The sequence below is a fragment of the Leptospira broomii serovar Hurstbridge str. 5399 genome, assembly GCF_000243715.2.
GTDB classification, from domain to species: Bacteria; Spirochaetota; Leptospiria; order Leptospirales; family Leptospiraceae; genus Leptospira_B; species Leptospira_B broomii.
This window is the reverse complement of the sequence record NZ_AHMO02000004.1, coordinates 521542-579212: the sequence shown is the minus strand read 5'-3', so window position 1 is coordinate 579212 and position 57671 is coordinate 521542. Positions and strand designations below refer to the sequence as shown.

The window sequence follows — 57671 nt, the reverse complement described above, 5'->3', positions numbered from 1 at the left end:
TTAGTGGAAGATCGAGAGTCGATTTCATGGCAATTAGCCGAAAGGATAGGTTTTTCAGGTCGAGTCAGGAATCTAGGAGTGGATGCGGTCGGCACCTTCGGCATTCAGGAGAGACTGGGAGAAGTACTGCTGCAATCCGATCCTCCGAATGTCGCTTATTGGATTTATCATATTTCCGACGTCGCCGATTCTTTTCGGGAAGAAGCTTTATTTGAATCTAAAGCAAGACGACTCTTAACCAGAATTTCCTTCTACTTATCCCGATACAGCGCCGTCTTTAACGGATGGAAAACACTGTGGGAGAATTACCGTCCGGCACTTGCCGAAAATCGAATTTCTTTACGAGACGAAACCGCGACAGAATCGTTAGGGGAAGATCATCCGCATCGCCGGGCACTGAGGCGCTTATTTGATTTTTGCGAGGATAAAAAAATTCCTTTGGTGATCGTATTTCTTCCGGAACCTAACTCCGCAAATCAACCGATCTTTCAATCGCCTATCTTAAACGACGTCCAGTCTCTCGCTCTTGAAAATCGAATTTCGGTCTTGGATTTGAGACCAAGGCTGGAATCGAATTGGAAAAAGAAGCATGAACGGTTTTTCCTGGCTCGCGACGGACATCCGAATCCGTATACTTACGGACTCATAGCCGATTTTCTGAACGAAGATTTAACTCGCCGTTAAAACTGGAAATACAGAAACGGTTGGCTTACGGTTACGCTATAAAGAATAAAGCAAATGGATAGTAAAACTGCAGAAATCGAGTAAACCCAAATCGGCTTATCCGTAAGTTTCTCCAGTATCGGAATCTTTCGATCCACGATATAATCTCCCGCCATGAGAGCGACTACCGCAACCAATAACGGAAGAGGAACGTCCAGAGGTAATCCGTTAGCGGCAGTAAACGCTCGAGTCGTCATAGTCCAGGCGACGTCGATACTTCCGTCATATCCTGGCGCAGCTTTAGCTCGAAAGAAAAACATCGATACCGCAAAGAAAAAGAAAGTATATGCGATTTTTATAATTTGCGGAACTTTTTCCCAAGCGTCCGAAATCCGTTTAAACGACAGAATAAATCGTTCTATCACCATTAGGAAAGCGTGAATCGCTCCCCAAATAATAAAATTCCAGTCGGCGCCGTGCCAAATTCCGCTCACAAAGGTGGTAAGAAACAGATTTAGATACATTCTAGGAATGCCTTTCTTGTTTCCGCCCAGCGGAATGTACACGTATTCCCTCAACCAGGAACTGAATGAGATGTGCCAGCGCCTCCAAAGCTCCGTAATCGACTGGGATAAAAACGGTTCCCGAAAATTTGCCGGGATATGATATCCCATAATCCGTCCCGTCCCGATAGCAACGTCAGAGTAGCCGGAAAAATCGCAATAAACTTGAAAGGAGAATAGGACGGCGGAAATCGATAATGCTTCCCATCCGAATATGGACGGATTTCCATAGACAGGATCGATGATTAAGGCAATCGGGTCCGCAACAAACGTCTTTTTAAATAGCCCCCAGGCTATCTGGCGAATCCCGGGAAGCAGATTCTCTTTCTGAAATCTATATTCTTCCAAAAATTGGTGGAGCATATCCTGAGCACGAATGATCGGGCCGGCCACTAATTGCGGGAAGAAACTCAAAAATAGACCGAACTGGAAAAGATTCTTAGCTCTCTCCACATGACCGCGATAGACGTCCACCGCGTATCCTATCGCTTGCAAAGTAAAGAAAGAGATTCCCATAGGGAGAAGGACGCCCGAGGGATAAGCGAAGCAAGATTCGCAGGGCTGCAGACCTAAAATCGTATTCCAAGCGATAAAGGAAAAATCCAGATACTTGAAAAAATAGAGAAGGAGTAGATTTCCCCATACCACCAAATTCAAAAAAAATAATTTTCCGGATTTAGTGACTGCCTTATCCATCCACACTACGCAGTAATAAGTCAGGACGATCGAATAAATTAATAACGCGACGAACGGAACCCTAAAAACCGCATAGAAATACAAGCTGGTTAAAAGTAGCCACCACTTCTGAAACCTAGCGGGAAGTAGAAAATAAACTGCGATGACAACGGGCGCAAAAATTAAATATTGAACCGAATTAAAGAGCAAATGGGCTCTCCTTTAAATGTTTGGCAATCGCTTCCGCCAACCATTGGTTTCCGATCTTGGTAAAATGTCCGTCTTCCGGAATAAAATGATCTAGTATGCCTATGCGCCGTCCGTCCGTTCCGATCTTGCACATAGTTACGGTATCCTTCTTCAGTCTCATCACCGGGATTCCTTTCTTTTCGAAGTAGGATGCGGACCGAATCGCATAATTTTCCAATTTATGATATTTCCCGTTATTATAACAATATATCTCTTCCACCTGAATGGGAACGATTACCGGAATCAATCGAAACCCTTTCTCCTTTGCAAGAGCGATCATTCCATCGTAGCTACGTTGCGTTAATTCAGGTAAAGGTTCTAACTCGGTCAATTTCGGTATAGTATCCGAACAGCGAACATCGGCAGGAACCGGTTCCGGACAAATCGGTCCTAACGCGGCCTCCTTCATTACCGGCGCCACGGGGGAACAGTTCGGCCGCTTAGGAGGATGATAAAAGGAATTCTTAATATACGATCCTAAGTTTTCTCCCGGTTGCGAATTTTCGGACATTCCGGCTGACTTAATTTCGTTCGCGATATTCATTTTGGTCACTGAGGCAGTGACCGATAATTGCTCCCAAGCCAACTTCATAGCTTGCAAAGCGTAAGACCATTTCGTCAGTTCGAATTGAATTCGGAAATTTCTTCTATAATTCGGATCCGATTCTCTCGCAGCATCCGTCTGATCGTCGGGAAGGATTCCTTTAGCAGCCAACGCTTCCGGCATATCGAAATCATTCGGCGAAATGAAGAATAGAACTTCGGAAACATGATCCAGTCGAGCGGATATATCTTTCAACCTCAAATACGAACCCGAAGAACCGTAGGCATCCACTCCTAAATTCAGAGACTGTCGGGCGCCCCCCTTTAGCTCCAGACCATCCAGCAAAGAGCAAAACGTATCCGGATCTCCCACTCCAAAACCCATCACAAGACTATCACCTAGGCATAGTAGCTTCGGTTTATTCGAAATCGGATCTTTTGTTCCGCGTAAACCTAGGGAATTCGTGGAAATTTGGCCCTCCCATTTCCCCGCAAAATGCCTTACAAAGAGAGATTGATTAGGCTCTAAGCCAACGTAGTAATCCGGATGGTACTGATGAAGAACTTTTAGATCTCTATAGTACTGGAGAGACGGGGATTTGAGGAAGCGAAGTCCGACTTCCGTCCCCAGGAATGCGATTCCTACTAAAAAGAGAATCCATCCTGCCTTTTTCGCAAAACTCATGGATACGGGAAGCATCGGCGAAGGGGTCAGACTGGCAAGCCAATTCGATTCGAATGGTTTAGTTTCAAAAGACGGATTCTGCTCTCAAAAAAAAGATATACTTTACAAGAAACCAGTCTAAACAATACAATCAATTTAGAATCATTCTAAATTGATAGAGGTTTTCAGATATGTCTCATAAAGTCGTAATTATCGGTTCCGGTCCTGCCGGGCATACGGCAGCAATTTATGCAGCGAGAGCCAATCTTCGCCCTGTAATGTACGAAGGTTTTATGGCCGGAGGAATTGCTGCCGGAGGTCAATTAACGACTACGACCGAAGTGGAAAACTTTCCCGGGTTTCCGGAAGGAATCGACGGGACTCACTTAACTCAGCTTTTCCGAGCTCAGTCGGAAAAATACGGCACTACGATCCATACTCAAAATATTACGAAGGTGGATTTCTCTTCCAGACCATTCAAGCTCTGGTCAGATGATGAATTGATCGAAGCCGAGTCCGTTATCATCGCAACCGGGGCTACGGCTAAACGGATGTTCATTGCAGGAGAAGATTCCTATTGGCAAAAAGGAATATCCGCTTGCGCGGTTTGTGACGGCGCACTTCCTATTTATAGAAACAAAGAACTAGCCGTAATCGGAGGCGGAGATTCCGCCGTAGAAGAAGCTTCTCATTTAACGAAGTTTGCCTCGAAAGTATATTTGCTGCATAGGCGGGATAGTCTTCGCGCATCTAAAATCATGCAAAAGCGTGCGACAACCCATCCGAAAATCGAAATTCTTTGGAACACTGCCGTGGAAGCAGCATCGGGAAACGGTAACCAATTAACCGCGCTCACAATTAAGGATATTCCCTCCGGCAAGACCAGGGAACTTCCTGTCGGAGGACTCTTTTACGCAATCGGTCATAAACCGAATACGGAAATCTTCGAAGGTCAATTGGATTTAGACGAGACCGGTTATATTAAAACAGTCCCAGGAACTACAAAGACCAATATAGAAGGAGTTTTTGCAGCCGGAGACGTTCAAGATAAAAACTATAGGCAAGCGATTACTGCGGCAGGTTCCGGTTGCATGGCTGCTTTAGAGGCGGAGCGTTGGTTGGAATCTAGAGAGGAATAATCTTAGGAAAGAAACGTCGCGAAATAAGTCAAGGTCTCGCGACGAGCTGGCCCTTTTTCGATGCGGTATCGTAAATAAATACTGTAGGTAGAGAGGGCTTCTTCTTTCCCCCCAAAGTTATATCTTCTTCCCTGCGAACGATCATAACCAATCTATCTTTAGGAGAATCCGGGAGAAATTTTTCCAAATAATGTTTTTTGGGAAGCACCTGGATCAATTCTTCGGTAATCGGATCGTAGACGAATACTTTCTTCGAATCCTTCTGATTCAAATATCCGTCCTTATTGGTATCCTCGGGCATCCCCACCACGATAAACTTTCGACCGGTTTGCAATCCCGGAAAAGCGTCAGGATTCGGTTCGACGGATTCGTTAGTACGGACAATTTCCGTCTCTTCCTGCGCGTAGAAATAATCCCAAATATAAACGCTCTTGGTAAATACTTTCCGAATTTTACCGCTTAACAAATCGACAACGACTAGATTCTGGGCATGATTTAAAGTTTTGCGCGGTCCAAAATTCTCCCTATCCCGATTCAGATTTAAGGGATAATAGAGAAAGCGCCCCCAAGCGACGGAAGAATGCTCCAACAAATCGTCATCCGGTTCCACATATACCGTCTCACTTTTGTTAGAGGATGATTTGGAAATTTCAATCCCCCGATCATAGACAAACCAGCTTTTTAACAGAGCATATACCAGAATCACAACTATGATCGCAATGACCAAGTAAACCGATAAGCGAAGTTTTTCCATGGTGGGAAGCAAAGATTCCGGCTACCAAGGACCCAGGTCAATCTAGTTTTAGCCCTACTATACTCTTCCTAAACCGTGCTTTTTATTTTCTCTCCAAAACACCGGAGCGTTCAGGTACGTTTAAGGCGGATGAAATTTCTCCGGTGTCTTCGCGCAGCAAAGTCAATGGATTGTAGGTGTCGGGAATCACCTTACCGTCCACAACGAAATTATAAAGATACTCTCCCGGTTTCAATTTCTTCACGATTCTAAAAACGCCGTTTCTTTCCCTTTCCATAAAATCCGCTTCCGGATCCCAATGATTGAAATCCCCCACGAGAGTCACCGATTCGGCTTGAGGTTGATAAATTCGAAACTCAACGGTTCTAAATTCTTTTTCTTCGTGAGGCGAATCATCTAGTATTCTGGTACTAATCTGTTTATTCGGCCCGCCTTGTCGATAGGCGATTCTAGACACCAGGGAGCCCACGCCATCCTCATACGTATCGGAATTACCGGGATCGTGGGTAAAAAGGCCATCCACTCTAAATTTATACTCATAGGCCGGCTTTGGATCGTAAGAAGTATCCCCGACTATATCTATAATTCCATAAAAAACGCCCTTATCATTTTTTTGTAACGGGATACATTGCCAGTGGTTGAATTCTCCGCAAACGCTTACCTCGTCGTTTTGTAAACCTTCGTAAGTAAACAAAACGCCTCGATTCAGCAATTTCCCCGTTTGTAAGGACGTGGCAGTATCCACGTATCGAATAAACCTAGGCGGGACCGCCCGCCTCAAATTTTCAAACTGCCAAAAATAATAGATTTTTTCCTCCGAGAGGGCTTCCTCGCCTTCTTCGTAATCCACGGATCGGAAAGCGCCGATCCAGTCCTCCGCCTCGTCGGCGGCTAGAGCGAAAGTAAGAATTAGGGTCAAAAATACGACTGCCTTGGTTTTGTTGGCCGGAATCATTCTGTAGCGATTGTCGTAGAAAAACCCGGAAACCCTAAGCGGATTTCCGGAGTCTTATAGATGGATCCGACATAAGGAAAAATTCTTTGATCTTTTTCGATTAAGCCGATAGTATCCCTAAGGACTTTATGGCTGAGCCCTCATCTCCAGAATACTCCCCCCAGGACTTGGAGCAAATACGCTCTATACTGGACCCACTGAGTCGAAACCCCGAAACATCGGAAGATCTGAACCCGATGCTTTCCGTATTTCGGGACAAGATGGGTTTTACTATGCCCATTTCCATCGGCGACGAAGAACCGGAAGGAGAAGACCAAGAACAGTCCGACACCGAATTCGGTGAAGATGAAGAAAGCGCCGAGCCGACTCCGTCTACCGGAAGACCTAAGCCGATTTCTTTTTCCGACGAAGACGATATCGACTTAGATGAACTATTAAATCAGCCCCCGGCCGCCGCGGGAAAAACTTCCGAAGAGGAGGATCCGTTTGCTCGGATGGGGGAAGGAGAACCGATCGCATCGGACGATTTCTCCACTCCTCCTCCCGAAGATCCGTTTGCCGAAGAATTTCCGAGTGAAGAGCCAGCATCGACTCCGGCGAATGATTTCGGAGCGGAAGAAGAGGATCCGTTTGCCGGGATGGATTCAAGCCAAGAGTTGGAATCTCCCTTTGATTCTCCCCCTAGTGAAGAATTTACCCCGGCAGATTCGGACCCGTTTGCGGATATGGGTGGAGCTAGTCCGGAAGAACCGGTCGCTGATCCGTTTGGAAGTTCAGGTGAAGAGGATCCGTTTGCCGATATGGGCGGTGGAACTACGAGTACTGAAGATCCCTTCGCCGACTTTGACGCTAGTTCAATGGAAAATGCACCCGGCGATGAATTCGGTCTGGGCGAGGGTGATCCTTTCGGAGCCTCCCCTTCCACTGAAAGTGATTTCGGAGATTTAGGATTCGAATCCGGAACGGAAGAAGGCGGACCTTTTGCATCGGAACCAGGACCTTCCGATTCTGATCCGTTCTCTGACTTTGCACCGGTATCCGGAGCAGGTGGCCAAGACCCATTCTCGGATCTTTCCGGAGCGACCTCTCTTCCAGAAGCGGATCCATTTGCGGATTTTTCCTCGGAACCGGTATCGGAAATGGATCTGGGTTCGACTCCTGAAGGAGCGGATTTTACCAGTTTCTCACCTGATTTGGATGCGGAATCCGACTCGGACGGCGATTTAGGCGCCCCTTCTTTCGAAGACGATCTCCGTTCCCTAGGCGGTGAAGATAAGGAAGATCTGGATCGCTCCTTAAGCGATGAAGAACTCGCAATCATTCAAAAAGAAATTCTAAGGTATCCGCCTCTCTTACGAAGGTCCGTAATAGAATCGATCGTACAAGATAAGCTCTCAAAGAAAGCTCAACGAGATCTTTTAGAACTTATTAAGGTCGAAAGCACGCCTGAAGACGTCGCCGCTTTCTTATCCGCCGCATTAGGAACAACCATCAATTTAACGGATCGTTCCGGCGCTTATTCGGCGGACGGAGTTCCTATCATCTCCTCCGATCCGATTTATACGAAAGAAGGATTGTTAGAAAGGCGAAAACGAGTCCGCAGAACCGTTTATACGATCGCGGCCGGACTCCTTTTGGCATTTGGATCCTATTTCACATATTTCGGAATTATTCGCCCAAGACAAGCTGCTCAACATTACGAAAACGGATTGGAACAAATTCGCGAGATGGGTGCTAAAAAAATCCTAGGTCAACTCGGCGACGACGAAAGGAAGAAGTATTTAATTTCCATCGAAAGTAACTTTGACAAAGGCGCAGAAATTCTTCCTAACGATTTAAAATACTTAAATTTGTATGGAGTCGAGTACAGTCGCGCGGGGGAATACGAACTTTCTTTCGGAAAATTATTCGGAAGAATCGAACCCGATCTCGGATTCAGTGGAACCACGGATTCATGGAATCGGAGAGAAAACGCTCCACTCGTTAAATTAGCCCCCGGCGAATCCTGGAACGATAAGAAGTTAAAGAGTCATCTAGGCATAAATCAAGGAGCCGAAGGAATTCGATTCCTATTAGACCAGGAAAAAAATCCTAGAAAAGTAGTGGCTGCCGGCGCATTTTTGGTGATGCGACTCAAGGAAAGAATTCATGAAAACGATACATATAGGAATTTAGGCTGGTTCCATTCCCAAGTCATGCCCGACTTTGCCGAGCCGGATGGAAAACGCGGAAAATTCAAAAACGACTCTCTCTCGATCGATTATTATCGCAGAGTCTTTACCGACGGCGAGAGTCCTTACGACGAGAAAGCGACCGCAGGAATCGCGAAAATCTATTATAATCGAAGAGAATTCGGAAAGGCCGCTTCCTTCTATAATAGAATCGTAGAAGCCAATCCGAAAAGCATTCCAGGTCAGGCAGGTTTAGTTTCCACCTATATAGAAATGTGGAAGGAAAGCGGAGATCCTCAATTCGTGCTAAACCACCACAGACTTTTGAGGAATAATTTGGATATGGAGTCGGATCTCCCCTTTTACATCCTCACGAAATTAGCCTCCTTTTACACCGCGTTGGATCCCGAAGAATTACGAATCAAATATAATATCAATCCCGTCGATCAGGTTTCAGGAATCGAAATCGAAGAAAGCGCTCTCAGAATGTTGGATACGATCTATCGTAAATCCCAGGAAGATGAACGGACTAAAGTGGAAATCGACGGCAAAAATTATGCGGAAGGCTATTACCAACGCGGCATTTATTATTTAGCATTAAAAGAAAACGTGCAAGCTCGCCGGTTTTTTGAAAAAGCGGCGAGTCTGGACGAAAAACATTGGCTCGCCGTTCTGGAACTAGCGGAGCATTCCATTCGCGTCGGCAACTTCGAAGAAGCCGGAGACCTTTTGCGAGAAGCGGAAAATCGATATAATAGAAACGTCCGTTGGTTTGGAACGAAAGACGAGGACGAAACTCTGTTTGAAGGAAATCCCACTCGGATTTATTTCGATCAAGGAAAAATTCGATATCTGCTTTCCGCAGGACTAACCGGCAAGGAATCCATCAAGGAATTCCCGGGGCGAAAGATCTATCCGTTCCGTGCTAGATTTGAAGAAGAAGGAAAGAGTCTTTCGGTTCTAAAAGAGGAAGAGGAAAGAAAGAATCGTCGAAACGAATTAAAAGCCTCTTTGGCGGAATTCGCAAAAGTCAATTCCGACGAACCAAAATACGATCTGATCCGCAAATGGAGAAGAGAACTTCCTAATTCCATACTACGCGAAATGAAATTCTTTCAAGGCTGGGTGGAATACATGGACGCCGACTTCGATAAGGCATTGGCGGATTGGACCGGATTCGAAGATAAGGATGAATATTATAATCCCACCCTACTAATGGGCAAAGGGAATGCTCTCTTTTATACCAGACAGACCAAGACGGCTCTAGGTTATTATTTAAGAGTCAAAGACGACATGGAAGAAAAAATTCCCGCAATGGGAGTCCCGAAAGCGGACGATCCGTATCATCAGGAAGTTTACCAGACGCTTACTGCCGCTTATAATAATATAGGCGCTTGCTATGAGATTCTGGCTAAGAAAGCGACAGGACAACAATCCGAATCGTATACTGCGGAAGCCCTACAAAATTATTGGAAAGCGATCGAAACCGCGCGAAAAATCGGAGAATCCAGCGAGATATCCCTCTCGAATAAGGATCTCTTGTTTAAGCGGGAAGCATTGAAGCAGGATCCGATCTTGGAAGATTGGGTCTCCCCGACTCTAGAATCGATTCGTGATTTAGTTCGGAAATAGAACTGTCCTGTGTCCGCTTGAATTCGGGGATCGGCTATTTCTTTTTACGAAATAGCGATTTAACCCAAACGAAAACGAAAAAGCCGATCATACGGCTGAGGCGGATCAATCTCCACGGTCGGACAAGTATTCTCCAAAACCAAGTCAGTCCGTGTAATTTAAAATAGTTCGGAGCCTTCCGCACTTTTCCGGACAAAATATCCATGGCTCCCCCAACGCCGATCACTACCGCGTGCCCGAAGAAAGCCGTGTTATTTTCGATCCAGACTTCCTGTTCAGGAAAATCCATTGCAAGAAATATAATATTAGGACTAGTTTTACGAATCGATTCCTTAACGAGTAATTCCCGTTGGGAATTCATATATCCAGCATGACGACCGACGATGCGTACGCCTGGGAAATGTCTGGAAAGATTAAAATATACTTTTTCTATAATATCTTCTTTTCCGCCTAGAAGAAAGATGGAATAGTTTCTCAATTCGCAAAGTCGAACTAGGTCCATCATTAATGCGATGGTGGGAATTCTTTCCTTCAACTCGCCGCCAAGTCGCTTAGCGGCCCATTGCAATCCGGCGCCTTCCGCAAGAATTAGGCTGGCTTTTTGCGCGATTCGATGCAGCTTCTTTCCTTTTCGTATGGCCATAGTCTTGACCGGATCCAAAAGAAGAACATGATGATAATGATCCTTCTCTTCCATTAGATGATAGATCTTAGCCACGGACTCGTCTAAGCTGGCGTTCTCGAAAGGAACTCCTAAGATCTCCGTCTTTTCCAGATTGTCTACGTCCATCGATTGGTAATCGAGGAGGTAATCTCGGTCGTCTTTCGCCGAGAGATGACGGATTTCCCCAGGTTGCTTCATACGGAGCATCCTATTGGACATAATCTCTGAGTCAATTGAAAGTTCTCCCTGCTTTTGAGAACTATACGTTTCCGGATTCTTTGAGCAAGCGTAAAGATTTTAGAACATCTTCCTTCTCCGCCGCTCCAGAGATCATAGCGACTAGGAAGTTTCCCTCCGATAAGACCCTGGGCAACGTTTCGGATACGATCCCTCCGATAGGGGTCACTGGAACGGAACTCACTCTCAAGGCCTCGGAAAGTTCGACAGTTCCAAGAACCGGATGGGTTTTTTCTTTGGAAGAGGTATCGAAAATCGGACCGAAGCCGGTGTAGTCCCAGGCTCCGATTTCAATATTGTTCAGCTCCTCTACGTTGTGGGATGAAGTTCCTAAAAAAAGGTCGCTAGCTTGAATTCTCTCTCTCGCCTCTTGATCCAAATCCTCGTAATCTTCCTTTCCGATATGTAAGCCGAAGGAACCTAGATCGAGAGCTAATTTCCAATAATCGTTCAAAATCATCGGAAAATCCGGAAATTTTTCACTCAGACTTCGGTATAAAATCGTAATTTGTTCAATGGTTTCTTTCTTTGCCCTTAATTGAAAAAAAGGAATATAGTCTCGGTAGTTCGACCATAGTGAAACTAACTCGAAAGGATTTTTTCGGAATTTGGAGCAATATTCCAAATCCAGAATAGGATACAATCCTGGCGCCTTCCAAAGTCCGACGCGAGGACGAGTCATATTAGAAAGATTTTTTCGATTCCGATTCATCCGCCGCCTACGAATTTTAAAATTTCAATTCGATCTCCGTCTTGAAGAACCACTCCCGACCAAACCGCTTTTTTTACGATTTCACCGTTTCTTTGAATCGCTACCATTTCAGGTTTTAGTTTTAAAGATTCGAGCAGAGAAATCAAACTAGGGGAAGTGAGATCGCTTAGAGACACCTGTTTACCGTTGACCAACATTGATGCACCTCGGTCTAGTTCTGCTTCTATTCCAGGTTTCCAGTTTGTCGAGTCCAATGTTTTTTAGTTTACCATTACCTAACGACCGAAAACCTTTTACTTATATGACCCTGTCCCTACGGCTTCTTTTGATCATTACGGCAATTTTTCTGACGGCTTGCGAGCATAAAGAACGGGATATAAAGGGAGCGGCTGTCAATACTTTCTTAGCTGGTTGCGTCGGGGGAGGATTAGGGTCTTGCTCGGCCAATTGCCAGAACCAGTACGGTGCGACAGTTACAGGAAGCAATTTATTGCAACTGAATACCTGCCTTTCCAATTGCAATGTCGCCTGCAGTATCGTAACGCTTTGCTTGCAACTTCAACAGGCTTGTACGCGCGATTGCGGTCATAATTATACGAATTGTCTTTTATTTTTAGGGGCAAGCGGAGTTGGTAAATAGCTGTCTCGCTATAACGACGCCCGAAATAGAGCTGCCGCATAAATGCCTGCAGTCTCTATTCTTAGTATCGAATTTCCTGCTTTGTAACCGAGAACTCCGTATTTCTTAAACAATTCTTTTTCTTCCTCACGAAAACCTCCTTCGGGACCGATCAAAACCGTTCTACCTCGAATGGAATTCGTATCAAGTTTACCCGATCCTTTGGGATCCAGCAGCAGAACTTCGTTACCCGCATTCTGTAGTGAATCCAAATATCGTGTTAAAGGAATAGGCCCGATGATTTCCGGAAGAAATTCCCTTTTAGCTTGGGCACATGCCTCGCCAGCGACTCGGAGTAACCTTTCGGCATTCAAATCCTTTCGATCCGAATGCGCGAAGGTTAAAAAAACAAACTCCGTTATTCCAAGTTCTGTTCCCTTTTGAATCAACCACTCGAGTCTATTTCCTTTCGGAATTGCGGTCGCAATTACGGCCGGCGGAGATGTATTTTCTTTAAATTCGGTTTTGAGTATCTTTCCCGTCTTAGCAGAAGGAAGAACCTCGAAAAGATAACTAGTTCCTTTTCCGTCCTTAACGATTACGATTTTCTTATCGTTAAAAATACGAAGAGCCTTGAGGTGAGAGATTTCCTCGGGATCCAGTTGCAAATTTGAATCGGGAAGGAAGTTCGGGCGAAAAAAAACGGTTTCCGAATCGGACATCTTAGAATCGATTCAAGTTTTCCAATTCAAAAAGAGACGGATCCGGCTTAACGTCTCGATCCACCTCCGTGTATTCAAGTACGGTAATCGAACCGGAATTTAAATCGAGCATTTCGAGTCGGCTCGCAATCTCATCCCGGGTGACTTTTTGTTTAGACTTAACCTTTACCGGGCCGTACTTGATGTTTAAGGTCTTGTATAAAACTCCGTCCTTATCGTGAAAATCCAATCGAGTCGGTCTTAAAGTATCCGGCTCAAGAAGTAGAACTAATTTGGAATAAAAATACGGAACGATCGGACGCATAGATACTCGTTTCATTTTCTTACCTCCGACTTCGAGGTCGCTTTGTACGATCGGATTATAATTCGCCTGATAAGATGTTCCGGAAAGATCCACGAAACTGAAACCGGTATTTAGGTGATTTTCGTATTTTTCTTCGTCAGTTTTTCGGAATATTTTTCGTGAAAGGGCGTTAAATGCATAAATTAATTCCCCGTCTTCCTTAAACAGAATCTTATATTCCAATCCGCGTCCTTTACTTTCAAAAAGAGATAGGGAATCTTCTCCCTTTCTAAAAACGCTCATATCCCAAGTCCAAGTATCTCCGGAGCGTTTAATTAAAATGAGATTAGCCTTAACTAATCCGTCCGCCTTTAGTAAGGCTTGGTCCAAACGCGCTACGAGTTCCTGAGCTACCCTCGTTTTTTCCGCGGTGCTTTGGGCATGACTCAGCGATCCCGACAGTACTACCAAGGCCGAAAGAAAAACAGATTTAGGAAGGAATCGTAGCAATTCTTCTGGCCTCTAATTTGTTCTAAGAAGGGAATCCTGAAATTATTCGGCCCTTAGACTCGGTGCACTATATGAATACAAGCTGTGGACGGAACCTTGGGCCTGGGCGGATTCGCTTCTTCTTTCGAATCTGAGTTTTCCTTCACGCAGAGCTTTGTGCAACTCCTGAATGCTTTTATAACCCATATCCTGAAAAGAAAGACGGATTCCTTGGCTCAAATAAGGAATGAAGTTCAGAATTGATCCTCGATCTACGACGGACCCGCTGACCCCTTGGGCTACTTTAACTTTTTGTCCCTCGTTAAAATACCGTTTATCCCCGCCTGCTTTCATCGCTTCAATACTGGCCATTCCTCTATACTTCTTGAGACGGATTCCATTCTCATAAAAATACTCGCCGGGAGCCTCGTTTGTTCCGGCAAACATGAATCCCATCATACAGACCGAAGCTCCGATAGCTAGGGCATTCGCAATATCGCCTATATTCGTGATTCCGCCGTCGGCAATAACCGGAACATCGTGCTTTGCGGCATGGTTTGCGGTTTGATAAACTGCAGTTGCTTGCGCTCGCCCGACTGCCATAGTATCCTGCGTGATGCAAATCGATCCCGGCCCCATTCCTATACGAAGACCGTCCGCGCCGGCTTGGATCAAATTTTCGGCCTGACCTCTAGTAACTACATTCCCCGCTACAACTTCCAAATTTTTAAAATTCTTTTTAATGAATTGAAGCATCTCGATTTGATAGATGGAATTTCCCTGGGCCGAGTCTATGAATATCACGTCGACACCCGCTTCGTAAAGCGCGGCAACTCTATCTCTAGACTCGTTTAATGTAGAAACGGCAGCTCCGCAACGTAACCGCTTGCTTTCATCCTTGGAGGAATCCGGAAAATCCTTATTTTTTTTCAGGTCCGAACGACTTACCAAGGATACTAATCTTCCGTCCTTGTCGGTGATCGGTAATTTACCGATCTTTTCTCTTTTAATGATATCGTTCGCTTCTTTTAACGTAATCCCCGACGTCCCGGTAATGACGTCCGTTGTCATCACTTTATCCAGTGAGATGGATCTGTCTCGTTCAAAGTCGATATCTCTATTGGTGACGATTCCGATCAACTTCGAAGTTCTTGTCCCATCCTCCGTAATTGGAATTCCCGTAAATCCTTGGCGCTCCTTAATCCGATCCAAATCTTCTATGATATTTTTCGGGCCGAGTACAACCGGGTCGGTGATGAATCCGTTTTCAAAACGTTTGACTTTCGTTACTTCGGCCACCTGCTGGTCGATCGTATTATTATAATGAATGATTCCGATTCCTCCCATCAACGCCTGGGCGATTGCCATTGCGGACTCGGTTACGGTATCCATTGGAGAACTTACAAAAGGTCTTTTTAATCGAATTTTTTTGGTGAGCCGAGTTTCAAGCTCGACTTCGGATGGATGAAAATCGATAAAACCGGGTAGAACTAAAAAGTCCCGATAGGTCAGCCCGATTTGCATGCTGAAAAGTTCTTCGCCGGAGAGGCCGTCTAAAAATTGGGAGTTGCGGTAAGATTGGTTTGACATTAGTGTACCTTACCTATTACATCAAAACGAAGCGAAAGGCTGGAATCAAGAGAATTTCCGCCCCCCACACCTAGGAATTTAATGGAAAAGGTAGATCGGAAACAGAGAGATCGGGAACTCATATCTGAACCTGAAAAAAGACTCCATATTATTGGAAAATTCCTGCTGAAAACCGAGCTCTTGGTTCGAGATACGGACGATCACGATTCGGTCGAACTTCTCTCGGTCAGCAAGGACGCAAAAAAGATTCTGGTGCAAGGAAAGGCTCCGGATCAATTCAAACTCAATTCTCGCGTCGTTTTGTACAAACTTCTGGCTCGTTACCTGGAATTGGAATGCGAAGTGCTGGAAGAACGCCCTAATAATCAGTATGTGTTGGAAGTCGAATCCGTTTCTATCGCAAGTCGAGAGCGTAAATTTCCCAGGATAAAACCTCCAGACGGTTCCGTCTGGATTACAAATCTTCGTACCAGTAAAACCACGATTGATGCAAATTTGTTCAATGTCCCGACCTCGGTAAAAGTGAACTTTGCCGATTACGAGAGAACCCTAAAGCCGAAGTACGATATTCTTAAAATCGACGTATTCCGTTCCATAGGGGATAAATTCGACTTAGTCAAAAAAAGCGGTAAAATTCTGTTTATTCCGAATACTCAAAAACCGGAAAGTTACAGAACTTCCGATAAAAACGGTTACATCGATTATGAACATGAATTGGGCGACGACGAAGATGTTCGAAGAAAAATCATCGAATATGCGAATCAGAAGATCAAATCGGAACTAATTGTTCCGATCGTTTACATCAATCATGACGAACAGGCGATTCCGATCGGATACGTCCTGGCTCAAAATCGTACACGCGAAATCGATATGACTGACGTAATGGAGATCAAGACCCTTTCGTTTGAAATGGTGGATAGAATACGGGAGTCCAACACGATTTTGGTCAAAGAAAGATTCCCGGTTCTGGATCTATCGACAGGCGGCTTACGAGTAAAAATCAATCACCCCGACTTGAATGACGATTTACCTAGACGAATCGGATTTACGTTCGATATCTTCTTCAAAATGCAAGCTCCTTTGACCGCGTATGGAGTCGTCCGATCCGTAGCGAGAGACGCCGACAATAATTTGTATGTAGGGTTATCGTTGGAAGGGAACTCAGCTCGACCGGGAGAGAAAAAAAGATATATAGATAACGTCAACCGCCTCCTAGCCGATGCAGGCGTAAAAGTTTCCCCGTCTTAGGGAAAATCCCACATTCTGACATCTACGAAGAGTACATTACCGTCCGTTAATCTTCTGGAATAAGTGATCAATAGGATCCGGCTATCCAAATCGAAATAAGGATTACTAGCGATCCAACCTTCCGACGGGTTCTTCGCGTTTTTATAGAATTGTTCCAGAAAATACGGTCTCCAGCTCCAGTTTCTTCCCAAATAACTCTCGTCTTCTTGCATGATTTCTTGCGATAATTCCGTATAATTCGGAGAGAGTTGCCTTCCTTCTTGGTCGGTTACGTACATTCTAAAAACCGAATCTTTTAGAAGATAAGCGTTGCGAATCCGAATTTTAAGAAACTCCTGCTCGAAAGAAACTTGGATTCCCGCCGATTCGAGCCTATCTTCTAATTCTCGTTCTTTTTTAATTCTTCTGAGTAGTTGGTATTTTTTATAGGAAAAGAATAATTCGTGTAACTGGGAAAATCGAATACTCAAGCCGGAAATATCGATAAGATTCGGGCTCGGCTCGGCAAAGTAAAACCCTTGGAGAAAGCGAGCGCCATAAGTCAAAGCGTTGTATAACTCCGTTTCGGTTTCGATTCCTTCGAATAATAAGGAACAACCCAAACTTTCCGCCAGCCTGGACAACGTATAAAGGATTTCCTGAAAATTTCTGGAATCCACCGAGCTTCGTATCAATCCCAGATCGACTTTTATAATATCCGGATGGAGGGCGCCGATTCGATCCAGATTGGAAGATCTTGCACCTAAATCGTCGATCGCGACAAGAACCCCTTCTCTTTTGTAAAGGTTTATCAACGGTTTTAACTGATCGATTTCTCCCGAAAAATGCTCCTCGACAATCTCAATGACGATTTTCCGGGGATCGACTCCGATAGTTTTCGCAGATTTTAGAGTGTACGGATCGTCATTCGAACCGGATATGAGATAGTCCTGCATGAACGTGGGAGAAATATTCAGAAATAGTTTCGTGCTCGGCGGTAAATTCGTATTCTCCGATAAGATTTGTAACGCCTTGGTTCGAATCGAACGATCCACGTCCCGCTTTAAGTTGCGAAATCGAAGTCTTTCTTCCGGGGAAAAGGTATGGGACGGTTCCGAAAGAAAGAAGGGACCTAGGCTATGAATATTATTGTTTTGATCTTTAAATCGACCGAGCGCTTCGAAACCGAAGATCGAATCGTTTTCCACTGAAAGAATGGGCTGAAAAAACGGGACAAGTTCGCCGTTAGAAAACCATTCTTTCCAACGATCGACTGTCCATAGGCCTTGGCTTTCACCCATTCTCCACTTAAGATGGAACCAGGCTTCGACGGATCAAGGAAATTCCTAGTTTATTAAAGTAGTTGATGAAAAACGAATTCAGTTTCTCGAAAATTAAAAATCGTTTTCTAAAATCCCTTTCCGAGACCGCAACTTGTACCCGCAGGGATCGGTTGCAATTCCAAATCGTCTTTATATTGATCGATTAGCTGCTTATTTATGCCGATATTTTCACGGAAAATTTCAAAAAGCCGATCTCGCGTAAAAAGATCCTCCGCTTCGGTTAATAATCTAAGCCTTTCGTAGTACTCTTTAAGATTTTTTTCCTTAATCTTGTTTTCTCCGCTCGCCACGGACTCAATATACCCTTGAGGTATATTTCTTCCGAAGTGACCGATCCTCCAAGGCTTTGCTGCCTGCAACTTACTTAGGAAGGGGTCGGTCAGCGCGTAAACGTCAATGATCTTTCGCTCGGGTCCGGCGAAATAACCGAAGTACCCTACATTCAAAGTCGCGCAAACCGGGAATTCAGACGGGGAAGCTTTTAGATCGTCTCGATACTTTCTTCCAAACTCGGCCCAAACATGATCGGGAAAGTCCTTGATGTATAAGGAGCGAAGAAAGTTAGCCTTAGGAAAATACATGCTCTTTTCGTCGACGATATGTCCGTCCACGCGAAGCCTATGATATTCGGGAGTCGTATACAAATAAGAGCGTTTGTTCAACAAAGTAAAAAGAATAAAGCATAGAAATCCGAATATAAGCACGGATCGATGCTGAATTCTTGTTAAAAGAAAGACTGCGGCTACAAAAGGCAAAGAAACGAATCTTCCCGCCATAAAATCACCGCCGATTTTTATTATATAAAGTAAATATAACAAAATCCCCAAAAGCGGTAGGAAAAATTCCGGCCGAATTTTTTTTCTAAATGACTGAAGAAAATAAACGGCCGGAAAAATTAAGGTAAGAATTGAAACCGGATCCCACACGAGAGAATTTCGTAGATACGACAATCCCGCCAGCCAAAGTTCGCTCGAAGGAATTCCTGTATTCAACTTTGCGTACGCCGTGTTTGGAAACGGATAACCGTAATAAAGAATGGAGAAGAGAGTCCAGATTACAGCGGGAAGCAAACCTAAGAATCCCAAACAGATTGTGCGGAAGACTCTTTTTGATTTCAACGAAGACAGAAAAAAATATACAAGATAGGGGAAACCGAAAAGAACCGTGTCCTGCCGATTCAAATACAATAAGGCTAGAATCAGACTGAAACGAAAAATGTAAATATCGGATCTTTCCTTAAGAAAGCGTTCTCCTTCTAAAAAGAGTAAAATCAAAAGAAAAAAGGAAAGCGGGTTCTCCAGACCGGAAGTGGAATAATCGACGAATGCCCGAGATGAAACTAATAATAAAGCCAGCCAGACGATATCGGTTTTTTGAATCGATTTTTCTTTAGATGCTAAAAGATAAAAAGTACCGGCTATGCAGGTCCAGGATAATAATAGAACGGCATAGAATAGCGGAATTCGAAGCATTCCAAAGAAGGAGATCCCGAACATCCAAAGCGGATGAGTGTATGCCTGCACTCTTTCATACGTATTCCAGCGAAGGCCGAAGCCGCTTAGAAAATTCTTAACCGTACGGAACGTGATGTACGAATCTTCCCCCACCCAAGAATTAACGAGCAAGATATATATAAAAAGTAAGATAGAGACCGGACCAAGCCACTTAGAAGAAACGATCCGCTCGTAAATACGATTCAAGAAAGAAAAAGTCATTCGAGTCCTTATTTAAAAACTAACAAGTATCTTTTAAAAATTCGTTTAAATGGATCCTGTCACTCTTATTTCGGAGACTTGGTGTTTAAACTTCCCGTCCATATTTGGAGACGATCCGAACGGATCTCTTTGGGAGAAATTAAATACGTCCGAACGATTCTTTCCAGCTCGACATCGTTCCATACCGTTTTCCGGAAACTTTCGGCAAATGTAGGGTTGGCTTTCATCGCCTCTTTCATTCTTGCATCTATTTTATTCAGATCCATATGAAAGAATCCGACTTTGGCTTGCGGCCAATTAGCTTGGAGTTTCGGCAAAAGAATCTCCAAGTCGGAAGTTTTAGATACCCTAAATATGATTTTTTTAAAATAATCCGTTCCGGCCATATAGGCGATCGAATCGTCGGGAAAAATCCAGATATCCGTTTCGGTAGAATTATACAGTTGATTATTGAGAGCCTGCTGTTTTCGACCTTCTGCAATGAATTTGATCCCTAAAATTCCCATCAAAAAGGAAAATCCAAGGCAAAGCAGCAAAACGAATTTAATCACCGAATACTTCCGTTTCTTTTTCATATAATAAAAGTATTTAGAAAAAAGAATCACGAAAGGGAAAACGACAGGCCCGAAAAAACGAGGTCCCCAATTCGTGAATCCGTCGTTGGGTACTATTGCAAGCACCAAAAAAATATAAGTAATCGTAGACCCGAAGATAAGACGATTATTTCGGGATAATTTTTTCCAGGAAAAAAGGAGAATCGGAAAAAGGATCAAGGCCCCCGGCATATAACCGAAATATCCCAGTTTAAATCCACCGAAGAATAGTAGGCTTTTGGCCCATTCAAGGCGCACCAAGAACGGCACACCCAATCCCTCGCGATTGATTAGGTATCGAGGCCCCAAAGGATGGCCATAATCTAAATAATTAAAAAGAAGAAAACCTCCGACCGTAATTCCTGCACCGATACAAAAAAGTAGAACACGGAGGGGAAACTTGGATTTTGTTTTCGGTTCGATTAAGAAAATCCACATAGCGAGACTGCCGCAATAAACAAGCCCCTCATGACGAAACCAAACGGTAAGGCCGCAAAAGAGGCCTGCGAAGAGAATCTTCCAATCTCTTCCGCTTTGTCCTTTAATAGTAAAAGTTAATGCGAGTAATGAAAATAAGATGAAAACACTATGTTCCGAATATTCTACACTGAGAATCCATAAGAAAGTCGCAAATACTGTGATCGCCAAAACGAACGAAGTCGGTTTCCAGTATTTCGTAAAAATAAAAAGGCAAAGTAATAGGCCGAGAGCACTCGCATACGGTAAGGACGACAATCCTATAAGCCAAATCCACGGAGCCGAAATCGCAGCGAACGCTATCGGGAAGGCGCTCAAATTCCTACCTTGAATTTGCAGGAAGACGTTTCCCTGTTGAGGAAAGTATAGGAATTCAGGATCAACGACTCGGCCGGGATAAAATAATTCTTCGGAAAGAAATTGATTTTTCAATATAGAAAATGACTGAACCGCTTTATTGTGAATGTCCCAATTGAATGAATATTGCGGCTTTAAATAAGTCACCGATCCGAACAGGACAAACGCTAAAAGAAAGAGAACTAGGCTTCTTTGGATTTTAGTAGTAAGAGACATGAATCGCCATTATCCTTGCCGATATAGCTAATGATGTAAAGGAAAATCCTCGACTCTAATCTGCAACCCGCATCTAAAGCGACGGGAGAATTTACTTGACCTCAGTCCGAACGGACATTTCCTATCTACAATGTTTCAAGCCGCATCGTCTCGACTGATTTCCTTCGGAAATACGGCAAAAGGATTCGTGACCTTAGGTGTGGTGTTCCTACTCTTTTTTTTGGCGTGGCAATATCAGACCGGTATCCGAGTCGGAGACGGCGCGATCAAACAACAACAAGTTGCAGACTTGCTTATCCAAGGGTTTCCTGATTTTTCCTGCAGATACTTTGGAAAAAATTTCGATCCGGAATTTCGATTTTTACCTTTAACGATAGAAAAGGGTGCAACGATGGCTCATGCTTACAAGGGCAAATGCTATTACGTCTTCCCTTTCTACTACGCGTTAATTCAGGCTCCTTTCGTTTTTCTTTTAGGTAGGTTCGGAAGTTTTCTCGTCTCCATAATTTTCGGCACATTAACTCTTTACTCCCTATATTTGCTGACCCGTGAATTAAAGCTCGGCTATCGATTTCGATTTCTTTTCTTACTATTTCTGTTGACCGGTTCCACATTCACTCTGTTTGCAACGGATTTATCCGAGTATATTATTTCGATCGGAACCGTTACCTACGGTTTTTATTTTTTATTTCGCGATACTAAAAATGGAAAAACCCGGGATTCGATTTTTGCCGGACTGTTATTCGGATTTGCGGCTTTCTTTCGCCAGGAAGTGCTCTTGCTTGCAGGATCCCTTTCGTTGGCGCAAGCTATTCTAAAGCCGAAAGATATTCGCCTATTTTGGTTTCCTCTTTCGTTCGGATTTCTCTTTTTAATCCAGGCTATCATCAATTACCTGGTAGTGGGACATCCGCTCGGATCGAGAGGATATCTTCAATCCTTTAACTCCCAAGAATACGATCTACTTGCACAGGCGGCTTTTCTCTGGGAACTGCTAGCGTTCGGCCACGGTTCTTTGGGGTTGCTCGGAGCTTATCCGATTTTGATTTTTACCTGGAGATATGCGTTTCAAAAGAACGGCAATCGAATCGCATATATCGGAATTCTTTTTTTCATCCTTTTTTCGGCGATTTTGACTTCTACAAAATTCTGGCAGGGCGTCTTATTCGGTCCTCGTTTTTTACTGACCGTCACTCCAATTCTACTTCTTTACGCGATAAAATCTCTGGAAGAAGCGAAATTCTTCGAAAAGAAAATTCATCGAATCCTTGCAATTGCACTTTTATCCTATTCCATAATCGGTTCCGTTACCTACGATGTTCTTTATAGAAAATTTACGAAATCAATCATCGTGGAACGCCAGGAATTGGATTTATTCTCCGAAAAGGTAATCATCTATCGCAACGGATCCGCCCTATTTCCGCCGAATTCCTTCGAAAGGGAAAGAATGGTATTCGAACTTTCCGATGAGAAGGAATTCGACACCCTTTTGAACGGACTTTATAAGTCGGGAATCGTAAGATTTACGATGATCGGCGCCAAAGATTTTTATTCCCCGGAAACACTTATTCCTCATTCGCACAAATTCAAAATTTCCAAGATAACTTTCAAAAAAAGTCCTTCTATCAACATGGAAACCGTGGAATTTCGGCCAATTTTAAAATGACCCAGGACAATCTTCATGTCAGCTATTAAGCGTTATCTTTTTGGAATATTCAAATACGATCCTAGAGAAATTGCTCCGTTAAACGGACTCCGTACACTCGCGTATTTTTTAGTAATCGGCACGCACATGTATCGGCCTTTCGAACCATATATAAAAGAACCGAACGATATCGCCCGAAACGTCTTCAATTCGGGAAGTTTGTGTATGGATATTTTTTTCATTTTGAGCGGGTTTTTGATTTCCGGTCCGCTATTTAGGGAATTGGATCGAACGAACGATATTCGGCTGGGCGTCTTCTTTTCTAAAAGAACGATTCGGATATTTCCCCCCTACTTTATTTTTCTGTCGATTCAAACCTTCATATTCATACCGATATTGATGCGACTCCAGCCGGCGTCGATGGAAGCCTTAACCAAGTTTCAAAGCACAGCTATATTCGATTTTTTATATATATCAAACTACTTTTACGGAACAGTCCCGCATGGATGGTCCTTATCGCTCGAGGAACAGTTCTACCTACTCTTTCCAGTCTTCTTACTGTTGGTTTTTAAGCGAATACCCGAAAGATTTAGATTCGCGTCCCTGTTACTATGGATTATCATTCCCACCATTTATAGATTCTTAATTTACAAATATATAATCGAAGGAGTTGCCGATCCCATCCGCGTAAAGCAACTTTATAGTGGATGGATTTACTATCCTTTACAGGGACGCCTCGATTCCCTATTTGCAGGAATCATATTGGCCTATACCCTAAATCGCTATCCGGAAAGAGTATATGCCTTCCTGGCCGACAAACGAAAAAGAACGATTGCATTGGGAATCGCAATCGCTTCGATCGCTTATATTTCCATTTTTGTATTCGAATTCCAATCTTCCCTGATGTCGATGGTATTTCGATTCAATCTCAATAATCTCGCATGGATCATCATAATCATCCTTTCATTGAGACCGGAATCTTTCGTAGCAAAAATTTTCTCTCTGCGAATTTTCGCACCTATCGCAAAGTTATCGTATTGCTCTTATTTAATCCACTTCTTCCTAGTTGGGATTATAACTCCGGCGGTCATTAACGTCAAAGATCCTCGATACATAGATTTCGCAATATGGTTTGTGCCTGCCGGATTCATCATCCTCGGTTTCGGGTATCTATTTCATCTTGTGGCAGAAAGACCGTTTATGGTCTGGAAGGAATCCAAATACGGTAAGGAAGTAATTCTCGCTAAAACGGAGAATTCTTCTCTAGCGGTAAAACGAACGGATTAAACTTTTTCATATTTTCGCGATAAAGAGCGTCGTTCTCAGGCGTTAGCTCCTCTAGACGTTTATAGCAAGACCAAGGATTGGAGGAAGTTGTTACACAGCCTTCGAATCTTTGCACTGCGAGATTGTAGTACGAACTATCTCCGGTTTTCTTAAACAAAACCCGATTTAACTCCGCATTCTCCTGCAAGAATATCGCATCCTTAGGAAATAACCCGACAAGCTTCTCGGATATTTCGTAAGATTTACGCAGAAGAGGGATCTTTCCTTCAGGTAGGACCTTTTCATCCAAGACAAGGTCGTTTAATAGATTTCGATAACGAAACCCTTTAGTTAGTGCGATTTCGTTCGAGTGCCAATATTGAATTTGTAGTAAAACGCAGGCCGAAAGAATAAAAGCGGCCGTTAAAACGATCAGACCCCATTTTCCGACTCCGTTAGATAGAAATTCCAGATTCGGTGCGACATTTTTCGCCTTATCTATTGGCAGCGATGCCAATAACAATAACGAAAATGCCATATGCAAACCCGGAATATTGAAAGAATAATTCGCTAATGAATAGATCCCGAAACAAAATAATGCGATACGAAATCCAAAAGATTTGCTTTGAAATTTAATACGGTTCGATTCAAGGAAAGGCAAAAGTGCGCAGAGAAAACACCCGATCAGTCCTATGACAGGAAGGATTCCCCAATTTAATCCGACTTGTAAAAAAAGGTTATGAACATGAATTCTACCTAAATCTTCTTGCATAAAAATTCCGGGAGGGAGGTCCTGCGGATCGCCCCAAACAAGTAGTCCCTTGTATTGGAACTCGCCGATTCCGAACAACCAATTGTCCATCAAGGCCCTGACTGCCAATCTCCACAGAAGAGTTCTTGCCCAGAGAGAATGAAAATTATCGAATAAAGGAAGTTTAAAGTTGTGAAAGAATACCCAGGAGAAAATCAGCAATCCGACCAGCAGTATCCCGATGTACAATAAACGTAATTTCTCCGAGATAAATTTGAGAAAAAAGAAAACGAATACGGTTGCAAAAAATGCGATATAGAGTCCGCGAACGTGAATCGCGAATGCGGCTGCCGAAAGTAATCCGAAGCTGAACAAAAAGAAGATCTTACCTTTCCAGCTCTTAGAATTAAAGAACCCGTGAACGACCCAAGGTATCGAGAGGGACAACAAAGTCGCAATATCGTTCGTATTGGTACCGGCGAGTATCGTCTTTTTTACGAAAATTAAGGATAGGAATCCGTTTTGAATCGAAAAGAATAAAAGGGCGGCTAACAAAAAGAAACCGCTTAGAATAAAAAGCGTTCCTACGGATTTCTCTACCAATTGTTCCCAGGTCTGATATCTGATGGTTAAAAAAAGGATGAATGCGCATATCGGAATTCCCTGGAGAAAAAAGCCGTCTGCAAAATCCGCGATGGGGGCTTTGAAGCCGCCGTAGAACCAAGGTAATAACGCGTACAATAAGAATGAAAATACGAAGAATTTGGAAACGTTTGTTCGAAAGACTCGTACTTCTCCGAATCCGAGTAGTCGATCCGAAAGAGTTGCCAACAATAAAAAGAAAGGTAATGCCGCTTTATACGGAGTTTGCAACTGTAAGGCTAAATATGGAAGACTTCCGAAAAAACATGCCAGAATAAGATTGGTACCTACTCTCGACCGTCCCTGAACATATCGTACCATCAGGAAAATAATCGTACCGAGATACGCGAACCTCCCGAACAACTTTAAGCGAGGTATTTCCGTATTGATTAGATATGCGATAAAAAGCGCTGTCGATACGGCCGAATAAAGTAGGCCGAATACAAAGCCTAAGTTGAAAATTCGATTCGCTCGAGGATCCTTTGCGAATCTCAAATACGCGTAACCCAATCCTACGAAGAAAAGCCCGCCTACGATTAATTCGTAAAATGCGGTTTTAGAAACCGCAGGATCAAATCCCATTCGAAGAAGAATCGCGGAGAAAAAGAATATATTTACGGCACGCTTTAGCGACTTAGAGTGTTCGCGAAAGAAGCCAAGCTTTGCTTTAAGCATTATGTAAAATTCCTTTCATACCGCAGGGACTACTTGGGAAAAATCATCCCTCCTATCGCCAAACCCTCCTATACAAATCGGACTCAAGTAAACCTTTCGGATCTAACTTCTTCTTTAAGGATCGGAATTTATCGAGATTTTTCTTCGGAAAAGCCCTTTCCACTATTTCAGGACGGAGAGTACTGTCCTTAGCAAAATAAAAACGTCCACCGTATTTTAAAACGATCTCATCCATTTCTTTTGCCAATTCCCACAGTTTTTCCTTATTTCCTTTCGTAACCGGAAAGTCCATCGCCATCGAATATCCGTCCAGTGCATGGGTGAGTAGAAACTTATCCGGACGGTGTTTTTTAAAGACTGCCAACCAAGTGACAATCCCTTTTCGCTGACCCGCAGAAAGTAATTCCTCGAATCCACGGACTGCGTTTTCCTTAGGAATGAAACTCTGGTATTGAATCATCGCCCCAGGCTTGTACATATATTTCCAATTGGGAACGTAGTCTAAAAGAAACGCATATTCTGCATGACCTTGCATATACGGTTTATTATTGTTTAAGAAACCTGAAAGCCATTTTCCTAAATTAACGAAGCGCATACCGAATTTATTGCTAAACGGGTACATTAATATCCACATCCAAGCTTTCGGAATTATTCCTAAAAATGTCGGAGGTAATATTTGTTTCTCTATTTTGCAATTCTCCGGGAAATCCGGGTCTTCTCCGGGTTTCAAATGAACCGCTTTGTGGATTTGTCCTCGACCGAGCCCCTTACCGGAACCGAACCCGTCCACCCAACCGACCAAATAATCGGAGTTTTTATACTCCTTTTCAAAATAGTCGTACATTTCTTGTAAGTTAGAAGTATTCACGGGCCAAACTTTCATTTTTCCCGCATAAATTTTTTTTAATTTAATCGAAACCGTCAGGAAAGCGCCTAACATTCCGAAGCCTGAGATAGCGGAGTAAAATAAATCAAAGTTTTTTTTAGGACTGCAGACACTCTCTTTCCCATCGACAGTGAGAAACGTAAATTCTAGAATATGATCTCCGATCGGTCCAACCGCAAAATTATTCTTACCATGAATGTTCATGGACAGTGCCCCACCCAAGGTAGGAAACATCGTACCACTGACAACGGGTGGCCAAAAACCGCGTTCCACACCGAACTCCCAAAGTTGTTTAATGGTTACTCCGGATTCGGCTTTCAAGACTCCCGTTTTTTCATCGAAAGATAGGATCCGATTATAATCCTTAATATCGACGACCAATCCTTTTTGATTAGTAGCTGCATCCCCGTAACTGCATCCGCCGCCTCGAAACGTAATTTTCGTACCTGTTTTACGCGCATACTCGAAGACATCATGAAAATCCTTGTCGGAACTCGGATAAAAAACCGGGCTAATGGAGAAATGATTCATTCCCCATGCTTCGATTTTTCGAGAAGATCCGAGCTTCGATTCAAAGGTTGCGATATTAAACGAATCGCTTTTCTTTTTACTAGGAGAAGGTCGTGTAGATTTTTTTTTAAGAGCAGTAGCCATTATCTTGCCTACCTTAATAGTAGCTGTTCGGATTTATATCGAGAGTCTTCGAAAAATAAACGAAGGAATAGATCGAATGATCAGAGACACAAGCGCCCAGCGAGCGGGAACGTAAAAATCTTCCTTTCCCGCGTTGACTTTATTAATGATCACGCTGGCCGCTTCCTTTGCAGTGATTAGCCAGAGAAGCCCGGATAATCCGGCCGTCATGGGTGTTTCTATCATTCCGGGACGAACCGTTACGACTTGAATTCCTTTTACGGCTAGTCGATTTCTAAGAGCTTCTAAATACGTAGTCATTCCGGCCTTCGACGCATTATAGACTGGATTTCCACGTCGTCCCCTATCCCCGGCAATCGAAGAAATTCCGATGATTTTTCCCGACTTTTGATTTTGAAAAAATTTGGCCGCTAAATCCAACCAAGCAACGCAGCCTAGAAGATTTACTTCCAGCATTTCCAAATCTTTTTCGACCGAGAATTCTTCAGGTTCAATCCTATGCATCAAACCGGAGGCATAATAAATCTCATCTAGGCCACCGAGAGATTTAATCGCTTTCGTAAACGTCGCCGAAACTTGCGAATACTGGGTGACGTCGTGCTTAACTATGATAACTTGATCTGCTTTCAAATCCTTGAAAGAGCTTACGATTTTTTTCAATTCCTTGTCTCGTCGAGCAAACAAGGCCACTTTGTTACCTTGTCCGATAAGTTGGGAGGCGATTTCTTTCCCAATGCCGCTAGACGCCCCGACGACGATGATCTTTTTAGCCATACCTGCCTTTTTAAGGAATTGAGTTCCCCTGACAAGTCTTTCTGGGAGCTTTCTCCTCGGTCCCAAAGCTTATCCGTTACTATATTTGAAAGGAATTTACGAGTTCGACATCACAAGCGACTACCGTCTACTCCTACCTTAGAAAAGTACTCCTTTAAGAATTTTTCAGATTCGATCCATTCCCCCGTTTCTTGATCTAAAATTTCAGCCGGTTTCCAATTACCTTTATAGTTCATTTTTTTGTGACCCGGAAGAAATAAGCCCAGATGATAGTCCCTGTAACCATTCTCTTTAGCCCAGAGAATCGATTTACCGATTAAAAATTTTCCCAAACTTCTGTCCTGATACTCGGAATCAAATATGGAATAGACGGCAGACACGCAAAGCTTACCTCGATCTAGTAGGATCCATCCTAGCAATATTTCCTCTCTTCGAATTTGTAACTCTATCGAATTTTCGGATCCACTGTACATTTGTGCGACCTTCGTCTCATGCAATTCTAAATCCGTGCTACCATAGCTTCCGGGATGACGGGATTTTTGGTACTTTATATAGAGCTCTATCTTTTCGGACGTAATTTCGGGACCAGAGACGTTAACAGTTAAGTCTGAATTTTTTTTCAGAAGCTTTTTTAGATTTTTGGAAATCGTAAATTTTTGCAAGGGAAGTCGATAACTCAAACAGTGACTGCAATTTTCGCATGCTGTCCTGTAATAGGAATTCCCGGAACGTCTAAAACCGGAAGCGAGTAAAAAGTCCAAGACCAACGCGTCCGGTGGAGTGGACAGAAGAAACCCCTTAACCTTCGATTGTCTTCCAGGGTAATATGAACATTCGCTTGAAGGTGATACGCCGATCGATTCCAGAAAACGTAGATATCTTAGATTCATCGCATCAAACCTTCCAAAATAAATTTTTTAACGGAATCGAAAGTAACCTGCAAGGTTCTCAAAGCCGATCTTTTTTTCCGTTGCCAAGGAAAAGCTTCGGTAGGATAGGACATTCGATGGTGTTCCGTCTTTTCGTAGAAAATTTTACACGTTCTTCCGCTTATCGAACGGCTTTCGGTTTAACCGGGCTAAGCTTTCTATTTTATTACCTTGGCCTGCCCTGGCTTTTATTTATCTGTTTAGGTCTTGGCCTGCTTTGTTTGCTTGCAGGGATCTTTTTCCCCATCGCCTTCGACGAAATATATAGGACCTCACAATCGATTCTTTTGGGTAGCCTATCTTTTTTTGTATCTTTGCTGATTCTAATCGGATACGTCTTTTTTTGGAAACCGATTCTTTTTCTTTTAGGGAAGCGGGAAGAGCAAAATTGAGAAAATTCACGATCTTCTGCGACGGCGCCTCGAAGGGAAATCCAGGTCCTTCTTCCATCGGTGTCGCAATTTTTGAAGATGAAGAAGAAATTCACTCGATTTCCGAAAGAATCGAAGATGGAACGAATAATACTGCGGAATGGGCCGCTTTAGAGGCCGGGCTAATATGGTGCTTGGAAAACAAAGCGTCCGAAGTGAAGGCATTTTTGGACTCGGAATTAGTGGTCAAGCAAGTAAAGGGTGAATATAAAGTCAAATCCCCTCACTTAATAGAAGCAAAAAGGAGAGTAATATCTTTAAGTTCTAAATTAGACTCTTTCAAAATTGCTCATGTTATGCGGGAAAAAAATAAGAGAGCCGATAAGCTCGCGAATTTAGCATTTTCGCCGACGACTGAATAAGTAAAATTCAGAAAAAGGACTTTCCCTTTCCACTTTCCTTTTAAATCTTTCTATCGTATGGTCCGGATCAAATCCATTTTGCTCTCCGTTTCTTTGCTACTTTTCTTTCATTGCGGAAGCAATGTCCGCAGCCGAATGTTAGAACTAAAGAAAAACGGAAAGTTCCTGGAACTATCAATTCTCTGTGCCGAACACACGGAACAGGAATACGAAGATATTTGCAACGAAGCCTGGAAAGAAACTAGCCTGACCATAGACGGAATTCTTTCACAGAAAGCGGATCTACCCTTCTTAAGAATTTCAGTGGACGAAAAAACTCGGAAACAGGTCGAGGAACTCCTCGCCAAAAACCCTCAACTTCGCGAAAAGTATCTTCCCCTTTGGAAAAAGTTTATCCAAGAATGAAATTCCCCGCCGCTAAAGAACTTATCCAAAGGATTCCTTCCTCCTACATGGAAGACCTCCTAGAAATCGCGGGTACCATTCAAAGCTCCGGCGGTAAATCCTATCTTGTGGGAGGATCCGTTAGGGATCTCGTTCTGGGAAAAACACCCCAGGAATATGATATTGCGGTTTCTCTTCTACCTGAACATATTCAAAAATTGTTTAGGAGAGTCGTGCCAACCGGCATTAAGCACGGAACCGTAACCGTATTGATCAAGGATCGATCCTACGAACTCACTACCTTTCGTAAAGATGAAGAATATAAGGACGGTCGACGTCCCGAACACGTTTCGTTCGGCGTCAGTCTAAGCGAAGATTTAAAGAGACGCGACTTTACGATGAATGCGTTGGCGCTCGATATTTTGAACGAAGAACTCATAGACGAGCATGAGGGCCTGAAAGATATCTCGGAAAAAATAATACGGACGATTGGAGCCGCCCACTCCAGATTTGAAGAAGACGGTTTGCGCCCGGTCCGCGCTATTCGATTCGTATCCCAACTCGGCTTTACGATTCATCCGGAAACGGCTTTAGCGATCCAAGAAAGTAAGCCGATCACGGCCAAAGTTTCCGCGGAACGAATTCACGACGAATTCCTAAAGATCCTGAAAGCGAATGACCCAAGCACATCCTTATCGCTTCTACGTAAATTCGGAATCTTGGAACTTTTCTACGGAAAAGATTTATACGAAAATTCGAATCCTGTTTGGGAAGAAAAGATAAAATCGATCTCCGAATTGGCGCCCGTACCGGATCGGTTGCGAATCTCTTACTTTCTGAAAGTAACATTCGGATCGTCGGCAATCATGGATCCCGGAAAGCGGTTTTGCAAAGTGCTCCGTTTTTCCAATCAGAGGACCAAGGATTCCCAATTTCTCTGCGGAATCTTGGAAAACCTGCTCTCCTCGGAGAATTACCTTTCTTCTCCAAATGGACTCAGAAAAATATTATTACATCCGGTTGCACAATATTCGGGAAAGTCGGAAATCTGGCCCTTATGTTTGGAGCTAACATCTTTTTGGAAAGCCTGGACGGGACAGAAGGCATTCTGGATCGATAAAACCAAAGAAGTTTTGGAGACGAATCCTCCCCTTCTGTTAAGCGATCTGGCACTGGACGGCACTAGAATTTTAGAAGACTTACCCGAAATTCCCCCCAAAAAAATCGGAGAAATATTAAGATCCTGTCTGGACTTAGTTTTGAATTTTCCTGAAAAGAACCGACAAGGAACATTACTAGAATTCGTTAGAACGACATATCAGCTAAATTAAAGAACCGTCATATAGTTTGATCCGATCCAGGAAGGAGTCTTTAAAAAGGACTTAGATTTTTAAATGAAATAATTTATTCCGATGTAATAAGAATTCCCGCCTGATCTACACCTTTCGGATGAGTTCTAACAGTCGAAAGCTGTATTAAAGCCTTAGCATGCCCATTTATTAAGCACCCAAATCATGCCCAATAATTAAGCACACTGCAAATCTAAAGCTGATTCGAGAAAGTAAGACCATTTCTAATACACAAAATTTCCCTTGGAGATAGGTTTTTGAGGCATTTTTTGTCTCATTGCTTAATTTTTTTCTATTGGTACGCTAGTTGCATATAAAGCGGCATAGGAGATTTAGGAGAATGATGAGAACAAAAACAATCAGCCTCATTGCTTCCCTGGCCCTGATGAGTGCTTCTTCGGTTTTTGCCCAAGCCAAGAAGCCCGCAGCAGAAGCCGCGGTAGCAGCTCCGGCCGCCGCCGAGCCGGAGCCAGTCGAGCAAAAATGGTACGATAAGGTAGAGTATTCAGGATTCGTGGATGTGTACTATATGTACAACAATAACCCGCTTCAAGGAAACTCTGTAGATACGACCCGCGCTTTCGAAACGAACAACAAAAACTTTGCGATCAACGCAGTGTCCTTGGTTGTTCAGAAGGTTGCGGAGAAATCAAATCCTTGGGGATTCCGGGTAGACTTCCAGAACGGACAAAACAACGCGTTCCAGGAAACACCTTACACCACCTCAAACCAAATTTACAATATGAACATGCTAAAGCAGGCATATGTAAGCTTTTATTTCCCGGTCTTAAAGGGGATGACATTGGATGTGGGAAAGATGGCAACGCATATCGGCTACGAGGTTCTCGAGTCGATGAACAACCCCAACTACTCGATAGGGGCCATCTTCCAGAATACAATCCCTTTCATTCACACCGGTGCCCGTTTAACCACTCAGTTTAGCGATAAATGGTCTGGAACCTTTTATCTCTATAACAGTGGACAGGGAACCGGTTACCTTGCTCCAACCACGGCGGCTTTGACTGACACCACTCACAGCCCGTATGTTGAAGCATACACTCAGCACAAATCAGTAGGTACTCAGTTAAAAGGCCAATTGATCGAAAATAAACTCGCGATCACCTGGAATACGATCTACTCTTCGGATATGGCAAACGGACGTACCGATGTAGGTCAAGCCCTGCTCGCTAACATTATCCAAAACGGTGACGTTAACGCGGCCGCAACTGCCCAGCCTGGCGGTATTCTTCCGACGGCACCGCGTAATCGATATAACAAAGACTATTGGTTCATGAACCATGCGATCTTATCGATTACACCTACCGACAGAATTCAGATCGACTTGGATTATACTTGGAGCCAGAAAGCGGGAACTCTATCTAACGGTGGATTGAACCAACAAGGTTATAACCCGAACAATACGGTGACTCTCGGCGGACTCGCAATGGGTCAGGTGACGAGCGAAAACAACAAGAGTATCTACAAAGCTTACGGTATTTTTTCCAAATTCAAAATCAACGAATCTTGGGGAGTCAATATTCGTTACGAGTATTTGGACGATAAGCTAAACAACGGTGCGTTAAATACGTTCGCTTCCGGCGCATTCGGTACGTCTGGGATAAATAATTCCGTCAGTACCTACCAAGTGGCTACCGATACGGCAATTGCAAACGCGATTCTTGCAGCAAGTCCCAAGCTAAACGGAATCTTGAATAGTACCGCCGGTTTAGCTGAGATCAATGCCCAAGGTTATGCCACTGCAGCAGATTGGGTCAAATCCAAACTGAGCGATAACTATAAGCATTACAACGGAATGAACAACTACGGACAGTACAGAACCTTCACGATAACTCCTGTTTGGAACTTTACTGAAAACCTTCTCATTAAATTGGATATGAGAAGAGACTGGTCCTTAGGTAAACAATTCGTCGACTCTTCCGGTCATAGAAGAAGCGACCAAATCGGGTTTACTCTCGGGGTTGTAGCTAAGTTCTAAACAGTATTCTTTCCTAAGGTATGGAAAAAGAAAGAAGGAGGCGTCCGAAAGGGCGCCTTTTTCTTTTTCAATTCTTTGTTCCGCAACCATGATTAAAAAAATAAAGAAATCATACTCTCACTGCCTCGAGACTTGCCGAGAACCTTAATTCCCCTTCCCGTCTTTGCCAGGCAAATATCTTCTATCCGTTTATCGTTAGAAATAGGAACCGTGTTGGAACTCCTACATAATTATTTGCAGAAAAAGCTTTGCGATGATCGCGATTTTGTGAAATAAGGCAATTCCACCGCTTCGCTCCGGCCCCCACCCAGGACGGGTGGGGATTTCCCGTACAAAAACATGCGTTCCGTCCATGAGTAAAATTCGAAACCGTAAAGGATATCTCAGAATACCTTAACAATTATCAGTCGCGCAGGAGTGAAAATCGAATTCCAAGTCGGCGATTCATCGGGAAGCTGGGCTTTAATAAACGGCATCGGTAGAATTCAAATGATCAAATATATACTTTCTTGGTTTTTATTGCTCATCTTCGCACTTTTAAACGCGACTGTTCGTGAGCTGACTTACAAAAGCATATTCGGAGAATTTTTATCCCACCAGATTTCCGTTCTTACCGGAATTCTGTTTCTTGCGGTTCCGATTTGGTTTATAGTAAAGTATCTTCCTTTTCGAAACGAATCGCAGGCTATTCAGGTAGGAATCGTTTGGGTGATCCTGACCGAGACTTTCGAGTTTCTAATGATCACTGTCTCTATGAAGCGATCCTTTCAGGAATTCCTACATGCCCATAATTTCTTAGTCGGCGAACTTTGGGTCATTATTCTTGTTTGGGTTGCAATAGCCCCGGTGCTTTTCTATAGATTGCAAAACAGATAAGAATTAGGTCGTTAGAAAATTCGCTTAGTTTTTATGAAGTAGCGGCGAGTCCGGGCGATTCAATATTATAAATAGGAAATAACGGCCAGTGCGATATGAATCTCTTTCGGCATTCATAACTGCGGCCGAATAGGAAAATGTCGATAGATTTTCAAATCAACAAAAAGGCGCCCTACATTTGGCGCCTTTCAATCATTTGATAATGAATAGGAAAAGGATTTAAGATTTTCGACCTTTCTTTAGAACTCCCTTCGATTTAGTCCCCTTCCCGTTTCGAACACCGCCACCACCGTTCTTTAAAGGACGATTAAATTCTTCCTCCTCATCGGGATAAACGGATACGTAGGCTTCCGGATGAAGAGCAAGAGAATTTCCTCTTACATTCGATCCTGTAACAGGAGCATTTCTTTCACCGACTAAAATCAAGTACAATGATGGAAGAACGGTTAACACTAGCAACATAGCGGAAAAGAGTCCGCCCACGATTACCGTAGCTAACGGTCTTTGTACGTCCGATCCTACTCCGGAGGCTAACGTAGCCGGAATCAATCCGAGCAACGCAAGAAGCATTGTCATTAACATGGGTCGAAGTTGAATCACGGCCGCCTTAGCGACCGCTTCTTTCGTGGATATATCAGGCTCATCCTTAAGAAGGTGATTCGTTCTGGAAACGAAAAGAACTCCGGACATAGTCGCGATTCCAAAAAGCGAGATGAACCCGACCCCGCCGGATACGTTAAAGTAATATCCCCTCAAGAGCAGTGCATAAATTCCGCCTACGAGTGAAAGTGGAAGACATGCTAGAGCTACATAAACATATTTAAGGTTTCTATAAAGTAAGTATAAAACTCCGAAAATGATCAAAATCGTTAATGGAATAACCGTAGCCAGACGCGATCCGACTCGCGCTAGGTTCTCATATTGGCCTCCGTACCGAACCTGATATCCTTCCGGAAGCTTAACTTTCGCTTCAACTTTCTTTCTCAATTCGCTTACGAAACCGCCCTGATCTCTACCTCGGATGTTGGTCCGAACCGTTACGGTCCTCCGACCTTCCTGGCGGAAAATCATCGTGGGGCCGTCCTCCAGAGTTATTTTCGCCAACTCTGAAAGAGGAATTCGTTCTCCTTTGGGAGAAATGATTGGCATATTTTCGATAGCTCTCTGCGAAGATCTGTAATCTTTCGAAAAGCGAACAACGATGCCGAATCTAGCAGGAGTCTTAGGAGGAATATCCGAAGGTCCTTCATACAGAGTACTTATTCTCTGCATTCCGATCGCCGCTTCGATCATTTGCTGAACATCGCTTACATTGATTCCGTAACGGGCGGCGGCTTCTCGATCGATACGAATCGTCAGCTGAGGACTATCCGCTTCCTGTTCAATTCCGTATTCGCTAGCCCCTTCCATATCCTTGACGATATCAAGAACTTCCTCGCCAATTTTGCGCATTACTTTCAAATCGTTTCCTGAAACGAATACCGCAAGGTCAGCAATCGTTCCCATAATCGCTTCAGATAAATTATCCATGATCGGCTGAGAAAAGCTGACCCGAACTCCGGGCAGCCCGGCTTCCAGATCGTTTCTCATACGCAGTAGAAGTTCTTGTTTGGTTATTTTCTCCTTCCAATCGTCATAATCCTTTAAACCGACAAGGACCTCCAGACGATTTGGAGGAAGAGGGTCGGTTCCGTCGTCGTTCCGACCTAGCTGGGATAATACTACGTTGACCTGCTCGTTTTTATAAATAAGCTGTCGTATTTTAGGAATGAACTTGCGTGATTCAGGCAAAGAAATTCCCACAGGGAAGAAGATCCTTAAATTAAATCCGCCTTCGTCCATCTCTGGTAAAAATTCCGTCCCTAACTTAAAGCCACCGATGATCAATAATGCGAGAACGATTGTGAAACAATAGGTAACGACTTTTTTGGAACGTTCTACTAAATATTCGATTAACTTTTTATAACGAATCTCTACCCATCCGTAAATCGGATTATGCCATTCGATAGGCCCGGGATTAGCCGATTCGAAGTATCTCCTATATAGAAACGACATCGCGACCGGAATCACAGTCATAGCAAAAACAAGCGCTCCGAGGATCGCGAAGGAAATCGTAAATGCCATAGGTTTAAACAAGCGGCCTTCGATTCTTTCAAAAGAGAAAATCGGTAGATAGGCAAGGACGATAATCAAAATGGAGAATAGGATTTCAGTGCCGACTTCCGCCGCAGAATCCCGCGTAAACGCCAGTATGCCTCTTTGCTTTTCCGCAGGAGTCGCGTCCCTATATCGCCTCATGATATTTTCGACCATGATGACGGCGCCATCAACTATGATCCCGAAATCGATTGCTCCCAGCGAGAGTAGGCTTGCTGGAATTCCCGTTAAATTCATGAGCAAGAACGCGAAAAGCATGGCGAATGGAATGGTTGCAACTACTACAAGAGAAGCTTTGACGCTTCCGATAAAGAATATCAAGACAAGACTTACTACAACGATCCCTTCGATAAGAGTCCGCCCGATGGTTCGTAAAGTGTAATTCACGAGATCCGTTCTGTCATAAGTAGTCCGCAGTCTGACCCCGTCCGGTAGATAGTTTTCATTGATCTCTTTTACCTTCGCGCGGATCCGTTCTCCCATTTCGTTAGGATCTCCCCAACGCCTCATGGCAACCAGTCCTTGGACGGACGAATCAACATCGATCAAGCCTTCATGGTCGTTTTGAATCGTAAAGCCGAGGACCCCGCTCGGAATCGGATGCGAAATCTCTACTGTTCCCAGGTCGCGAACATAGACCGGAACACCGTTCACAGTCTTAACGACGATATCTTCGATATGTTTAGGTTCCCGAATCGCACCTAAGGAACGAATCGGAAATCCTTGTTCACCCTGCAAGAGCAGGTTTCCACCGGTATTTAAGTTATTCGCTTGAATAGCTTGGATCACATCGTTGATGGTCAATTTATAACGAACTAATTTGTCAGGAGATGTTACAACGTGAAATTGCTTCGGTAAACCGCCGAAGGTGACCACGTCCGCTATCCCGGGAATTTGTAGCATCTTAGGCATTACGATCCAGTCTTGGATCGATCTTAGCTCCATCGCAGTATGGTTCTGAGAGGATTCAACAACGTAGCGAAAAATTTCGCCGACAGGAGAACTCATCGGTCCAAGCGAAGGTTCGACTTCAGGAGGAATGTCGGCATCCCTCACCCTCTCCAAGAGTCGCATACGGGCGAAATAATCGTCGGTCCCATCCTCAAATACGAACTGAAAAACGACCAATCCATTGATCGTTCTCGAACGACGAACCACAACCCTTGGAATCGCGTTCAATACACGCTCGATGGGCAAAGTCACGCGTTCTTCAACTTCGACCGCGGCTTTCCCGGGAAATTTGGCTATCAGACGTACTTGCGTATCCGCGATATCGGAATATGCTTCTTTTCTAATATCTATCCAAGCCCAAATTCCTAAGATTACTGCCAATCCGGCCGCAATCAAAGTGGATATCCTGAAATTTAGAACTCCTTCGATTAGTTTGCGGATCATTGGCTTGACCTTGTGTCGAACACATAGCCCATTTGAAGCAGTAATTGAGGATTCGTGTAATTCCCTTGGCCGATTCCCGCTCCAACTTGCAAAAAGAAATTCCCGAGTAAAATATCGTATGTCAAGCCTATGTATCTTTGGCTAAGATGAACTTTCTGGTTGTCTCGACTTTTGTATTCTAAATATGTTTCTAATGTCGGGTTTTGATTCGCCACGGCCGATCGAATAATCGTATCTTCGAAAGTCGGATTTCGATGTTGGTATCCGGGTACGTCTAAGGCTGTAGGATAGCTGTTTTGTCCGCCGTGAGTGACTTGAGGGGCATAAGGATCCACTGCAAAAGCTCCTGCAACGATGGAAATACTATGGGCAATTACAGGTGTCTTCCAAAAACTATAACCTAGATCTATTTGCCCTCCCCACCAATGAGGTCTCCAGTGCATACCGGAAGCTCGAATCACTATATCTTTATAATAATATCCTAAATTCAAATTTGCGCTTCCAGGAGATCCGATCGTCGCACCGTAAACTAAAAAGTTTGTGATCTTAGGTTGTTTTTTACCGTCGGAAATAACCGTCGGTTCGTCTTTACCGAATCTGGTTTTCCGATCCGGTTCCGGCGTCCATTCGGGTTGATCCGATTCTTTGGAAGAAGATCCGCCGGTTTGTTGAGCAGACAGCGGAAGCACCGAATAAAGTAATATAACTAAAAAGATTAATGTACGGCAATATTGCATAAAGTTAGAATCCGAAACTCAATCCTTTTAAAAGAATCGCGCCTTCTATGACGACTCGATCACCTCGCGTAAGTCCCTCTAAAACATTCACTCTTTCTCGGCTGGATATACCTAAGATAACTTCCCTGCGAAAGAATTCGCCTGGCGATTCCTCAACGAAAACAAAATTTTTGCCTTCTACCGTAATGATCGAATTGAACGGTAAAACGACCGACTCTCCGCTAGTTTCCTCAGGGAATTTGACGACGGCATACATTCCAGGTTTTAATTTATAGCCTTCGTTCATAATCTCGATCCGCACTTTTACGGTTCGAGTATATGGATCTACGTTATCTCCCAAAGCTTCCGCGATACCGTTCCATTCTTTGTCCGGAAAGGAAGAAAACTTTACTTTTACCCTTTTCCCTTTCGTTAGATTCTGTAGTTGAGACTCGGGAACATCGCACATAATCCATGCAGTTTTAGGTCCGGACTTTCCGAGGATTGCCGGGTTTAAACCGACTGCTCTTAATTTTCCCTCGAATTCCGCAAGTTCAGCGGCGTCATTGTCCACGTTCGTCTCGGCTTCCACCAAATCCTTTTCCGTCGCAACCCTGTGCTTAAACATATCCTGAATCCTGGCGAGATTCTTCCGGGAGCGGTTTAGGCTGTTCTTCGAATGGATATAACCTACGTAGAGATCGTTTAATTCTGCGGATTCGAACAAAACGATTCGCTCCCCCTCTCCGGAAACGGATGGAGCCATAGTGGCAATCAAGCGAGCAGGCGCTTCCACATTCACAAAGTCGCCGTCCTTACCTATCGAAATCGTTTTGATGATTTCTAAACCCGGACTATTTTCCTTGAATTCGATACGTTCGCCGTTTTCCGAAACGATGGGTTTTCCTGGCGGACGAACATTTTTTTTCTGCCCCCTATTGAGACCTAAGGAAGCGACCGAACCGATTCCAGTCAAAACGATTATAGTTAGCCAAAAGCGACTTTTTTTAGATAAATTAAATTTCATTCGAATGCTTCCTAATTATTTCCGGATTCTACGGAGGGTTTATTTGGAACCAGCACGCCCGATCCCACGGAGTAATTTACGCCTTCTATTGCATCCATTCTATCTGTCTGAAGTCTAAGCATCTCTACAATGCTCGAACGATACGTCTCGAAGAAGTCCGCAAATTCCAAAACTGATATATAACGCTTTTCATAGCTGAGAATCATATCCTGCGCTAAATCGGTATAATCCTTAGTATACGTATTTCTAAAACGACGATAAAGACCGTCTTTGGCCTTTGCGGTGGCCAAAGCAACGTTCACTTCGTTCTCGACTTCCAAGATTCTGTTTTTCAATTCCTGTTTCTTGACTAAAATGGATTTTTCAGCAGCTTTGATATTTCCCTGATTTCTATCGAAAATCGGAATATTCACCTGCGCGGTCACACCCCAATAGTTTTGAAACGCAGTTCCACCGCGGTTGTACATAGGCCCGAAAGATAGATCGGGAATCGCATTCGCATGTTGAAGTTCTAGGTTCGCCTCTTCATAACGTAAGGCTTGCACCGCCTTGCGTAAATCGGGCCGATATTCCCTCGCAGTCTGAACGATTTCTGCGAGTTTTATTTTAGCGAGATCGATTCCTTCCACGAAATCCTGGTTTAGGACCGGCTGGATAGCGATTCCCTGATCCATATATTTTTCTTCGTTTAATAAAACTCTTAGATCGGCTTCTTTCTCGAGAACTCTGATTCTCAAGTCTTCTCTTTCCTTACGAAGAAAAAATAATAACGCTTTCAGACGCAAAAGTTCCGCCTGTAGAATCGCCCTTCTTTTGTAGGCTAATTCCGCTGATGAGACTGTCCTTTCCAAGGCTTCCAAACTTCCGTCGTAGAAGGAAATCGCTTCCCTGTAATAATGAATAAAATACAGCGTCCTTCTCAGTTTAGAGAGAAGTGCGCGAGCCAAATCGTAGAATTCCTGCTCCCCCATCTTCGCATTCAGTTCCGCAACACGAATTCGCTTATCGATTTTACCGCCCAATAGGAATAGCTGCTGGATTTGATAGACTGTCTGCCCGGACCGCGTGAAGTCGAAATATCTCCGAGTCGGTTCGGCAAAAATACTTTGATCTATAAAAATGTTCGGGTTCGCATACAATCCCGCCTGCTCGATTCCCGCTTTTCTAGCGTCGATATCGTATTTTGCGGCTAATAAAAGCAGGTTATTCTTCCAAAGAAGCTCTTCGGCTTTTGCCATATCCAAACGAACTTTCAATCGTTCAGGCTCCGAATTTTCAGAAGATATGTTTTGATCCGCTGCAACGCCATTTTCAAAAACAAGAGCGTCCTTTTGAGCAATCAGCTTATCCGGAGTTTTTGTTTCGGAACTTTGAGCGTTTGCTGTTGCTATTATGAGCAGCGCGAGTACTTTTTTCTTCATATTACGTTTGGATTTTCCGTTTCTTATAAGATCGAATTTTCAGGTCGCTTAGCTTGATTCATGCCAATAAGACATTTTAGCGGGTACAATTTCCCTTTACGAGGAAATACCCTTGCTATGTCTATTTTGGTATGCTTTAGGAAACTGCGGGGGGAGGAAGATTAGTCAGAAGGAAGGAAACGAAGAGTTTGGACCAAGTTTCCTCCCGGAATAAGACATTACCTGAAAAGAAAACGAAAGGAGTCCAAGGAGAATAAGATGGGCTATTTGCAATGAATTCTACCGGTCGGCTATCTCTTTCACGAGCCGGGGCAAAGAATAAGGCTTCTGAATCGCTTAAATCCGATTCGATAAACGAAACCGAATCTCCCTTTTTAGAGAAAACACTAAATGACTTCCCAGCGTCCGGCTGATCGATTAGGTCGATCGAAGAGGAAAATAGTACTAGGACGACCTGTAGGACGACTAGAATACTGTAAAGGAAGCGTTGCACTATGATGTCAGGAAATTATGGGCCACTTATTAGTCAAGTATTTTCAATTTAAATAATTATGATCTCTTTGTCAGCCAAGTATCACGCTAATTAAGAGGACCGATTTTTACCCCGAATCGAGCCTATATTTTAAAGCATTTAGATTAGCGGATTGGGTCAGGTGGTGTATGCAAAACCTTTACCACTGCCCCTCGCTGAAAGCGAATTCGAATTTCTTTATCCGGTCTGGAGCCGTCGGCATATTTGCAAATCGGTCGAGTGTATACCCATTCTTCCATTCCAGGCGCCCAATTGTTAATGGTCATCTTCTCGTCCGGATCACCTATCTGGTTTTTCACGTACAATTGATTTTGGTAGAGAAGAGAATGGATGAGTTCGGAGCGAATCCGAAGCTTCGATTTTTCCTCGGCAGATAATTGGGTCGGTGCAACCCCCAAAACGCTTACATCTGCATCCGGAATCGACTTTAAGACAAATTCTTTACATTTATGATCATCGGAAAACGTGGTCATGCATTCGTCGTACAATTGTCTAGGCGTTCTAGCCTCTCTTCCTGTCGGTGTTAGAAAGCTGCAATCAAAGAGTAGTAAAAGTGAGAGAACAGCGATACCTTTTAGTTTCATTTTCGTTTTCTCCTACTTGTTTTACGCTCCGAACTTCCCCCACCCGAGGCGACCGGTAAAGGTTCAGCTGCAGAATTTGACCGTTTAGGTTTATTACCCTGTAATTCCTGGAATCCACCGGTTAATTCTTCGCCAACTTTCCTATATTCTTTCTTCTCTTCGGGTAGTTGCGTCTTTTCCGTAACTTCAACACGGATCAGGAAGCTAACGATCTCGTATTTCATATTTTCTATAGCTTGATCGAAAAGTCGGAATCCTTGTAGTTTGTATTCGACTAGAGGATTCTTTTCGCCATATCCGACGGTCCAGATGCCTTCTCGAAGATGGTCCATCGCATATAGATGCTCTTTCCAGCGATGATCCAATATATCCAGGAAGATATTCCTTTCCAAAACTTTCCAAACTTCGCCACCGATCCGATCAGCTTTGTCTTGGTAAAATTTTTGACCGATCTCGTTCAAGGTGTCGAATAGGAATAATTGCGCATTCTTGGATTTTTTAATTGAATCTACATCTATTTCCCAAGGGAGTCCTAAACCTAGGAACCATTCCTTCAAAGTCTCCCATTCCCAGCCCTCGGGATTTCCGCCTTCGCAAGTCGCGATGATTTGGGACTCTATAATTTCGTCCAAGAACCCTTTCACGAGTCCGGTGACATCGCCTCCGTCCAGAACCTCGTTTCTCATTTTATAGATAACGATCCGCTGACGGTTCATTACATCATCATATTCTAATAGATGCTTACGAATATCGAAGTTATGTCCTTCCACCCTTTTTTGGGCCCTAGCGATCGCATTCGAAACCATGGTATGCTCGATTTCTTGGCCTTCGGGCATTTTCAAGCGTTCCATAATGCCCGAAATTCGATCCGACCCGAAAATTCGCATCAAATCGTCTTGGAGAGAAAGGTAGAAGCGACTCGAACCGGGATCTCCTTGTCGACCAGAGCGTCCGCGTAACTGATTATCGATCCTACGAGCCTCGTGCCTTTCGGTTCCTAGAATATGCAATCCGCCCGCTTCTAAAACTTCATCATGATTCTTCTTCCAGATTTTTGCGGAGGTTAAAATTTCGTTGGCCCTGTTTTTCTTATTTTGTGAATCCAGCTTACCCAGCAAAGTCTCGGCCTTTTCGAAATTGGCGCGAAGAGTCGCCTCCCGAAACTCGGTAATCACAGGATCACTATCGCTCCAAGTCTCCAAATTTTCCTTAAAGAGCTGCGCCCCTCCGAGGACGATGTCGGTTCCCCGACCAGCCATATTCGTGGCGATAGTGACCGCTGCAGGTTTTCCCGCATTTGCGATGATTTCGGCTTCCTTTTCGTGGAACTTCGCATTTAGAACGTTATGAGTAATTCCGGATTGGGTCAGGAGACGAGAAAGCACTTCGGATTTTTCGATGGAAATGGTTCCGACTAGAACCGGCTGCTTTCTAGATTGACATTCTTTGATTTCACTCAGTATGGCGGTGAATTTTTCTTTTTCCGTTCTATATACGCGATCTGCAAAGTCGGTTCTCTGAACCGTAACGTTAGGCGGAATTACGATCACGTCTAGATGATAGATCTTATGAAATTCTTCCGCCTCCGTATCCGCCGTTCCGGTCATACCCGAGAGTTTTTCGTACAAACGAAAATAATTTTGGAATGTGATGCTCGCCAAAGTCTGGGATTCCCGAGCGATCGGGACTCCTTCCTTAGCTTCCAGGGCTTGGTGAAGGCCGTCGGAATAACGTCTACCTGACATGAGACGACCTGTAAACTCGTCCACGATGATCACTTCACCGCTTTGAACCACATAATCCACGTCTCTTTGAAAAATCTTATGCGCTTTTAGAGCTTGATGAACGTGATGTACTAGGTCCACGTTCTGAGGAGCATACAGGTTTTCGATTCCGAGAATCTCTTCGACATGCGCGACGCCTTTCTCGGTTAGAAGAGTGTTTTTTGCTTTCTCATCCTTCTCGTAATCTTCCCCTTCGATCAACTTCGGAATAATTTTATCGATTCGAAGGTACTTGTCCGTCGATTCGTCCGAAGGGCCGGAAATAATCAGGGGCGTTCTAGCTTCGTCGATCAAGATCGAGTCGACTTCGTCCACAATTGCAAAGAAATGCCCTCTTTGAACTTTGTGATCGATATGAGTCACCATATTATCGCGAAGATAATCGAACCCGTACTCGTTATTCGTTCCGTACGTGATATCGGAAGCGTAAGCCTTCCGTCTATCATCATGATCCATATCATGCTGAATGATTCCGACTTTCAATTCTAGAAAGTCGTAAATGGGTTTCATCCACAACGCATCCCGTCTAGCAAGGTAATCGTTTACCGTAACGACGTGAACGCCTTTACCTGCGAGGGCATTTAAATAAACGGCAAGAGTGGAAGTCAGAGTTTTTCCTTCTCCGGTTTTCATCTCGGCGATATTTCCCCAATGCAGGGCAATTCCACCCATCATCTGAACGTCGAAATGTCTCATGCCTAGTTTGCGTAGCGAAGTTTCCCGAACAGTGGCGAAAGCTTCCGGAAGAATATCGTCTAACGTTTCTCCCTGGGAGAGACGTTCCCTAAACTTTTGGGTTTGGGCAGTCAGCTCGGAATCGCTCAAAGAATGAATCGACTCTTCCCATTCATTAATTTTCTGAACGATTGGAATAAGACGTTTTAAATCTCTTTCGTATTTGCTTCCAAAGAGAACCTTTAGAACTTTCTGTATCATGTACGCACCGTTTTTTCGTTTCGATTCTTATGAGAGTATTGCAAATTTCCCCGAATGATCTCGCCGTTCCCTCGAGGATGGAACATTCTATATATCCAAGATTCCTTCAAAAAGCGCACGCCCAGCCTCTTCCATTTGAGACCTAATTTGGCCCGTTTCCGGTCCAGGAATCCAGCCTGCTTTTTGAATGAATTCTCCATGCACCGTTTTCCAAACTTCTAACATGGGTGCGGTCATTTCCAAATGGCATTGAATTCCGAATACCCGATTCTTCCAGGCGAACATCTGATTCGGATAGAAGCTTCCTTCCAGAAGAAGTTCCGAACCGCTAGGTAATTCGAATACATCTTCGTGCAAGTGAAAGGCCGGAATCATGGATTTCCCGGCTAAACGGGCAAAGGCAGGATGCGACGAATTTACGATCTTTATATCCGAAAATCCGACTTCAGGCCCTTTTACTCCCACAGAAACCTTTGCCCCTAGAACTTTCGCCAGGATCTGAGATCCAAGACAAATTCCTATGACCTTTCGAGATTCCATTTGAGTCAGGTTATAGGCGAGATCCAGCCACGGCCTAAAAAAATCCGCCTGAGCCGGATCGTGTACCGTTTGCGGTCCGCCAAGGAGTACGATTAAATCAAAAACCTGATGCGCGTCCGGTAGAATTCGAATATTAGAATCGTACGCGTTATGATACGTTATCCGATAATTTCGAGATTTCAAGGAATCCAAGAGGGTTCCCGGTCCTTCGCAATCCTTGAATCGAACAATCAAACATCTCATACGGATCCCGCCATTCGCTTAAAGAAAATCACCTTTCTATCTTTCGGTATCGCAAGTACGTCCGATTCTTCACTGATCGGCCCGATAAAATTATAATATAGAACAAGCGGTTTGGTTTTGAATAATAAGGTTTCGGGCGTTCCGGTTACCAATCCGTCATTTCTAGAAATTCGGAACGGCTTTTTCATAATCAAAACCGGAAGCTTTATGCCGTATTTACGGATCTCTTCCCTCATCTGAATATTCGCTTCCGTCATGATCTGTTCTTCGGTCATTTTTTCGGGAGAATCCACAAACACGGTCGGATCCACGACCATGTACAACTTAATCCTAGGATTCGATGCCAAATCCTTGTATAAATAATTCAAAACAGGAACTTCTTTAATACAAGGCACGCAGTTCGGGCCGTAGACATTCAAAGCGATTCGCTCGGCTTGGATATCCGATAAGCGGATCGTCTGTCCGTCTAACGTTAATCCTTCGAATGACTGCACACCTAAATTGGATTGTTCGGAAGGGGCACAGGTCGCACTACCGACCAAAAAGAGTAGGAGAGAAAGGCGGAAGAAAATCCCCGCTGTAAAGCGAGAGAAATTAAGCCTGGAATCGAGGTTTGCCTGAGAATCCATTGGGCGATTACCAAATTTGTGGATTCTCCCGGAAATTCAAGGAATAAACGAAGACATAAGGTTGTTGACAGGTCGCCGAAACGGAGGAGAATGGTAAAATCTAAGGCTCCTATCCTTTTCCAGGAACAAAAAATGACCCAACACCAGAATTCTGAGTTTGATATTGTTACTCTTATCGAATTAGCCAAGAAAAACAAGTACGAAAGAGCCGTAGCTGGTTTTCAAATTCTGGATAGGATCGATCGCCTGGACCTACCTAAGAAAATTAAGGCGAGAAAACTTGCCGTGCAAGCCATGTTTGCGCTCTCCAACGAAGAAGTTCAATACAAATACGTTACTAAAGAAGAAAGAGCCGCAATCGAGCAAGACGCTCGTATCACGGATCCAGCTTATTCCAAATTTAACGGTCTTTTCGAGGCTCCTCAAGCTCCGATAGCGGAGGAAGATACCGAAGAAGACTTTATCCCCGAAGAAACGCCGAAACCTCTGATGGATATGGAAGATGGTGAAGAAGGCGAAGAATCCTACGACGATGATGAAGACGACGAGGAAGAAGAGGATGAAGAAGAAACTGAAGACGATGATGAAGAAGAGGACGAGGAAGAAACCGTCGAAAAAGAGGAAGATTAACCTATTTTTCTCCTGGTCCGCCAACCTGACGGCGAACCGAATCTAAAGGAGGATTCGTCCTCCTTCCACCTGCACTCCCAAAAAGACCCGCGTAAAGAAGGCGAGAGAATTGCCGCGACGGTTCCCCAAAGTATCGCTGATACCGAGGTCATTCTATTCGTAGGAATCGGTTGCGCGTACCACGTTTCCGCCTATTTGAAAACAGTAGGAATGAATACCCGGATTCTCTGCCTGGAGCCATTTGCAGAGTTCGAACCACTTGTAGGCGATTTTGTTCGTCGAGAAATCGGCTCGATTCCGATCTGGTACGATTGGAAGAAATTTCAAACGCTTCCTACTTCTAGTTGGATCCCGGAAGGAATCCGTTCACTCAAAGTTTTCCTACATCCTACTTATGCTCGAAAATTTCCGGAAGTTTCCCAGGAGATTCTTTCCTTTCTACAAAATATAGGATTCGCCGACCAAAATCAAATCGCAAAGGATACGTACGAAAAACTCTGGATACATAATTTCTTTCGTCATGCAAAACGATTTCAAGAAAATCCATCCGCGTTTCGAATCATCGGTAAAAAGCTTCCAGTGCGTAAAAATCAAATCGGATGCTTTATCGGAGCTTCCCCAAATCTGGAATTGCAGAGGGACTGGATCGAAAAAAACCGGACCAAAGTCTATCTGCTCGCCTCGGATACCAGCCTAGGCTTTCTACTCCAAAATAATATTCTGCCGGATTCCATTCTTTCTATCGACAGTGGGCGCGGGACTGGATTCCATTTTCCGGAAAATACCCCGGATCAAATTCCGATCATTACATGGTTGGGCGGATCGGCGAGAATCTTTGATCTCCCCAATCCCAAAATTTTATATGTTTCCACCCACCCTCTCGACCAACTAGCTCGAATGTCTTTTTTTCCCGAGGCGCCGATATTGGAAAATCCCACTCTAAATATCGCTGGAATGGCTGTTTCTGTCTTGGATGCGTTAGGATTCGAATCCTGTATCGTTAAGGGATTCGATTTTTCCAGGACAGCAGGTAAAACGCATTGTAGGGGAAGCGGTTATGAAAGATACGATCGTTTTTTTCTAACTCGAAGGAGGAGTCTCTTTTTAGGAAGGTATTCTCCAAATGCGAGCTGGATACGAAGAACGAGTGTACTTAATCTTTGGAAACAGTGGAGCCCTTTAACTTTATTGGAAGAATTGCCGAAGGATGCCTCCCATTCTACCTACTGGAAAAATGCGTTATTGGAAATTTCTTCCGAATTCCCCCGAACCGGAAGTTTTTGGAGGAACGCAAGCGTATCTGTAGCCGAATTTCCTTCGAGAATTCGTTCTATCTTGATGAGAGAAAGTCGAATTCTTGAGTAAAACCCGCGAATCGAGGATAGTCTCTTCGGCCTCTTTATAAATTCTTCTTATTGACATTCTTAGAATAGTCTCCAAAATTCTATAGTTCCAGGAAATTGAACCGTCCCTTGGGTCTAGGATTATGAATAAAGGTTATATTATTTGTGTCGATGATGAAGTATCGGTTCTGGAAACACTCCAAGAGCAGCTCCATAACGAGTTCGGTAAGACTCATGAAATCGAAACCGCCAGGAGCGCAGAGGAAGCACTTTCCCTTTTGGAGGAAATCCAAAATTCCGGCTTTGTTATCGAAGTAATCATCACGGACCAAGTGATGCCGGGAATGAAAGGCGCCGACTTTCTGGAGGCCGTTCATAAGAAGTCGCCCGATTCGATTAAGATTTTACTGACCGGCCAGGCCGGTCTAGATTCGGCCATTCATGCCATTAATTTCGGAGGACTTAGTCGTTATGTCGAAAAGCCCTGGAATATTGAAGACCTTAGCAGGGATATACATTCCCTGATTGAAAAGTTCCATCAGAACTTGGAGAACCAACACCTAGTCAATGAACTCAACCGCAGAATCAAGGAACTCGAAGAAGAAAATCGTAAGCTCCAGCAGACAGGAGACTGATATACCTCCCTTTCAACTCGGAATCATCCGTATTCATATCCGGAAGCTTGCCCTTATAACGGTATTGGCGACCGTATTACTCAGTTCCTCTCAAATGGAAGCCGGGCCAAAGGAACCGACAAAGCCTAAATATACCGCCGAACAAATTCGAAAGAAAAAAGAAGTGCTCTTGCAAATTCTGAAATATGGAACAACGAAAGAACGCGCGGGTGCATTAAGAGAGCTGGAAGATTTTCCGAAAGAGGAATCCGGAGAATTATACGATCAGGTAGGAATCATCCTGGTAAAAGATCCGGATTGGTCGATGCGAATCTATGCCCTAAGAATCTCGAGCCTTCTGGGTTTAAATAAATTCGAGGATAAGATCGTCGCACTCGTTCAGTACGAGCAACCCGACGTCCAAAAGGAAGCCGTCTATGCGGTCAAAAAGTTAAAGTTCAAATCCGCAATTCCCTTATTAACCGACCTACTCAAGGCCCAGGATTTTACGAAAAATTCGAACCTTACCGTTTCTTTAATCGATACCTTGGCCGAATTCCCGGAAGCGGACGAGGCATTTCGCGTTTTAGAAGCTAGATTTCAGGAAAAATTCAACGATCCGGAATTGAGAGCCCAAACTGCATTATATTTCGGTAAAGTAAAGAATAGATCGGTCGAGAATCTCCTGATTACGACTTTCAAGGACGATAAAGAACCGATCACTTTACGCGCATATTGCGTGAATGCTTTGGGCAAGATGAAATCGACTGCGGCAATCGCTCCGATGACAGAATTACTTAATAAAATTCGGAATTTAAAATCCAAAACCGATATCCAAGACTACCAGGCTTTAAAGATTCACACGATCACCGCCTTAGTTTCCTTAGGCGATAAGGATATCATCGAAGAGCTTTATTCTTTCGCGAGAGACGACGATGCAGTCGTTCGATTAAGAGCGATCAAACATTTGGCGGAGACGGAAGACCCGGCAGTCATAGAAATTTTGGAATATAAAGCCCAACGAGATCCTAGTGAAAAAGTGAAGCGGGCTGCTCAAGCCGCTCTAGATCAGCTTCGCAAAAAGATTTCACCGGACTTTGTTCCACCTACAAAATCGGGAGATACTACCTCGAAGCCTAAAGCCGAATCTTTGAAAGCGAATTCTAAAACTAAGGAAGATGCTTCTAAAACGGAAGAAAGCAAATCTTCTAAGGCTTCAAAACCCGACAAGAAAGTCGTTCCTTTTGCCGATGAGGAGTCGGAAGAATTAGAGAATCCTTAATTATGGTTAGGCTTTGCGGAAATCGTGAGATAGCAGCCGTCTTTGCAATCGTACTCGTATTCACATTTAGTTTGGCATCCGAACCTGCCGGAAACACCTATCGAGGAACGATTTCTCTGGATGAACCCCGATCTCTCGATATGAAAGAGGGCCTGAGCGATTCCTCTCCGAACTTTCCTGAAAAGTTGAAACTTTTCTTTCAGGGCTTAGAGGGAAATTATGCAATCTTCTATGACTGGAACGGACATACCTTCTATTTTAAGTATCGTGAAAACAAATTCGATCGGAGACTCCGGAAGTACGCTTCCCGACTTTCCGGGGGCGCCCCCTACGAAGTTACGGGGGATTATTTGGGCGTATTCGTTTTTGAAAACAAAGTCATCCGGCGTTTTAAAAAGAAAGGAGAAGACACATTAGTCGACCGGAAAGAAAAGCATTCGATTCCCGTCTTTCAACTAAAAGAGTATAAGGAACTCATCCTCGAGGAAATTTTACTTTGAAAAAGTGTTCTCGGACCCTTTTATTTTTCATACTATTTTTATCTTTGCAAAACATGCAGTTTGCCGTTCCCCTAGACCCCGATCAAAAGGTTTATCAGCCTGGAGAAATTTTTCGGGAAAATTTTTTGACGATTTCATTTCCCGAGAAAGCTTTAGTTCGAACCGAATCGCGTAAACGCTGGCGAGCAATTCCCATAAAGGATCGACCTTGGATTCTGATATGGAGAAAATTAGATCGCGTGGGAGAAGCGGACACCGCGAAAGATTCTATTCGAGCGGTCTTTCCCGGGAAGGAGCCGGAGACATTTTCCGTTAACGACACGGAAATTTTGCGTTGGACCAAAGAGGATTTTTCGGGAGAAAACCCTCTACGATTGTATTTTTTTTTGATTCGTAAGGATGACCTTGCCTACACGGTCTACACTGCATTTTATCGAGAACGCAAGGACCTGGAGGATTGGTTTTCCCTTCCGGAACGGTATCTGGGAACGAAAAACTAGAATCCTATCAAACCATGAAATGGGCTTGATGTGGTCCGGCTCTCGGAAAAACTGGAGTGGTCGGGCCTATAGCTCAGTTGGTTAGAGCGGCAGACTCATAATCTGCGGGTCGAAGGTTCAAGTCCTTCTGGGCCCAGACAATTCTCATTCACAAATCCATCAAGGACTTGAAGCTTTTGAGCGAAAGCGTTTATAGCGACCCTAGGGAGCGTAAATAAACGCGACCTGAGTCCAGGATGGACGAAGGCGCGAAAAAGACGCCGTGGAGCTTAGTTTGCCACGACGGCAAACTGCGGAACGGCAAGTCCTTCTGGGCCCAGACAATTCTCATTCACAAATCCATCAAGGACTTGAAGCTTTTGAGCGAAAGCGTTTATAGCGACCCTAGGGAGCGTAAATAAACGCGACCTGAGTCCAGGATGGACGAAGGCGCGAAAAAGACGCCGTGGAGCTTAGTTTGCCACGACGGCAAACTGCGAAACGGCAAGTCCTTCCGGGTCCAGACAACTCTCATTTACAGATCCATTAAAGGACTTGAAGCTTTTGAGCGAAAGCGTTTATAGCGACCCATAGGAAGCAAAATACCCGGAGGGTGGCTAAGCAAAGCGAAGCCAATTTGTAAATTCTTACCAGGAGTTTAAAACAAAAATAAACGATAGGGAGCGTAAATAAACGCGACCTGAGTCCAGGAGGGACGAAGGCGCGAAAAAGACGTCCAATTTCGGCAATTTCTTTTTTCCAAAGGGTTGTTTTAGAGACATCCCCCAAAAGGGTTAGTCGGAGTTGAGAATCCAGATTGCATTGAAAAGACCTGAATTAAAAAATTAACCGTATGGACCAGACCACCGCCCGAAAGGTCAGCCCCAAACCACGTCGGAAAGGCAGCTCTTATACTGTCAGTCCGGATGATATTTATATATTTCCGGTATCCGAACCCACGAGTATCTTTTTACAGAAAGTTTGGACTTCCTTCGTAAATAAAATGGTCGCGATGACCTTGCCGAACGGCAAACCGGTTTTTCAATATTCGATTTTCGAATCCATTCAGGGAAAAGACTTAAAAATCGTCGCATCCGCCACTCACTTTAAAATGAAGGAAGTCGCCAACCGAGTTGGACTCCAAAGTATCGATGAGTTTATTCGTAATACGATTCCGATTTCCATTCAGGATCCGGCAAATATTTCCGCACGCTATCTTAGGGAAGCAATTCTTTCCGTGGAAAAGAAAGCCAGACCGGAAGTGTACTTTCATAGTTTGCAAGACGTACGAATCCACCCTAATCTAAAAAAACTTCTCACGGAGACTATGAATTATGCCGCCGGCATCCCGCTGTTTGTTAAGGGATATCCGATAGGAATGCTTTGGGGAATCCGTCGAGATAATATGACGGAAGAACAGGAAGAAGAAGTTCGCCAGCAACTCTATTGCCTGTATGACGTGGTGGACTTCGTAATCTCCAGAGAAATGGGTCCGAAGGGAGATCCTTACTACGCTCGAAAGAATATCGAAAAATCGGATCTAAATTCCCGCGCAAAGAATCTTTTTTATACTCGTGGATACGGACAAAATGACCCGGTAACTACAATTATATTCGATTCTCACACCTACCAAAGGTCTTATCGTTTAGACGCAAGCTATATCATTCCCTCGGGAGACGGTTTTTCGGTTAGTTTAAAAAGATTCGAGCCGAAAGACAGAAACGATACTGGAAAAAACCTAATCTTGATTCCCGGATTTTTCTGTCGTCGTTCGGTAATGGATAAGGTGGCCAGAGAATTATCTCTCAAACATGGATATCGCGTTTTTTCCATGGATATGCGAGGACGTTCGCGCAGAACTCTCCCTCCGTTCGGAATTCGAGAAGGCTGGACAGTCGATGATTTTATCCAGGAGGATTTTCCTGCCGTTTTAAATTGGCTAACGGAGAATTTTCCAAATGAACAGAACGTAGTCTTAGGTCATAGTATGGGAGGAATGATTCCTCGCTTCTACTGCGCTGCTTACGAAGAGATCGTGAAAAAAAAGCGAAATCCTGTCGTTCCCCTGCCAAGGCCGGAAGATACGATTGCCGGAATCGTATCGATTACTTCTCCGAATTTCATTAGACTCCAAGCGCAAATTCCCGGGTTGGATGTCTTGAAAATGGGATTGAGGCTCGTCCCGTCCAAGTCGATCTCGGATTTCCTTTTTGACCTTACTTCCTTTTCCTTGCAAACGACACTTCCTACGGTAGACCTAAATAAATTCTTTAAATTTCTGTTGGGATTGCACTCTTCCCTGCGAGCCGTTTCTTTTGATCTGCACACGAAGGTGGTAAACCTCAGGGATTTTGTCGGCTACCGACAAATTTCTCCGCCGGAATGGTATTTTTTGATCGAGGATATTTTCTGCGAAGAGTCGACCAAAGTCGTTTTACAATTTCTTCGTTCTCAACTCAGTCAGGACCATTCCTTTCTATCTTATGACGGAAATTTGGACTACACTGCCCTCCAAAAGAATTTAAGTATTCCTCTCCTTTCCATTCTCGGCTCTCTGGACAAGGTAGTTCCGAGCGAAACGATCAAGGCGGATCTTGTCGCCTTGCCTCATGAAAAAAACCGAATTCTCTCGTATGAACAAGGTCATTTGGGAATCGTTTTCCATATGCCGGTAGTCAGAGAAATGTGCGCGGAAATTGATTCCTGGATTCGCGGATTAGACTCGACCTGAATTGTCAGTTTAGAAGGCTTGACATTTCGGAAATCGAAAGATAGGGTCTAATATTAGGAATGGATTTAATAGAAGCGAACATTTACAATATTTCCCTAACCAACGTCGGATTCGCGGTATTCCTGAAAGCAAAAGACGACTCCGATCAAAGAGTCGTACCTATTTTCATCGGCCCCCTTGAAACGCATTCGATCACTTCCGTTTTAGAAGGAACCAAACCTCCCCGACCCATGACCCACGATTTAATGACGATTTTACTCACTACGCTAGGCGTGCAGATAGTTAAGATTGCCATAGAGGAAATTATCGATAATACGTTCTACGCTAAGATTACCTTGCGGAAAGACGAAGAGCTGATCGTATTGGATGCAAGGCCTAGCGACTCGATCGCACTTGCTCTCCGTGCGAGCGCACCGATTTACCTAGCTAAGAAAGTCATCGAAGAAGCGGGAATCGTTATGAAAGACGACGAGATCCCGGGCGAAACGATCGGCAAGGAAAAGATTTCTCAACTTCCCAAATCGCAGCTCGAAATTTTGCAGGATTCTTTAGATAACGCATTAAAGGCGGAAGATTACGAAACTGCCGCCAAAATTAGGGACCAAATTCGTAAAATGTTAGAAAATCCCTCCTGAAATGGCTTTGGTTAATCCGTCCAAATTTCCCCTTTTTTCGATTTAGCTTGAAGAAATAGGATTCAATTTCTATCATTGGACCCCTATGCTGGAGGGTTTTCGATGGAAAAGATTTTAATGGATATCTTAAACGCAGGAATTGCGGCTTTTCAGTCGGGAGAGAGTAAGCTAAAACAATCTCTCGCCGATCTGGAAAAGCTTTATGAAGAACTACGTACGAAAGGTTCTCAAGACCAATCCGAGCAAGCGAATCGATTCCGAGATCTGGTCCAAAAAACCGTTTTCGACGCCCAATCCAAACTGCAAAATGCGAATGCCGAAACGAAAGAGATTTATCAACAGCTTAAGGAAAACTTTGAAAAAATTTCCCTGCAAGTAAACGATTTGCTTCCGGAAGATTTAAAAGCCAAGGCAAAATCGGCGATCGACGAACTTAGCAAGTTAACAAAAAAACAGTGAACCTATAGTTCCTCCTGGGTGGAGAAAAATTCGGGACAAGGAAGACTCGGCCCAAATACTAGGCAATAAAAATAAGAGGAGTAAGTCCTCTTGTCAGTAACCTAAGAAGAGCCACGTCCGCCCATGAGGAAGCAATCTTTCATTTTAGTTCTTACAGTCTTTATCGATATGATGGGGTTTTCCCTCATCTTTCCGATCTTCCCGGAAACTCTAAATCATTTTCTAGCTCAGGCAGGCGATCCGGTACTCGATCTTTTAGCGGGTTGGACCTCGCACCTGCTTGATAACTCGGGCGGCGACTGGAAACTTTTCGTGGCTCTTTTTGGCGGAATTGTCGCGAGTCTGTATTCCGTTCTCCAATTTTTATTTGCGCCCATTTGGGGAAAGCTTTCCGATCGAACGGGACGAAGGCCGGTTCTAGTTTTTACTTGCACCGGAAGTTTTCTAGGCTACTTGGTTTGGCTTGCATCCGGAAGTTTTTCTCTCTTTGTTTTATCTAGAATACTTACCGGCCTAATGGGTGGAAATATTTCCGTTGCGACCGCGGCTATGGCCGATTTGACCGAAGAAAAAGATAGGGCAAAAGGAATGGGAATGATCGGAGCCGGAATCGGTTTAGGTTTCATTGCCGGTCCGTCTATCGGAGGTATTTTAGCGCATACCGATCCGTCCACCCTGCTCCCATTTTTCCCCTGGTCGAAAATGACTGTTTTCCCATCCGTTGCATTGGCCGCAAGCGCCGCCGCACTTGTAAACCTACTATTCGTATTGTTTCGATTCAGGGAAACTCTTCCGATTACTCTCAGACGTAAACCGGAAGGACGACTTCATCCTATATTAGGAGTTTTAGATATAGGTTCCAGAGAAGTCCTTTTTTTAAGCCTCTTGAATTTTCTCTTCTTATTTTTCTTTTCGGGTTTTGAATTCTCGTTAAACTTTTATCTGGATCAGTTCCTAAATTTCAAGCCTATCCAAATCGGTTATACATTCGTTTATATCGGACTGATCATTGTAGTCGTCCAGGGAGGAATTATCCGAAGAATCAGCGGGAAAATTCCGGAAAAGCAAATCGGACTCTTTGCTTGCGGATTACTCACTTTGGGTTTTTTACTTCTCTCCTTTACAAACTCCCATACACAATTGTTTCTCGCTCTTACGCTTTTAGCGATGGGAAGCGCCTTCTTGAATCCGTCGATATCCGCTATGGTTTCCTTATTTTCTCCGCCTCAAGATCAAGGTAAGAACATAGGTCTTCTCCGAAGCTTAGGTTCTTTAGGTAGGGGAATTTCGCCGATCGCGTTTAGCCTCGTTTACTCTCAGAGAGGTCCGCAAATTTCATTCCTGGTTTCCGCAGTTCTAAGCGCCGTTTTTTTAATTCTTTTCTGGTTTTTACGTCAGCCTAAAAAACATCACGCTTGAACAACATGGAAAATTAGAGTAATTATTTTTCTTATTGAAGCGTTCCGATACGTTGCTTATAGAACTGATAGCAAAGCGTCTTTCAGTTTACTAAAATGTAATTTCTCATCCAGCTTTGCTCCACTCTCCAAGCGAAGCAAAAACGTGTCTCTTACTTGGCCCGAGTCGGTCACCGCTTTAAAGGAGAGGATATCGATTCCGAAAAGAAAAAGGATTTGAGATATCTCGAATAGAATCCCGGGTCGATCTTCCATTCGTAAGTCCATCACGGTCGAATCGCTGATCTCGGAATTAAAAAGAAATATTTCGGGAATCTGTTCTAATTTCGCGCGTAAACCTTCTATTTTTTCAGGATGCTTGGATAAATAATTCATCACGGAAACTCCTCCGTAAAAGAGCTCCTTTAAATCCAAATGGATCGCATTAAGATGCTCGTCCGTCATCGCCTCACCGTCTATCCTGCGAACGATGAAAATATCCTGAATATAACCGTCCATGGAAGTTTCCGCAATCGCCTCTTCGATATTCCAGCCGTGCACGTATAAAACTGCAGTGACTCTATATATGATCCCTATTTCATTTCTGGAAATATTGACCTTAAGAGCGTACGACTCGCCTCTTGGGATGCAGGAAAGGTGAAGTGGTTTTTCTGGCGTATGAATCATTATTCACCTCTGGGGGCGGACTGCTGAATTCTTATACAAAACATATAAGATTATATAGTCGATCGACTTCCCCTTTTA

General features: G+C 43.9%; 49 protein-coding genes, 1 tRNA gene and 1 pseudogene (1 of these 51 running past the window's edge). 24 read left to right on the top strand and 27 right to left on the bottom strand.

What is annotated here, in order from left to right; translation table 11 throughout:
- Nucleotides 1-684, top strand: partial view of an LA_2486 family SGNH/GDSL-type esterase gene (locus LEP1GSC050_RS02805; RefSeq protein WP_010569545.1) — the 3' portion only. It extends 324 nt beyond the left edge of the window; the window shows 684 of its 1008 coding nt (coding positions 325-1008); its start codon lies beyond the left edge, outside the window; the stop codon is at nt 682-684.
- Here LEP1GSC050_RS02805 and LEP1GSC050_RS02800 read toward each other — a convergent pair.
- Together LEP1GSC050_RS02800 and LEP1GSC050_RS02795 are read right to left on the bottom strand one after the other, a co-directional pair.
- Entirely contained in the window at nt 681-2111 is a 1431-nt protein-coding gene (locus LEP1GSC050_RS02800) for an MBOAT family O-acyltransferase (RefSeq protein ID WP_020987034.1), read from the bottom strand. The two genes, LEP1GSC050_RS02805 and LEP1GSC050_RS02800, sit on opposite strands and share 4 nt — an antisense overlap.
- On the bottom strand, nt 2101-3378 hold the full coding sequence (locus LEP1GSC050_RS02795) for an LA_2490 family SGNH/GDSL-type esterase (protein ID WP_010569544.1): 1278 nt from the start codon (nt 3376-3378) through the stop codon (nt 2101-2103). Before LEP1GSC050_RS02795 ends, LEP1GSC050_RS02800 begins: the two co-directional genes overlap by 11 nt.
- Nucleotides 3379-3548: 170 nt before the next feature.
- On the opposite strand from LEP1GSC050_RS02795, the gene trxB reads away from it, so the two are divergent.
- Nucleotides 3549-4496 (top strand): thioredoxin-disulfide reductase, encoded by a 948-nt coding sequence (gene trxB, locus LEP1GSC050_RS02790; RefSeq protein ID WP_010569543.1) that lies wholly within the window; start codon nt 3549-3551, stop codon nt 4494-4496.
- Between the two features lie 28 nt (nt 4497-4524).
- Here the strand turns inward: trxB and LEP1GSC050_RS02785 are convergent, their stop codons facing one another.
- Together LEP1GSC050_RS02785 and LEP1GSC050_RS02780 are read right to left on the bottom strand one after the other, a co-directional pair.
- Nucleotides 4525-5250: a hypothetical protein gene (locus tag LEP1GSC050_RS02785; RefSeq protein WP_010569542.1), complete on the bottom strand. Its 726-nt coding sequence runs from the start codon at nt 5248-5250 to the stop codon at nt 4525-4527.
- Nucleotides 5251-5332: 82 nt separating this feature from the next.
- Nucleotides 5333-6205 carry a hypothetical protein gene (locus tag LEP1GSC050_RS02780; RefSeq protein ID WP_010569541.1) on the bottom strand — a complete coding sequence of 291 codons (873 nt, stop codon included), beginning with the start codon at nt 6203-6205 and terminating at the stop codon, nt 5333-5335.
- Nucleotides 6206-6333: 128 nt separating this feature from the next.
- Between LEP1GSC050_RS02780 and LEP1GSC050_RS02775 the strand changes: the two genes are divergently transcribed.
- Complete coding sequence (locus LEP1GSC050_RS02775; protein ID WP_040910852.1) at nt 6334-10008, top strand: tetratricopeptide repeat protein; 3675 nt, start codon at nt 6334-6336, stop codon at nt 10006-10008.
- Nucleotides 10009-10042: 34 nt separating this feature from the next.
- Here the strand turns inward: LEP1GSC050_RS02775 and LEP1GSC050_RS02770 are convergent, their stop codons facing one another.
- The 3 genes from LEP1GSC050_RS02770 to thiS form a co-directional block, all read right to left on the bottom strand.
- Complete coding sequence (locus LEP1GSC050_RS02770; protein WP_010569539.1) at nt 10043-10870, bottom strand: WecB/TagA/CpsF family glycosyltransferase; 828 nt, start codon at nt 10868-10870, stop codon at nt 10043-10045.
- A 61-nt stretch (nt 10871-10931) separates the two neighbouring features.
- Nucleotides 10932-11591, bottom strand: a complete 660-nt coding sequence (locus tag LEP1GSC050_RS02765) for a thiamine phosphate synthase (RefSeq protein WP_040910949.1) — start codon at nt 11589-11591, stop codon at nt 10932-10934.
- A 26-nt stretch (nt 11592-11617) separates the two neighbouring features.
- On the bottom strand, nt 11618-11818 hold the full coding sequence (thiS, locus tag LEP1GSC050_RS02760; protein WP_010569537.1) for a sulfur carrier protein ThiS: 201 nt from the start codon (nt 11816-11818) through the stop codon (nt 11618-11620).
- Nucleotides 11819-11922: 104 nt separating this feature from the next.
- Here thiS and LEP1GSC050_RS02755 point away from each other — a divergent pair, with 104 nt between their 5' ends.
- A complete protein-coding gene (locus tag LEP1GSC050_RS02755) occupies nt 11923-12261 on the top strand; it encodes a hypothetical protein (RefSeq protein ID WP_010569536.1) in 339 nt (112 codons plus the stop codon).
- 8 nt (nt 12262-12269) lie between these two features.
- Here LEP1GSC050_RS02755 and LEP1GSC050_RS02750 read toward each other — a convergent pair whose 3' ends face one another.
- Genes LEP1GSC050_RS02750 through guaB form a run of 3 tightly spaced genes read right to left on the bottom strand, consistent with a single transcriptional unit; the run spans nt 12270 to nt 15324 of the window.
- Nucleotides 12270-12962 carry a 16S rRNA (uracil(1498)-N(3))-methyltransferase gene (locus LEP1GSC050_RS02750; protein WP_010569535.1) on the bottom strand — a complete coding sequence of 231 codons (693 nt, stop codon included), beginning with the start codon at nt 12960-12962 and terminating at the stop codon, nt 12270-12272.
- 1 nt (nt 12963) lies between these two features.
- Nucleotides 12964-13755, bottom strand: coding sequence for an outer membrane lipoprotein-sorting protein (locus LEP1GSC050_RS02745; RefSeq protein ID WP_010569534.1), 792 nt, complete (start codon nt 13753-13755; stop codon nt 12964-12966).
- Nucleotides 13756-13797: 42 nt separating this feature from the next.
- Nucleotides 13798-15324, bottom strand: coding sequence for an IMP dehydrogenase (guaB, locus tag LEP1GSC050_RS02740; RefSeq protein ID WP_010569533.1), 1527 nt, complete (start codon nt 15322-15324; stop codon nt 13798-13800).
- 81 nt (nt 15325-15405) lie between these two features.
- Here guaB and LEP1GSC050_RS02735 point away from each other — a divergent pair, with 81 nt between their 5' ends.
- Complete coding sequence (locus tag LEP1GSC050_RS02735; protein WP_010569532.1) at nt 15406-16572, top strand: DUF1577 domain-containing protein; 1167 nt, start codon at nt 15406-15408, stop codon at nt 16570-16572.
- On the opposite strand, the gene LEP1GSC050_RS02730 is transcribed toward LEP1GSC050_RS02735, so the two are convergent.
- The 3 genes from LEP1GSC050_RS02730 to LEP1GSC050_RS02720 all read right to left on the bottom strand — a co-directional run bounded on the left by LEP1GSC050_RS02730 (nt 16569) and on the right by LEP1GSC050_RS02720 (nt 21252).
- A complete protein-coding gene (locus LEP1GSC050_RS02730; protein WP_010569531.1) occupies nt 16569-17852 on the bottom strand; it encodes an EAL domain-containing protein in 1284 nt (427 codons plus the stop codon). The two genes, LEP1GSC050_RS02735 and LEP1GSC050_RS02730, sit on opposite strands and share 4 nt — an antisense overlap.
- Nucleotides 17853-17959: 107 nt before the next feature.
- Complete coding sequence (locus tag LEP1GSC050_RS02725; RefSeq protein ID WP_010569530.1) at nt 17960-19609, bottom strand: hypothetical protein; 1650 nt, start codon at nt 19607-19609, stop codon at nt 17960-17962.
- A gap of 65 nt (nt 19610-19674) precedes the next feature.
- On the bottom strand, nt 19675-21252 hold the full coding sequence (locus LEP1GSC050_RS02720; RefSeq protein WP_010569529.1) for an LA_3751/LA_3752 family putative glycosyltransferase: 1578 nt from the start codon (nt 21250-21252) through the stop codon (nt 19675-19677).
- A 130-nt stretch (nt 21253-21382) separates the two neighbouring features.
- Here LEP1GSC050_RS02720 and LEP1GSC050_RS02715 point away from each other — a divergent pair, with 130 nt between their 5' ends.
- Both LEP1GSC050_RS02715 and LEP1GSC050_RS02710 read left to right on the top strand, forming a co-directional pair.
- Nucleotides 21383-22918: an LA_3751/LA_3752 family putative glycosyltransferase gene (locus LEP1GSC050_RS02715; protein WP_010569528.1), complete on the top strand. Its 1536-nt coding sequence runs from the start codon at nt 21383-21385 to the stop codon at nt 22916-22918.
- 15 nt (nt 22919-22933) lie between these two features.
- Complete coding sequence (locus tag LEP1GSC050_RS02710) at nt 22934-24184, top strand: acyltransferase family protein (RefSeq protein ID WP_010569527.1); 1251 nt, start codon at nt 22934-22936, stop codon at nt 24182-24184.
- Here the strand turns inward: LEP1GSC050_RS02710 and LEP1GSC050_RS02705 are convergent.
- The 4 genes from LEP1GSC050_RS02705 to LEP1GSC050_RS02690 form a co-directional block, all read right to left on the bottom strand.
- Nucleotides 24141-26231, bottom strand: coding sequence for an O-antigen ligase family protein (locus LEP1GSC050_RS02705; RefSeq protein ID WP_010569526.1), 2091 nt, complete (start codon nt 26229-26231; stop codon nt 24141-24143). The genes LEP1GSC050_RS02710 and LEP1GSC050_RS02705 overlap by 44 nt on opposite strands.
- 52 nt (nt 26232-26283) lie before the next feature.
- Nucleotides 26284-27771, bottom strand: coding sequence for an FAD-binding oxidoreductase (locus LEP1GSC050_RS02700; protein WP_020986954.1), 1488 nt, complete (start codon nt 27769-27771; stop codon nt 26284-26286).
- Between the two features lie 33 nt (nt 27772-27804).
- Nucleotides 27805-28545 (bottom strand): SDR family NAD(P)-dependent oxidoreductase, encoded by a 741-nt coding sequence (locus tag LEP1GSC050_RS02695; RefSeq protein WP_040910948.1) that lies wholly within the window; start codon nt 28543-28545, stop codon nt 27805-27807.
- 110 nt (nt 28546-28655) lie between these two features.
- Nucleotides 28656-29435, bottom strand: a complete 780-nt coding sequence (locus LEP1GSC050_RS02690) for an arginyltransferase (RefSeq protein ID WP_010569524.1) — start codon at nt 29433-29435, stop codon at nt 28656-28658.
- A gap of 116 nt (nt 29436-29551) precedes the next feature.
- Here LEP1GSC050_RS02690 and LEP1GSC050_RS02685 point away from each other — a divergent pair, with 116 nt between their 5' ends.
- The 6 genes from LEP1GSC050_RS02685 (at nt 29552) to LEP1GSC050_RS02660 (ending at nt 34872) form a co-directional block, all read left to right on the top strand.
- Nucleotides 29552-29866, top strand: a complete 315-nt coding sequence (locus tag LEP1GSC050_RS02685) for a hypothetical protein (RefSeq protein ID WP_010569523.1) — start codon at nt 29552-29554, stop codon at nt 29864-29866.
- Nucleotides 29863-30267 (top strand): ribonuclease HI family protein, encoded by a 405-nt coding sequence (locus tag LEP1GSC050_RS02680; RefSeq protein WP_010569522.1) that lies wholly within the window; start codon nt 29863-29865, stop codon nt 30265-30267. The genes LEP1GSC050_RS02685 and LEP1GSC050_RS02680 overlap by 4 nt, the downstream gene beginning before the upstream one ends.
- 135 nt (nt 30268-30402) lie before the next feature.
- Nucleotides 30403-30672, top strand: coding sequence for a hypothetical protein (locus LEP1GSC050_RS02675; protein ID WP_010569521.1), 270 nt, complete (start codon nt 30403-30405; stop codon nt 30670-30672).
- The gene (locus LEP1GSC050_RS02670) at nt 30669-31982 is read left to right on the top strand and encodes a CCA tRNA nucleotidyltransferase (RefSeq protein ID WP_010569520.1); all 1314 of its coding nucleotides are present in this window, start codon (nt 30669-30671) and stop codon (nt 31980-31982) included. Before LEP1GSC050_RS02675 ends, LEP1GSC050_RS02670 begins: the two co-directional genes overlap by 4 nt.
- 361 nt (nt 31983-32343) lie before the next feature.
- Nucleotides 32344-33996, top strand: coding sequence for an outer membrane beta-barrel protein (locus LEP1GSC050_RS02665; RefSeq protein ID WP_020986913.1), 1653 nt, complete (start codon nt 32344-32346; stop codon nt 33994-33996).
- A gap of 417 nt (nt 33997-34413) precedes the next feature.
- The gene (locus tag LEP1GSC050_RS02660; RefSeq protein WP_010569518.1) at nt 34414-34872 is read left to right on the top strand and encodes a hypothetical protein; all 459 of its coding nucleotides are present in this window, start codon (nt 34414-34416) and stop codon (nt 34870-34872) included.
- A gap of 219 nt (nt 34873-35091) precedes the next feature.
- Here LEP1GSC050_RS02660 and LEP1GSC050_RS02655 read toward each other — a convergent pair whose 3' ends face one another.
- From LEP1GSC050_RS02655 to LEP1GSC050_RS02615, 9 genes and pseudogenes are all read right to left on the bottom strand, one after another.
- Nucleotides 35092-38424, bottom strand: a complete 3333-nt coding sequence (locus LEP1GSC050_RS02655) for an efflux RND transporter permease subunit (protein ID WP_010569517.1) — start codon at nt 38422-38424, stop codon at nt 35092-35094.
- Complete coding sequence (locus tag LEP1GSC050_RS02650) at nt 38421-39161, bottom strand: hypothetical protein (RefSeq protein ID WP_010569516.1); 741 nt, start codon at nt 39159-39161, stop codon at nt 38421-38423. Before LEP1GSC050_RS02650 ends, LEP1GSC050_RS02655 begins: the two co-directional genes overlap by 4 nt.
- 4 nt (nt 39162-39165) lie before the next feature.
- Nucleotides 39166-40167, bottom strand: coding sequence for an efflux RND transporter periplasmic adaptor subunit (locus LEP1GSC050_RS02645; RefSeq protein WP_010569515.1), 1002 nt, complete (start codon nt 40165-40167; stop codon nt 39166-39168).
- Nucleotides 40168-40178: 11 nt separating this feature from the next.
- Nucleotides 40179-41411, bottom strand: a pseudogene (locus LEP1GSC050_RS02640) (TolC family protein); the annotation flags it as partial.
- A 313-nt stretch (nt 41412-41724) separates the two neighbouring features.
- Nucleotides 41725-42081, bottom strand: coding sequence for a hypothetical protein (locus LEP1GSC050_RS02635; protein WP_010569513.1), 357 nt, complete (start codon nt 42079-42081; stop codon nt 41725-41727).
- Between the two features lie 143 nt (nt 42082-42224).
- Complete coding sequence (locus LEP1GSC050_RS02630; RefSeq protein ID WP_010569512.1) at nt 42225-42704, bottom strand: hypothetical protein; 480 nt, start codon at nt 42702-42704, stop codon at nt 42225-42227.
- Nucleotides 42701-45424 carry a preprotein translocase subunit SecA gene (gene secA, locus LEP1GSC050_RS02625; protein WP_010569511.1) on the bottom strand — a complete coding sequence of 908 codons (2724 nt, stop codon included), beginning with the start codon at nt 45422-45424 and terminating at the stop codon, nt 42701-42703. The genes LEP1GSC050_RS02630 and secA overlap by 4 nt, the downstream gene beginning before the upstream one ends.
- Nucleotides 45425-45511: 87 nt before the next feature.
- Nucleotides 45512-46207, bottom strand: a complete 696-nt coding sequence (locus tag LEP1GSC050_RS02620) for a type 1 glutamine amidotransferase (protein WP_010569510.1) — start codon at nt 46205-46207, stop codon at nt 45512-45514.
- Complete coding sequence (locus LEP1GSC050_RS02615; RefSeq protein ID WP_010569509.1) at nt 46204-46836, bottom strand: TlpA family protein disulfide reductase; 633 nt, start codon at nt 46834-46836, stop codon at nt 46204-46206. Before LEP1GSC050_RS02615 ends, LEP1GSC050_RS02620 begins: the two co-directional genes overlap by 4 nt.
- A gap of 90 nt (nt 46837-46926) precedes the next feature.
- On the opposite strand from LEP1GSC050_RS02615, the gene LEP1GSC050_RS20930 reads away from it, so the two are divergent.
- The 11 genes from LEP1GSC050_RS20930 to LEP1GSC050_RS02560 all read left to right on the top strand — a co-directional run bounded on the left by LEP1GSC050_RS20930 (nt 46927) and on the right by LEP1GSC050_RS02560 (nt 56928).
- Nucleotides 46927-47466, top strand: a complete 540-nt coding sequence (locus LEP1GSC050_RS20930; RefSeq protein WP_010569508.1) for a hypothetical protein — start codon at nt 46927-46929, stop codon at nt 47464-47466.
- A 210-nt stretch (nt 47467-47676) separates the two neighbouring features.
- Complete coding sequence (locus tag LEP1GSC050_RS02605; protein WP_010569507.1) at nt 47677-48831, top strand: 6-hydroxymethylpterin diphosphokinase MptE-like protein; 1155 nt, start codon at nt 47677-47679, stop codon at nt 48829-48831.
- 121 nt (nt 48832-48952) lie between these two features.
- On the top strand, nt 48953-49444 hold the full coding sequence (locus tag LEP1GSC050_RS02600; protein WP_010569506.1) for a response regulator: 492 nt from the start codon (nt 48953-48955) through the stop codon (nt 49442-49444).
- Nucleotides 49377-50705 carry a HEAT repeat domain-containing protein gene (locus LEP1GSC050_RS02595; RefSeq protein WP_408605368.1) on the top strand — a complete coding sequence of 443 codons (1329 nt, stop codon included), beginning with the start codon at nt 49377-49379 and terminating at the stop codon, nt 50703-50705. The genes LEP1GSC050_RS02600 and LEP1GSC050_RS02595 overlap by 68 nt, the downstream gene beginning before the upstream one ends.
- 2 nt (nt 50706-50707) lie before the next feature.
- Nucleotides 50708-51205 carry an LIC_11959 family protein gene (locus tag LEP1GSC050_RS02590; protein ID WP_010569504.1) on the top strand — a complete coding sequence of 166 codons (498 nt, stop codon included), beginning with the start codon at nt 50708-50710 and terminating at the stop codon, nt 51203-51205.
- Nucleotides 51202-51705, top strand: coding sequence for a hypothetical protein (locus LEP1GSC050_RS02585; RefSeq protein ID WP_020986908.1), 504 nt, complete (start codon nt 51202-51204; stop codon nt 51703-51705). Before LEP1GSC050_RS02590 ends, LEP1GSC050_RS02585 begins: the two co-directional genes overlap by 4 nt.
- A gap of 62 nt (nt 51706-51767) precedes the next feature.
- A tRNA-Ile gene (locus tag LEP1GSC050_RS02580) sits at nt 51768-51841 on the top strand.
- 696 nt (nt 51842-52537) lie between these two features.
- On the top strand, nt 52538-54415 hold the full coding sequence (locus tag LEP1GSC050_RS02575) for an alpha/beta hydrolase (protein WP_010569502.1): 1878 nt from the start codon (nt 52538-52540) through the stop codon (nt 54413-54415).
- 59 nt (nt 54416-54474) lie between these two features.
- Nucleotides 54475-55050 carry a bifunctional nuclease domain-containing protein gene (locus LEP1GSC050_RS02570; RefSeq protein WP_010418865.1) on the top strand — a complete coding sequence of 192 codons (576 nt, stop codon included), beginning with the start codon at nt 54475-54477 and terminating at the stop codon, nt 55048-55050.
- 102 nt (nt 55051-55152) lie between these two features.
- Nucleotides 55153-55509, top strand: a complete 357-nt coding sequence (locus tag LEP1GSC050_RS02565; protein ID WP_020987020.1) for a phasin-related domain-containing protein — start codon at nt 55153-55155, stop codon at nt 55507-55509.
- Between the two features lie 123 nt (nt 55510-55632).
- Nucleotides 55633-56928, top strand: a complete 1296-nt coding sequence (locus LEP1GSC050_RS02560; RefSeq protein ID WP_010569500.1) for an MFS transporter — start codon at nt 55633-55635, stop codon at nt 56926-56928.
- 56 nt (nt 56929-56984) lie between these two features.
- Here LEP1GSC050_RS02560 and LEP1GSC050_RS02555 read toward each other — a convergent pair whose 3' ends face one another.
- Nucleotides 56985-57593, bottom strand: coding sequence for a hypothetical protein (locus LEP1GSC050_RS02555; protein ID WP_010569499.1), 609 nt, complete (start codon nt 57591-57593; stop codon nt 56985-56987).
- Nucleotides 57594-57671 lie beyond the last annotated feature (78 nt).

What these genes read in the sequence shown, in the direction of transcription:
- LEP1GSC050_RS02795 (WP_010569544.1), bottom strand. Translation starts at nt 3,378, where the DNA reads ATGAGTTTTGCGAAAAAGGCAGGATGGATTCTCTTTTTAGTAGGAATC.
- trxB (WP_010569543.1), top strand. Translation starts at nt 3,549, where the DNA reads ATGTCTCATAAAGTCGTAATTATCGGTTCCGGTCCTGCCGGGCATACG.
- LEP1GSC050_RS02785 (WP_010569542.1), bottom strand. Translation starts at nt 5,250, where the DNA reads ATGGAAAAACTTCGCTTATCGGTTTACTTGGTCATTGCGATCATAGTT.
- LEP1GSC050_RS02780 (WP_010569541.1), bottom strand. Translation starts at nt 6,205, where the DNA reads ATGATTCCGGCCAACAAAACCAAGGCAGTCGTATTTTTGACCCTAATT.
- LEP1GSC050_RS02775 (WP_040910852.1), top strand. Translation starts at nt 6,334, where the DNA reads ATGGCTGAGCCCTCATCTCCAGAATACTCCCCCCAGGACTTGGAGCAA.
- LEP1GSC050_RS02770 (WP_010569539.1), bottom strand. Translation starts at nt 10,870, where the DNA reads ATGAAGCAACCTGGGGAAATCCGTCATCTCTCGGCGAAAGACGACCGA.
- LEP1GSC050_RS02765 (WP_040910949.1), bottom strand. Translation starts at nt 11,591, where the DNA reads ATGACTCGTCCTCGCGTCGGACTTTGGAAGGCGCCAGGATTGTATCCT.
- thiS (WP_010569537.1), bottom strand. Translation starts at nt 11,818, where the DNA reads ATGTTGGTCAACGGTAAACAGGTGTCTCTAAGCGATCTCACTTCCCCT.
- LEP1GSC050_RS02755 (WP_010569536.1), top strand. Translation starts at nt 11,923, where the DNA reads ATGACCCTGTCCCTACGGCTTCTTTTGATCATTACGGCAATTTTTCTG.
- LEP1GSC050_RS02750 (WP_010569535.1), bottom strand. Translation starts at nt 12,962, where the DNA reads ATGTCCGATTCGGAAACCGTTTTTTTTCGCCCGAACTTCCTTCCCGAT.
- guaB (WP_010569533.1), bottom strand. Translation starts at nt 15,324, where the DNA reads ATGTCAAACCAATCTTACCGCAACTCCCAATTTTTAGACGGCCTCTCC.
- LEP1GSC050_RS02735 (WP_010569532.1), top strand. Translation starts at nt 15,406, where the DNA reads ATGGAAAAGGTAGATCGGAAACAGAGAGATCGGGAACTCATATCTGAA.
- LEP1GSC050_RS02730 (WP_010569531.1), bottom strand. Translation starts at nt 17,852, where the DNA reads ATGGGTGAAAGCCAAGGCCTATGGACAGTCGATCGTTGGAAAGAATGG.
- LEP1GSC050_RS02725 (WP_010569530.1), bottom strand. Translation starts at nt 19,609, where the DNA reads ATGACTTTTTCTTTCTTGAATCGTATTTACGAGCGGATCGTTTCTTCT.
- LEP1GSC050_RS02720 (WP_010569529.1), bottom strand. Translation starts at nt 21,252, where the DNA reads ATGTCTCTTACTACTAAAATCCAAAGAAGCCTAGTTCTCTTTCTTTTA.
- LEP1GSC050_RS02715 (WP_010569528.1), top strand. Translation starts at nt 21,383, where the DNA reads ATGTTTCAAGCCGCATCGTCTCGACTGATTTCCTTCGGAAATACGGCA.
- LEP1GSC050_RS02710 (WP_010569527.1), top strand. Translation starts at nt 22,934, where the DNA reads ATGTCAGCTATTAAGCGTTATCTTTTTGGAATATTCAAATACGATCCT.
- LEP1GSC050_RS02705 (WP_010569526.1), bottom strand. Translation starts at nt 26,231, where the DNA reads ATGCTTAAAGCAAAGCTTGGCTTCTTTCGCGAACACTCTAAGTCGCTA.
- LEP1GSC050_RS02700 (WP_020986954.1), bottom strand. Translation starts at nt 27,771, where the DNA reads ATGGCTACTGCTCTTAAAAAAAAATCTACACGACCTTCTCCTAGTAAA.
- LEP1GSC050_RS02695 (WP_040910948.1), bottom strand. Translation starts at nt 28,545, where the DNA reads ATGGCTAAAAAGATCATCGTCGTCGGGGCGTCTAGCGGCATTGGGAAA.
- LEP1GSC050_RS02690 (WP_010569524.1), bottom strand. Translation starts at nt 29,435, where the DNA reads ATGAATCTAAGATATCTACGTTTTCTGGAATCGATCGGCGTATCACCT.
- LEP1GSC050_RS02685 (WP_010569523.1), top strand. Translation starts at nt 29,552, where the DNA reads ATGGTGTTCCGTCTTTTCGTAGAAAATTTTACACGTTCTTCCGCTTAT.
- LEP1GSC050_RS02675 (WP_010569521.1), top strand. Translation starts at nt 30,403, where the DNA reads ATGTTAGAACTAAAGAAAAACGGAAAGTTCCTGGAACTATCAATTCTC.
- LEP1GSC050_RS02670 (WP_010569520.1), top strand. Translation starts at nt 30,669, where the DNA reads ATGAAATTCCCCGCCGCTAAAGAACTTATCCAAAGGATTCCTTCCTCC.
- LEP1GSC050_RS02665 (WP_020986913.1), top strand. Translation starts at nt 32,344, where the DNA reads ATGAGAACAAAAACAATCAGCCTCATTGCTTCCCTGGCCCTGATGAGT.
- LEP1GSC050_RS02655 (WP_010569517.1), bottom strand. Translation starts at nt 38,424, where the DNA reads ATGATCCGCAAACTAATCGAAGGAGTTCTAAATTTCAGGATATCCACT.
- LEP1GSC050_RS02650 (WP_010569516.1), bottom strand. Translation starts at nt 39,161, where the DNA reads ATGCAATATTGCCGTACATTAATCTTTTTAGTTATATTACTTTATTCG.
- LEP1GSC050_RS02645 (WP_010569515.1), bottom strand. Translation starts at nt 40,167, where the DNA reads ATGAAATTTAATTTATCTAAAAAAAGTCGCTTTTGGCTAACTATAATC.
- LEP1GSC050_RS02630 (WP_010569512.1), bottom strand. Translation starts at nt 42,704, where the DNA reads ATGAAACTAAAAGGTATCGCTGTTCTCTCACTTTTACTACTCTTTGAT.
- secA (WP_010569511.1), bottom strand. Translation starts at nt 45,424, where the DNA reads ATGATACAGAAAGTTCTAAAGGTTCTCTTTGGAAGCAAATACGAAAGA.
- LEP1GSC050_RS02620 (WP_010569510.1), bottom strand. Translation starts at nt 46,207, where the DNA reads ATGAGATGTTTGATTGTTCGATTCAAGGATTGCGAAGGACCGGGAACC.
- LEP1GSC050_RS02615 (WP_010569509.1), bottom strand. Translation starts at nt 46,836, where the DNA reads ATGGATTCTCAGGCAAACCTCGATTCCAGGCTTAATTTCTCTCGCTTT.
- LEP1GSC050_RS20930 (WP_010569508.1), top strand. Translation starts at nt 46,927, where the DNA reads ATGGTAAAATCTAAGGCTCCTATCCTTTTCCAGGAACAAAAAATGACC.
- LEP1GSC050_RS02605 (WP_010569507.1), top strand. Translation starts at nt 47,677, where the DNA reads ATGAATACCCGGATTCTCTGCCTGGAGCCATTTGCAGAGTTCGAACCA.
- LEP1GSC050_RS02600 (WP_010569506.1), top strand. Translation starts at nt 48,953, where the DNA reads ATGAATAAAGGTTATATTATTTGTGTCGATGATGAAGTATCGGTTCTG.
- LEP1GSC050_RS02595 (WP_408605368.1), top strand. Translation starts at nt 49,377, where the DNA reads ATGAACTCAACCGCAGAATCAAGGAACTCGAAGAAGAAAATCGTAAGC.
- LEP1GSC050_RS02590 (WP_010569504.1), top strand. Translation starts at nt 50,708, where the DNA reads ATGGTTAGGCTTTGCGGAAATCGTGAGATAGCAGCCGTCTTTGCAATC.
- LEP1GSC050_RS02575 (WP_010569502.1), top strand. Translation starts at nt 52,538, where the DNA reads ATGGACCAGACCACCGCCCGAAAGGTCAGCCCCAAACCACGTCGGAAA.
- LEP1GSC050_RS02570 (WP_010418865.1), top strand. Translation starts at nt 54,475, where the DNA reads ATGGATTTAATAGAAGCGAACATTTACAATATTTCCCTAACCAACGTC.
- LEP1GSC050_RS02565 (WP_020987020.1), top strand. Translation starts at nt 55,153, where the DNA reads ATGGAAAAGATTTTAATGGATATCTTAAACGCAGGAATTGCGGCTTTT.
- LEP1GSC050_RS02560 (WP_010569500.1), top strand. Translation starts at nt 55,633, where the DNA reads ATGAGGAAGCAATCTTTCATTTTAGTTCTTACAGTCTTTATCGATATG.
- LEP1GSC050_RS02555 (WP_010569499.1), bottom strand. Translation starts at nt 57,593, where the DNA reads ATGATTCATACGCCAGAAAAACCACTTCACCTTTCCTGCATCCCAAGA.